50 protein-coding genes and 3 pseudogenes (1 of these 53 only partly in view) are annotated in these 56,786 nt (G+C 70.7%); 32 read left to right on the top strand and 21 right to left on the bottom strand.

Annotation, left to right across the window (positions count from 1 at the left end; all coding sequences use genetic code 11):
- On the top strand, positions 1–144 hold the end of the coding sequence (locus LAJ19_RS08325) for a Nif3-like dinuclear metal center hexameric protein (protein WP_225475307.1). Its footprint begins 648 nt before the window's first position; only the last 144 of its 792 coding nucleotides appear in the window; its start codon lies off the left edge, out of view; the stop codon is at positions 142–144.
- Positions 141–761 carry a dTMP kinase gene (tmk, locus tag LAJ19_RS08320; RefSeq protein WP_225475306.1) on the top strand — a complete coding sequence of 207 codons (621 nt, stop codon included), beginning with the start codon at positions 141–143 and terminating at the stop codon, positions 759–761. Before LAJ19_RS08325 ends, tmk begins: the two co-directional genes overlap by 4 nt.
- Positions 762–770: 9 nt before the next feature.
- Here tmk and LAJ19_RS08315 read toward each other — a convergent pair whose 3' ends face one another.
- From LAJ19_RS08315 to gnd, 5 genes and pseudogenes are all read right to left on the bottom strand, one after another.
- Positions 771–1,577 (bottom strand): glutaminyl-peptide cyclotransferase, encoded by an 807-nt coding sequence (locus LAJ19_RS08315; protein ID WP_225523234.1) that lies wholly within the window; start codon positions 1,575–1,577, stop codon positions 771–773.
- Positions 1,578–1,660: 83 nt separating this feature from the next.
- Positions 1,661–2,794 (bottom strand): tRNA epoxyqueuosine(34) reductase QueG, encoded by a 1,134-nt coding sequence (queG, locus tag LAJ19_RS08310; RefSeq protein ID WP_225475305.1) that lies wholly within the window; start codon positions 2,792–2,794, stop codon positions 1,661–1,663.
- An 81-nt stretch (positions 2,795–2,875) separates the two neighbouring features.
- The gene (locus LAJ19_RS08305) at positions 2,876–3,820 is read right to left on the bottom strand and encodes a glucose-6-phosphate dehydrogenase assembly protein OpcA (protein WP_225475304.1); all 945 of its coding nucleotides are present in this window, start codon (positions 3,818–3,820) and stop codon (positions 2,876–2,878) included.
- A 19-nt stretch (positions 3,821–3,839) separates the two neighbouring features.
- Positions 3,840–5,347: pseudogene (gene zwf, locus LAJ19_RS08300) on the bottom strand (glucose-6-phosphate dehydrogenase).
- Between the two features lie 173 nt (positions 5,348–5,520).
- Positions 5,521–6,591 carry a phosphogluconate dehydrogenase (NAD(+)-dependent, decarboxylating) gene (gnd, locus tag LAJ19_RS08295; RefSeq protein ID WP_225475303.1) on the bottom strand — a complete coding sequence of 357 codons (1,071 nt, stop codon included), beginning with the start codon at positions 6,589–6,591 and terminating at the stop codon, positions 5,521–5,523.
- Between the two features lie 257 nt (positions 6,592–6,848).
- Here gnd and LAJ19_RS08290 point away from each other — a divergent pair.
- The 3 genes and pseudogenes from LAJ19_RS08290 to LAJ19_RS08280 all read left to right on the top strand — a co-directional run.
- Positions 6,849–7,070 (top strand): annotated as a pseudogene (locus LAJ19_RS08290) (MarR family transcriptional regulator); the annotation flags it as partial.
- Positions 7,071–7,307: 237 nt separating this feature from the next.
- Complete coding sequence (gene mqnC, locus LAJ19_RS08285) at positions 7,308–8,498, top strand: cyclic dehypoxanthinyl futalosine synthase (RefSeq protein WP_225523233.1); 1,191 nt, start codon at positions 7,308–7,310, stop codon at positions 8,496–8,498.
- Between the two features lie 154 nt (positions 8,499–8,652).
- Entirely contained in the window at positions 8,653–9,012 is a 360-nt protein-coding gene (locus LAJ19_RS08280) for a hypothetical protein (protein WP_225475302.1), read from the top strand.
- A gap of 84 nt (positions 9,013–9,096) precedes the next feature.
- Here LAJ19_RS08280 and LAJ19_RS08275 read toward each other — a convergent pair whose 3' ends face one another.
- Positions 9,097–9,357, bottom strand: a complete 261-nt coding sequence (locus tag LAJ19_RS08275; RefSeq protein WP_225475301.1) for a hypothetical protein — start codon at positions 9,355–9,357, stop codon at positions 9,097–9,099.
- 282 nt (positions 9,358–9,639) lie between these two features.
- Between LAJ19_RS08275 and LAJ19_RS08270 the strand changes: the two genes are divergently transcribed.
- The 8 genes from LAJ19_RS08270 to LAJ19_RS08235 all read left to right on the top strand — a co-directional run bounded on the left by LAJ19_RS08270 (position 9,640) and on the right by LAJ19_RS08235 (position 16,773).
- Positions 9,640–10,926 carry a homoaconitate hydratase family protein gene (locus LAJ19_RS08270; RefSeq protein ID WP_225475300.1) on the top strand — a complete coding sequence of 429 codons (1,287 nt, stop codon included), beginning with the start codon at positions 9,640–9,642 and terminating at the stop codon, positions 10,924–10,926.
- Positions 10,927–10,948: 22 nt separating this feature from the next.
- The gene (locus tag LAJ19_RS08265; RefSeq protein ID WP_225475299.1) at positions 10,949–11,572 is read left to right on the top strand and encodes a LysE family transporter; all 624 of its coding nucleotides are present in this window, start codon (positions 10,949–10,951) and stop codon (positions 11,570–11,572) included.
- 12 nt (positions 11,573–11,584) lie between these two features.
- The gene (locus tag LAJ19_RS08260; protein ID WP_225475298.1) at positions 11,585–12,817 is read left to right on the top strand and encodes a hypothetical protein; all 1,233 of its coding nucleotides are present in this window, start codon (positions 11,585–11,587) and stop codon (positions 12,815–12,817) included.
- A gap of 10 nt (positions 12,818–12,827) precedes the next feature.
- Positions 12,828–13,346 (top strand): 3-isopropylmalate dehydratase small subunit, encoded by a 519-nt coding sequence (locus tag LAJ19_RS08255; protein ID WP_225475297.1) that lies wholly within the window; start codon positions 12,828–12,830, stop codon positions 13,344–13,346.
- Positions 13,339–14,397: a 3-isopropylmalate dehydrogenase gene (gene leuB, locus LAJ19_RS08250; RefSeq protein WP_225475296.1), complete on the top strand. Its 1,059-nt coding sequence runs from the start codon at positions 13,339–13,341 to the stop codon at positions 14,395–14,397. The genes LAJ19_RS08255 and leuB overlap by 8 nt, the downstream gene beginning before the upstream one ends.
- A 194-nt stretch (positions 14,398–14,591) precedes the next feature.
- The gene (locus LAJ19_RS08245; protein WP_225475295.1) at positions 14,592–14,897 is read left to right on the top strand and encodes a hypothetical protein; all 306 of its coding nucleotides are present in this window, start codon (positions 14,592–14,594) and stop codon (positions 14,895–14,897) included.
- A 29-nt stretch (positions 14,898–14,926) separates the two neighbouring features.
- Entirely contained in the window at positions 14,927–16,360 is a 1,434-nt protein-coding gene (gene pdxR, locus LAJ19_RS08240; protein WP_225523232.1) for a MocR-like pyridoxine biosynthesis transcription factor PdxR, read from the top strand.
- A 47-nt stretch (positions 16,361–16,407) separates the two neighbouring features.
- Positions 16,408–16,773, top strand: a complete 366-nt coding sequence (locus LAJ19_RS08235) for a hypothetical protein (protein ID WP_225475294.1) — start codon at positions 16,408–16,410, stop codon at positions 16,771–16,773.
- Between the two features lie 67 nt (positions 16,774–16,840).
- On the opposite strand, the gene LAJ19_RS08230 is transcribed toward LAJ19_RS08235, so the two are convergent.
- Together LAJ19_RS08230 and LAJ19_RS08225 are read right to left on the bottom strand one after the other, a co-directional pair.
- Positions 16,841–17,353 (bottom strand): MarR family winged helix-turn-helix transcriptional regulator, encoded by a 513-nt coding sequence (locus LAJ19_RS08230; RefSeq protein WP_225475293.1) that lies wholly within the window; start codon positions 17,351–17,353, stop codon positions 16,841–16,843.
- Between the two features lie 84 nt (positions 17,354–17,437).
- Positions 17,438–18,715 (bottom strand): aspartate aminotransferase type Ic, encoded by a 1,278-nt coding sequence (locus tag LAJ19_RS08225; RefSeq protein ID WP_225475292.1) that lies wholly within the window; start codon positions 18,713–18,715, stop codon positions 17,438–17,440.
- Positions 18,716–18,896: 181 nt separating this feature from the next.
- On the opposite strand from LAJ19_RS08225, the gene LAJ19_RS08220 reads away from it, so the two are divergent.
- Positions 18,897–19,451, top strand: a complete 555-nt coding sequence (locus LAJ19_RS08220; protein WP_225475291.1) for a LabA-like NYN domain-containing protein — start codon at positions 18,897–18,899, stop codon at positions 19,449–19,451.
- A gap of 5 nt (positions 19,452–19,456) precedes the next feature.
- Positions 19,457–20,554, top strand: coding sequence for a tRNA preQ1(34) S-adenosylmethionine ribosyltransferase-isomerase QueA (queA, locus tag LAJ19_RS08215; RefSeq protein WP_225475290.1), 1,098 nt, complete (start codon positions 19,457–19,459; stop codon positions 20,552–20,554).
- Positions 20,555–20,564: 10 nt separating this feature from the next.
- Here the strand turns inward: queA and LAJ19_RS08210 are convergent, their stop codons facing one another.
- Positions 20,565–21,554, bottom strand: a complete 990-nt coding sequence (locus tag LAJ19_RS08210; protein ID WP_225475289.1) for an N-acetyltransferase — start codon at positions 21,552–21,554, stop codon at positions 20,565–20,567.
- Between the two features lie 80 nt (positions 21,555–21,634).
- Between LAJ19_RS08210 and LAJ19_RS08205 the strand changes: the two genes are divergently transcribed.
- Positions 21,635–23,689 (top strand): M3 family metallopeptidase, encoded by a 2,055-nt coding sequence (locus tag LAJ19_RS08205; protein ID WP_225475288.1) that lies wholly within the window; start codon positions 21,635–21,637, stop codon positions 23,687–23,689.
- Positions 23,690–23,846: 157 nt separating this feature from the next.
- Positions 23,847–24,338: a CAP domain-containing protein gene (locus LAJ19_RS08200; protein WP_225475287.1), complete on the top strand. Its 492-nt coding sequence runs from the start codon at positions 23,847–23,849 to the stop codon at positions 24,336–24,338.
- A gap of 58 nt (positions 24,339–24,396) precedes the next feature.
- Here the strand turns inward: LAJ19_RS08200 and LAJ19_RS08195 are convergent, their stop codons facing one another.
- The 7 genes from LAJ19_RS08195 to LAJ19_RS08165 all read right to left on the bottom strand — a co-directional run bounded on the left by LAJ19_RS08195 (position 24,397) and on the right by LAJ19_RS08165 (position 33,154).
- Positions 24,397–25,170 (bottom strand): 3-hydroxybutyrate dehydrogenase, encoded by a 774-nt coding sequence (locus LAJ19_RS08195; RefSeq protein ID WP_225475286.1) that lies wholly within the window; start codon positions 25,168–25,170, stop codon positions 24,397–24,399.
- 23 nt (positions 25,171–25,193) lie between these two features.
- A complete protein-coding gene (locus tag LAJ19_RS08190) occupies positions 25,194–28,223 on the bottom strand; it encodes an AfsR/SARP family transcriptional regulator (RefSeq protein WP_225475285.1) in 3,030 nt (1,009 codons plus the stop codon).
- Positions 28,224–28,439: 216 nt separating this feature from the next.
- On the bottom strand, positions 28,440–29,210 hold the full coding sequence (locus tag LAJ19_RS08185; protein ID WP_225475284.1) for an ABC transporter ATP-binding protein: 771 nt from the start codon (positions 29,208–29,210) through the stop codon (positions 28,440–28,442).
- Positions 29,207–29,989 carry an ABC transporter ATP-binding protein gene (locus tag LAJ19_RS08180; RefSeq protein ID WP_225475283.1) on the bottom strand — a complete coding sequence of 261 codons (783 nt, stop codon included), beginning with the start codon at positions 29,987–29,989 and terminating at the stop codon, positions 29,207–29,209. Before LAJ19_RS08180 ends, LAJ19_RS08185 begins: the two co-directional genes overlap by 4 nt.
- Entirely contained in the window at positions 29,986–30,975 is a 990-nt protein-coding gene (locus LAJ19_RS08175; RefSeq protein WP_225475282.1) for a branched-chain amino acid ABC transporter permease, read from the bottom strand. The genes LAJ19_RS08180 and LAJ19_RS08175 overlap by 4 nt, the downstream gene beginning before the upstream one ends.
- A complete protein-coding gene (locus LAJ19_RS08170) occupies positions 30,972–31,832 on the bottom strand; it encodes a branched-chain amino acid ABC transporter permease (RefSeq protein WP_225475281.1) in 861 nt (286 codons plus the stop codon). Before LAJ19_RS08170 ends, LAJ19_RS08175 begins: the two co-directional genes overlap by 4 nt.
- Before the next feature lie 161 nt (positions 31,833–31,993).
- The gene (locus LAJ19_RS08165; RefSeq protein WP_225475280.1) at positions 31,994–33,154 is read right to left on the bottom strand and encodes an ABC transporter substrate-binding protein; all 1,161 of its coding nucleotides are present in this window, start codon (positions 33,152–33,154) and stop codon (positions 31,994–31,996) included.
- A 225-nt stretch (positions 33,155–33,379) separates the two neighbouring features.
- Between LAJ19_RS08165 and LAJ19_RS08160 the strand changes: the two genes are divergently transcribed.
- The 3 genes from LAJ19_RS08160 to LAJ19_RS08150 are packed head-to-tail and all read left to right on the top strand — an operon-like array spanning position 33,380 to position 35,919.
- Positions 33,380–34,468 (top strand): alpha/beta fold hydrolase, encoded by a 1,089-nt coding sequence (locus LAJ19_RS08160; protein WP_225475279.1) that lies wholly within the window; start codon positions 33,380–33,382, stop codon positions 34,466–34,468.
- Entirely contained in the window at positions 34,461–35,183 is a 723-nt protein-coding gene (locus tag LAJ19_RS08155) for an alpha/beta fold hydrolase (RefSeq protein WP_225475278.1), read from the top strand. Before LAJ19_RS08160 ends, LAJ19_RS08155 begins: the two co-directional genes overlap by 8 nt.
- Positions 35,184–35,211: 28 nt before the next feature.
- Positions 35,212–35,919: a CoA transferase subunit A gene (locus LAJ19_RS08150; RefSeq protein WP_225475277.1), complete on the top strand. Its 708-nt coding sequence runs from the start codon at positions 35,212–35,214 to the stop codon at positions 35,917–35,919.
- A gap of 16 nt (positions 35,920–35,935) precedes the next feature.
- Here LAJ19_RS08150 and nadE read toward each other — a convergent pair whose 3' ends face one another.
- The gene (gene nadE, locus LAJ19_RS08145) at positions 35,936–36,769 is read right to left on the bottom strand and encodes an NAD(+) synthase (protein WP_225475276.1); all 834 of its coding nucleotides are present in this window, start codon (positions 36,767–36,769) and stop codon (positions 35,936–35,938) included.
- Between the two features lie 72 nt (positions 36,770–36,841).
- On the opposite strand from nadE, the gene LAJ19_RS08140 reads away from it, so the two are divergent.
- From LAJ19_RS08140 to LAJ19_RS08125, 4 genes are all read left to right on the top strand, one after another.
- Positions 36,842–38,248 carry an MFS transporter gene (locus LAJ19_RS08140; protein WP_349774804.1) on the top strand — a complete coding sequence of 469 codons (1,407 nt, stop codon included), beginning with the start codon at positions 36,842–36,844 and terminating at the stop codon, positions 38,246–38,248.
- The gene (locus LAJ19_RS08135; RefSeq protein WP_225475275.1) at positions 38,245–39,705 is read left to right on the top strand and encodes a nicotinate phosphoribosyltransferase; all 1,461 of its coding nucleotides are present in this window, start codon (positions 38,245–38,247) and stop codon (positions 39,703–39,705) included. Before LAJ19_RS08140 ends, LAJ19_RS08135 begins: the two co-directional genes overlap by 4 nt.
- Complete coding sequence (locus LAJ19_RS08130; RefSeq protein WP_225475274.1) at positions 39,702–40,616, top strand: adenylyltransferase/cytidyltransferase family protein; 915 nt, start codon at positions 39,702–39,704, stop codon at positions 40,614–40,616. The genes LAJ19_RS08135 and LAJ19_RS08130 overlap by 4 nt, the downstream gene beginning before the upstream one ends.
- Before the next feature lie 153 nt (positions 40,617–40,769).
- Positions 40,770–41,399: a CoA transferase subunit B gene (locus LAJ19_RS08125; protein ID WP_225475273.1), complete on the top strand. Its 630-nt coding sequence runs from the start codon at positions 40,770–40,772 to the stop codon at positions 41,397–41,399.
- Between the two features lie 54 nt (positions 41,400–41,453).
- Here the strand turns inward: LAJ19_RS08125 and LAJ19_RS08120 are convergent, their stop codons facing one another.
- Positions 41,454–42,803 (bottom strand): cytochrome P450, encoded by a 1,350-nt coding sequence (locus LAJ19_RS08120; RefSeq protein WP_225475272.1) that lies wholly within the window; start codon positions 42,801–42,803, stop codon positions 41,454–41,456.
- Positions 42,804–42,887: 84 nt separating this feature from the next.
- Between LAJ19_RS08120 and LAJ19_RS08115 the strand changes: the two genes are divergently transcribed.
- From LAJ19_RS08115 to LAJ19_RS08105, 3 genes are all read left to right on the top strand, one after another.
- On the top strand, positions 42,888–44,558 hold the full coding sequence (locus LAJ19_RS08115; RefSeq protein WP_225475271.1) for an acyl-CoA carboxylase subunit beta: 1,671 nt from the start codon (positions 42,888–42,890) through the stop codon (positions 44,556–44,558).
- A gap of 48 nt (positions 44,559–44,606) precedes the next feature.
- Positions 44,607–45,815, top strand: a complete 1,209-nt coding sequence (locus tag LAJ19_RS08110) for an acyl-CoA dehydrogenase family protein (RefSeq protein ID WP_225475270.1) — start codon at positions 44,607–44,609, stop codon at positions 45,813–45,815.
- A gap of 232 nt (positions 45,816–46,047) precedes the next feature.
- Positions 46,048–46,890 (top strand): glycoside hydrolase family 16 protein, encoded by an 843-nt coding sequence (locus tag LAJ19_RS08105; protein WP_225475269.1) that lies wholly within the window; start codon positions 46,048–46,050, stop codon positions 46,888–46,890.
- Here LAJ19_RS08105 and LAJ19_RS08100 read toward each other — a convergent pair.
- Positions 46,861–47,796: a nucleoside hydrolase gene (locus tag LAJ19_RS08100; protein WP_225475268.1), complete on the bottom strand. Its 936-nt coding sequence runs from the start codon at positions 47,794–47,796 to the stop codon at positions 46,861–46,863. The two genes, LAJ19_RS08105 and LAJ19_RS08100, sit on opposite strands and share 30 nt — an antisense overlap.
- Positions 47,797–48,182: 386 nt before the next feature.
- Between LAJ19_RS08100 and LAJ19_RS08095 the strand changes: the two genes are divergently transcribed.
- The 3 genes from LAJ19_RS08095 (at position 48,183) to LAJ19_RS08085 (ending at position 52,581) form a co-directional block, all read left to right on the top strand.
- Complete coding sequence (locus tag LAJ19_RS08095; RefSeq protein ID WP_225523230.1) at positions 48,183–50,447, top strand: RelA/SpoT family protein; 2,265 nt, start codon at positions 48,183–48,185, stop codon at positions 50,445–50,447.
- A gap of 74 nt (positions 50,448–50,521) precedes the next feature.
- On the top strand, positions 50,522–51,496 hold the full coding sequence (locus tag LAJ19_RS08090; RefSeq protein WP_225475267.1) for a YjbH domain-containing protein: 975 nt from the start codon (positions 50,522–50,524) through the stop codon (positions 51,494–51,496).
- A gap of 26 nt (positions 51,497–51,522) precedes the next feature.
- Positions 51,523–52,581 (top strand): hypothetical protein, encoded by a 1,059-nt coding sequence (locus LAJ19_RS08085; protein ID WP_225475266.1) that lies wholly within the window; start codon positions 51,523–51,525, stop codon positions 52,579–52,581.
- An 85-nt stretch (positions 52,582–52,666) separates the two neighbouring features.
- Here the strand turns inward: LAJ19_RS08085 and LAJ19_RS22060 are convergent, their stop codons facing one another.
- Positions 52,667–53,095 (bottom strand): DUF305 domain-containing protein, encoded by a 429-nt coding sequence (locus LAJ19_RS22060; protein WP_225475265.1) that lies wholly within the window; start codon positions 53,093–53,095, stop codon positions 52,667–52,669.
- Positions 53,092–54,006, bottom strand: a complete 915-nt coding sequence (gene trhO, locus LAJ19_RS08075; RefSeq protein WP_225475264.1) for an oxygen-dependent tRNA uridine(34) hydroxylase TrhO — start codon at positions 54,004–54,006, stop codon at positions 53,092–53,094. Before trhO ends, LAJ19_RS22060 begins: the two co-directional genes overlap by 4 nt.
- A gap of 144 nt (positions 54,007–54,150) precedes the next feature.
- Here trhO and LAJ19_RS08070 point away from each other — a divergent pair.
- Together LAJ19_RS08070 and LAJ19_RS08065 are read left to right on the top strand one after the other, a co-directional pair.
- Positions 54,151–56,273 (top strand): annotated as a pseudogene (locus LAJ19_RS08070) (ABC-F family ATP-binding cassette domain-containing protein).
- Between the two features lie 20 nt (positions 56,274–56,293).
- On the top strand, positions 56,294–56,746 hold the full coding sequence (locus LAJ19_RS08065; RefSeq protein WP_225475263.1) for a hypothetical protein: 453 nt from the start codon (positions 56,294–56,296) through the stop codon (positions 56,744–56,746).
- Positions 56,747–56,786: the final 40 nt, after the last annotated feature.

Raw genomic sequence — 56,786 nt, 5'->3', positions numbered from 1 at the left:
CATGATGCGTTTGAGTACGGCGTGAATGTGGTGTACGCCGGGCACTACGAAACGGAAGTGTTCGGGGTCCGGGCGCTGGCCGCGCGACTGGAGGATGAGTTCGGCCTGCAGTGGCAGTTCCTGCATCACCCCACCGGCCTGTGAGCCCGGGGCTGTTCCTGACCTTTGAGGGTCCGGAGGGCGCCGGGAAAAGCACGCAGCTGGCGCGCCTGGTCGCGCGGCTCGACCAGGCGGGCGTTCCACACGTGGTGACGCGCGAACCGGGAGGCACGCCCCTGGGCACACGGGTGCGGGAAGTCCTGCTTGACCCGGCCCTCAGCATCGACGCGCTACCGGAGTTCCTGCTGTACTCCGCGAGTCGCGCCCAGCTGGTCGTGAATGTGATCCGGCCGGCGCTGGCGCGTGGGGCGGTGGTGGTCTGCGACCGGTACGCGGATTCCAGTCTGGCGTACCAGGGTGCCGGGCGGGGCCTGCCTGCTGCGCTGCTGCAGGACCTGACGGGCGTGGTGACCGGCGGCCTGACCCCAGACGTGACGGTGCTGCTGGACCTGGACCCGGCCGTGGGGCTGGAGCGCGCCGCGCGGCGCGGCCAGCCGGACCGGCTGGAGCGCGCCGACCTTGCCTTTCATCAGCGGGTCAGGGCGGGCTTTCAGGCGCTGGCCGCGCGGGACCCCGCGCGGTTCCTGACACTGGACGCCACGCGGGGTGAGGATGAGCTTGCCGAGCTGGTGTGGGCGACCGTGAGCGCCCAGCTGCATTGAGCCGACGGGTCAGCGGCGCGGGGCGCGGCCAGCGACGCCCGGATCCTCACTTTTGAGGCCCGCGACCTTCACCTCGAAGACGGTGGCCCAGCGTTTCCCGGTGAGGAGCAGGGTGCCGCGCTCCGGAATGAACGCGATGCCGTTGGGCACGTCGTCGAAGGTGAGGGGCCGGCCGGCTTTGGTGGCGGCCACACTGGCCTCGCGCGTCAGCTCAGACACGTCGATCCAGGCGGTGACCTTGCCGGTCTGCGGGTCGATCCGGGCGATGCGGTCGGTGAGCCACACGTTGGCGTACACGTTGCCCTGCACGTACTCGAGTTCGTTGAGATTCTTCACAGGCTGTCCCTGGTCGGTGACCTGCACGGTGCGCCGCACGCGGAACGTGCGGGGGTCCCGCCAGGACAGGGTGGCGCTGCCGTTGCTCATGATCAGCTGCCTGCCGTCGTGCGTGAGGCCCCAGCCTTCGCCGGTGTAGCGGAACCGGCCGGTTTCCTTGAGGGTGCCGCTGTCAAAGGCGATGGCAACGCCCTCCTGCCAGGTGAGGTGGTACGCGGCGCCGTCGAGGACGGTGACGCCCTCACCGAAGGCCGTGGCGATGGGCGTCCCGACCTGCGAGAGGACCTTCCCGGTTTTCAGGTCGACGCGGCGCACGCCGGACTGCCCGGTGATCCCGGTGCTTTCCATGACGACGCCGCTGCCCAGGTACTGGAAACCTTCCGTGAAGGCGTTGCGGTCGTGTGGGTAGCGGGCCGTGACGGTGGCTTTCAGGACCGGCGTGGGGGATTGTGCCCGGGCATTCAGGGCGGGGAGAGTCATCAGCAGGAGGAGCAGGGCACGGGCACGCACCTTCCCATGGTAGTGGCCTGTGAGGCGCGCCGCTTCACAGTTTCTAAAGGACCTCACGGTCCTGACCCGGCCGGCACAGCAGGGTGGTCCTGGAATGCGGCCTGCGCTGTGGCCCGTACCGCCTCGTGTGGGTCGTTCATCAGGGGCGCGAGCGCCCGGCGCTCCTCCCACTGGCCGAGGGCCCACGCGGCGGCCTCCCGGACCTCCCAGGCCGGGTCCTGGGCGCCCGCCTGCAGGACCGGCCAGCCTTCAGGCGCGCGGGTATTGCCGAGCACGGTCAGGGCGTTGCGGGCCATGCCCTTGCGGCGCGGTCTCAGGAACGCGGTGCCCGCCCACTGCCGCTCAAATTCCCGTTCACTCACGCCGAAAAAGCGGGTGAGGTCGGGAAAGGCCAGCTCCGGGTCCGGCTGCAGCAGCCGCGCGAGAGGCCCCGCGCGGCCTGTCCAGGGGCAGACCTCACTGCACACGTCGCAGCCCAGCAGCCACTCGCCCACCCCAGGCCGGAACTCGTGAGGCACCGGTCCACGGTGCTCGATCGTCAGGTACGACACGCAGCGCCGCGCGTCGATCGCGCGGTCCGGCCCGATCGCGCCGGTGGGGCACGCCGTGACACAGCGCAGGCAGCGGCCACACCGGTCGGGGTGCGCCGCCCCGGCTTCTGCCAAGGGCAGATCGGTGAGCAGCACGGCCAGGGTGACGAACGCCCCCAGTTGCGTGCTGACCAGCATCCCGGATTTTCCGCGCCACCCCAGGAACGCCCCGCCCGCGAACAGCCGCTCCATGACCGGCCCGTGATCCACGTACCCGCGCGCCCGCACGCCCAGCCGCGCTGCCTCCTGCTCCAGGCGCGTCAGGACCGGCTGCACCTGTTCGTGGTAGTCGGGCGTCCACGCGTAGCGCGCGACGCGCCCCACCCGCACGCCGCCTGTGGGCCGTGCAGGCGGCCCGAACGCATGCGACACGCCCAGGACCAGCACGCTCTGCACGCCCGGAAGGCGCTGCGCGGGGTCGGCCCGGACAGGCAGCTGCCGTTCCAGGTAGGTCATGCCGGCGTGACGCCCGGCGTTCAGCCACCCGGCGTACTCCGCAATGGCTGACGCAGGAACCTGCGCGGCCGTCCAGCCTGCGGCGTCCGCACCCAGGGTGCGCGCCAGGTCGGCCAGATGCTCAGCAGGGGAGAGGGTCATCGGGCCGCAGTATGCCGCGGTCGCCGCCTGGCAAAGGAGAGGGGCCGCACGCTGAACGCGGCGGCCCCGGCTCGGGACGCATTACAGGGTCTGTTTCGCCAGGGCCCACGCCGCCTCGAACACCTCACCGCGTTCAGGGCGCGCCATGACGCGCGCCAGGCCCTGCGCGAGGGTCATGCTGGGCACGTGCACCTCGGTGGTGCGCTGCACGTTCTCCCAGCGGCAGTGGGTCTGGACCACCTCGGCACGCTCGGCTTTCAGGCTGAACAGCACGCCTTCACCGCGCAGTTCCACGCCGCACAGGTCGCCGTTCTCCCGGCCGCAGCGCCCGGCGCGGAACTCCACGGTACTCAGGTCCGGCCAGCCCAGCGTGCTGGCAATGAATCCCGCGAACAGCCGCGCCGGCAGGTCCTTCTTCCCGGCGTAACGCACAGTCAGGTGCGTCACGCGCGGCAGCTGCTGCGCGGCGTCCGGACTGTCGAACAGCTGCGCGAGTGCTTCGCGCCACGGGGCCGAACGGCTCCAGCCCAGGTCGGCCAGCGCGTAGTGCCACGACGGCGGCATGTCCAGCGTGAGACTGTCCACGATCACCTGATCGGCAATCTCGGTCAGTTCGGCCAGCAGCGTGCCCCCTGGCCGGCTGTCGGCACCCCACCACACGTGGTTCACGGTGGCGGGGCGGATCAGTGGCAGGATCGCGCCCTGCAGCTGCTCCGGGCTGGCTTCCAGCGTCAGGCGTTCCACGTACAGGCCGCCTGTCTGCGGCACCAGGCTGGCGTGCACGGTCAGGTCGTCCGTGCCGTCCATCACGCCGATGATCTGCCGGCCCGCGTACCGGCCCTCCAGGCCCGCCAGGGCCTCCTGCACGCGCCTGAGGTGCTGCCGGACTGTCAGGGCGATCATGTTGCCGGTGTAGGCGCGGGTTTCCACGGTCGTCTGCGCCCACAGTTCATCCAGCGTGAGCTGCGCCTTACGGACCGTGGTGTCCACGGGGCCCAGGGGTTTCAGGTCGGTGGCGTACGTCATGCGTGTTCTCCCGCGCGCTTCACAGGCGCCGCCAGCGGCGGTCCTCGCCCATCAGGTCATCGGCGGCGTCCGGGCCCCACGTGCCTGAGGTGTAGTTCGGGAAATCGGGCGTTTCGCCCTTCTTCGGTTTGCGGCTGGGCGGGGCGTCCCAGACCTGCAGGATGCCACTCACGATCTGCCATGCCAGGTCGACCTCGTCCTCGCGGGGAAGAGGGTCGCGTCGCCCAGCATGGCGTCGAGCAGCAGCCGGGAGTACGGGCTTTCCAGCTGCGCGCCGAACGCGTCGTACCGGAAGTCCATCACCACCTCGCGCAGCACCATCTCCTGACCGGGCGTCTTCGAGCTGAATTTCAGGCTGACCCCCTCGTCCGGCTGAATGCGGAAGGCCAGCACGTTGCGTTCCAGACCACCCGGGAAGATGCCCAGCGGTGGGCGTTTGAACACCACGGCGATCTCGGTGACCTTCTTCGGCAGGCGCTTACCGGTGCGCAGGAAGAACGGCACGCCCTGCCAGCGCCAGTTGTCCACCTCGAGTTTCACCGCGACGTACGTGGGCGTGACGCTGCCGCCCTGAACGCCGGGCTCCTGGCGGTACCCGGGGACCTTCTCGCCGTACAGGGTGCCCGCACCGTACTGCCCGCGCACCGCAACGTCCGGCACGCGCCCGGCAGGAATTTCCTTCACGGCGCGCAGCACTTTCACCTTCTCGTCGCGGATGGCGTCCGCGTCGAAGGCTGCGGGGGGCTCCATGGCGGTCAGCGCGAACAGCTGCATCAGGTGGTTCTGCAGCATGTCGCGCACCACGCCGGCTTCCTCGTAGTACCCGGCGCGGCCCTCCAGGCCCAGGTCCTCGCTGGCGGTGATCTGCACATGATCCACGTACCCGCGGTTCCACAGCGGCTCGAAGATGGCGTTCCCGAAACGGATCGCCATGAGGTTCTGCACCGTCTCCTTGCCCAGGTAATGGTCAATCCGGTACACCTGCGATTCGTTCCACACCTGGTGAATCGCGTCGTTCAGGGCGCGGGCCGAAGTGAGGTCCCGCCCGAAGGGCTTCTCGATCACCAGGCGGCGCCACCCCTGCGACTCGTCCGCCAGGCCCAGGCGGCCCAGGCCGTTGCTGATCGGCTCGAACAGGCTGGGGGGCGTGGACAGGTAGAACAGGGCGTTCTTGCGGCCGCCGTGGGCTTCCTCCGCCCGGTCAAGTTCCCGCCCGACCTTCTCATACACCTCGTCCCCGGCGAAATCGCCGAACTCGTAGTACAGCAGGTCGCGGAACTTCTCCAGGTTGCCCGGCTGAATGGCGTCGGTTTCCTTGCTGTCCTTGAGCGCCTGAATCGCGTAGTCCTTGAACTGCTCGTCGGTCATTTCCTGACGGCCCACACCCACGATGTTGAACGCACTGCCCAGCAGACCGTCCTGCCACAGACCGAACACAGCCGGCAGCAGCTTGCGGCGGGACAGGTCCCCGGTCGCGCCGAAGATCACCAGCGTCGCCGGTTCCGGCGCGCGGTTGCGGCGCATCAAGGTGCGGAAGGGATTGGTGCCGTCCGCCCCGGGGCTGGCCGAGCGGGTGGGCTTCGAGGTGGTCTTGTGGGTGGCCGCGGCGCGGCTGCCGCTGGTTTTCGAACCCCGTTTGGGCGCCGCGCCCTCCGGGCCGCCCGAGTCCGGTTTCGCAGTGGTCGCGGCTTTGCGGGGACTCACGCGTCACCTTTCACGCGCTGCTGCCCGGTCTCGCCGAGCTGTTCCGCGGCGCTGCCCTCGCCGCTGCTGGCGGTCACGCCGATGTTCTCCGGCGCCGCGACGCTGGGGTGATCGCCGGGCGCCACCTCCGGAACCAGGCCCTCCTGGCGGGGCGTTTCGATCGTCTTGACCGCGTGCCCCCCGAAGGCGCGGCGCATCGCGGAGAGCATCTGCCCGGCGTAACTGACCTCCTGCTGGCTGCGGAAGCGCATCTGCGTGGCCAGCGTGATCACCGGGGTGGGAACGCCCAGTTCGATGGAGTCGATGATTGTCCAGCGGCCCTCGCCGCTGTCGGCCACGTAATCCGAGAGTTTCTCGAACTCGGCTTTGTTGTTCAGCGCCTCGGCAGTCAGGTCCAGCAGCCAGGAGCGGACCACGCTGCCGTGCCGCCACAGTTCGGCAATCTGCGCCATGTCCAGGTTGAAGCTCTGGTGCGCTTTCATCAGCTCGAACCCCTCGGCGTAGGCCTGCATCATGCCGTACTCGATGCCGTTGTGCACCATCTTGACGTAGTGGCCGCTGCCGGCCGGACCCATGCGGCCCCACCCGCGGTCCGCGGCGGGCGCGAGCGCCTCGAACACCGGGCGCAGGCGCTCCACGGCTTCCTCGGCGCCGCCGATCATCATGGCGTAGCCTTCCTTGAGGCCCCACACGCCGCCCGACGTGCCGACGTCCACGAAGTGAATGCCGTGCGCGGCGAGTTCCTCGGCGCGGCGCATGCTGTCTTTGTAGTTGCTGTTGCCGCCGTCGATGATGATGTCGCCGGGCGCGAGCCGCTGCGCGAGGTCGTCAATGACGCTCTGCGTGATCGGCCCGGCCGGCACCATAACCCACACGGCCCGCTGGCCGGGCAGGCCAACTGCATCAATGAGGTCCTCCATGCTGCGCGCGCCGCGCGCGCCCTGTCGCTCGATCTGCGCCACAGACGCTTCGCTGCGGTCGTACCCCGTGACCTGAATCCCTGCCTGGGTGAGGCGCAGAACCATGTTGCCGCCCATCTTGCCCAGTCCAATCATGCCGATGTTCATGGTGTGACCTCCTGGCACGGAAGCGCTTCCAGCGCCGTGCCTCAACGTGCTGCACTATACGTCTGCCCGGCCGTCGCCCGTAAATGCAGCCGCCTCACCTTTGAGCCGCACCTCAACCTCCAGGCGCCCCCAACCGTTCCACCTGACCGGGCGCGGCGTCGCGCCCCCCAGCCCCGCCGCTTTGAGCAGCATGCCCACCCCCCGAGCCGGGCGCCACCGGCAGCCTGCAACACTGCGCCTACCTCGCTCTGCAACGTGTGGCCCTCAGGCCGCAGTGCGAGGCTGCTGACCTTCTGCGGGAGTGCGGCCTCAGCGCGCCGCAGTTCAACGTCCTGCGCATCCTGCGCGGCGCAGGTGAGGCCAGCCTCACCCGAAGCGACATCAGCGGGCGCCTCCTCGAGCGCGACCCGGACGTCACCCGGCTCCTCACCCGCCTTCAGGCCGCCGGGCACATCACGCGCTCGTGCGACCGGCCTGACCGGCGCGCTGTCACCACGCGCCTCACCGCCCAGGGACGCACGCTGCTCGCCCGCATCGTCCCACCCAGCACGGCCCTGCACGCCCGGCAGTTCAAGCACCTCAGCGCAGCCCAGCTGACCACCCTGTGCACCTGCCCAGCCTGTCTGCACCCGCCCCGTCGGCGCACCCGCCCGGCCCGGCGCAGTTCCGTGCCCACAGAGACCAATGCCCGCCCGGCCCGGTGCTACGCTCCGCGTATGACCGCTCCCGCCCCCACCATCACCCCCGCGACCGGCGCCGACCTGCTCGACCGGGCGGCGCGCGGGGAACGCCTCAGCCCGGCCGACATCGAGGCCCTGTACCACCTGCCCCTCCCGGACGTGGCCGCCGTGGCCCACGGCCTGCGCCTGAAACGCCGTGACCCTGGCACCGTCACGTTCCTGATCGACCGGAACATCAACTACACCAACATCTGTAACGTCGGGTGCAACTTCTGCGCCTTCTACCGCACCCGCCGCCAGAAAGACAGTTACACCCTCACCTACGAGCAGATCAGCGACAAGATCCGTGAACTCGAGGCGGTCGGCGGCACCCGCATCCTGCTGCAGGGCGGCGTGAATCCCGAACTGGGCCTGGACTACTACACCGGGCTGCTGCGGCACGTCAAAGCGCACCACCCGACCATCCGGATCGACGCGTTCTCACCGGAAGAAGTGCTGTTCATGGAAAAGACCTTCGGGCTGAACCTGGACGACCTGCTCGACACCCTCATCGCCGCGGGCCTCGACGGCCTGCCCGGCGCGGGAGGCGAGATCCTCGAGGACGACGTGCGGGCCGGCGCAGCGCCCGCCCGCATCCGCAGTGACGACTGGTTCCGCATCATCGACGCCGCGCAGCGCAAGGGGCTGTACACCATCTCCACCATGGTGATCGGCTTCGGCGAAACGTACGCGCAGCGCGCCGCGCACCTCATCAAGACCAGAGAGCAGCAGGACCGCGCCCTCGCCGCGTACGGCGGCAACGGCTTCTCCGGGTTCGCCATGTGGACCCTCCAGACCGAGCACACCCGCCTGCACGGCAAGGCCCCCGGCGCCACCGCCCACGAGTACCTGCAGCAACTCGCCATTGCCCGCATCGCCCTGGACAACATCCCGAACGTGCAGGCGTCCTGGCCTGCACAGGGGTTCAAGGTTGCGCAGGCGGCCCTGTACTACGGCGCGAACGACCTGGGGTCCACCATGCTCGAAGAGAACGTGGTCTCTGCTGCGGGCGGTCACGGCCGACACCACGCCACGGTCCGCGAACTGATCCGCATTGCCGTGGACGCCGGGTACACCCCCGCCATCCGCAACAGCCGCTTCGAAATCATCCAGTGGCCCGACGCGGACGCTGTCCTGAACCGCGGTGACACAAATCCCGAAGCGCAGCGCGCCGTCGGCGTCCAGTAACGGGCCAGAGGCAGGGGTCGCCGGGCTTCCTTGAGCGGCGTCTGGGGGATCGCTGCGCTTGTCTCCCGCCTTCTCTCTGAGAGGCAGCTTGAGCTTCCCTGAGTGTGGTCCTCACGCGGGTGTGATTAGCTCGGCGTGAACGACGGAGGAGTCCTTGCCTGCCCTGGCCTACATCTTCTGTGAATCCTGTGCGGCTCCCGAGACCGGCAGTGACTGGACCGGAGAGGCCCGTTTCCTCATGGACGGCGCCCAGGAATTCCTGACTCTGCTCGAACGCGCCGGGCTCGCCAACCTGGGCCACCCGGACGTGACCAGCCTTCAGGTGAGCGCCGAGACCCTGTTCGAGGACGGCGAGATCATCGGCCGCACCACCCTGACCGCCGCCGATCTTGCCACCCTCCTCACCCACGCTCCACCGGAGCAGCATCCCCGCCTGCTGGCCTGGGCGGCCTTCGCGTACGCGCTCGAAGGTCAGGGGCAGGCGGCGCGCCTGCTGATCTGGTTCGTCCGCTGAGGCCACACACAGGCAGAGGGCACTTCTGATCAGGAAGTGCCCTCTGCCCGGTGCCGCCTGAGGCCAGCGCAGGCTGCGTTGTACTCAGGCGGCGCCGGGGAGGTCCAGCGGCGAGCGCTCCACCCGCAGACGCCACGACAGGTCCTGCAGCGCTTCTGCGTACAGCGCCCCGCTCACCTGCGGCAACCACGCCAGTTCCAGTGTTGCGTCTGACAGGTCAACGTGTGTACTGCGGTGATGCCAGCCCGGTCCCTCAACGTCCAGCACGACCAGACCTGACTGCACGAGGATTCTCACGCGGCCCGAATCCGTCCGCGTGTCACTGAAGTGACGGGTGACGTTCATGCCTGCAGCTTAGCGGCAGCGACTGACGCTTTTCATACGCCAAAGTGATGACCGCCTGACCGTAGGTCTTCATGTTGCCGCGCCGCGCCTATCTACACACCTGCCGCGGCGCGCCGCGCGACTCCCGTACACTTCAGGCATGTTCAACCGCCCACGACAGAACGGCGCGCCCGGAGCGGCGCTTCTTCTTCGTTGGGGGCGTTGAGCGCAGCCCAGCGTTCACTCGATCGCCCCCGGACGCCTGAAAGCGACCGGGGGCGCGTTTGCTTGGGGGAGGTTCTCATGGGAATGACGATTGCAGAGAAGATTCTGGCTGCCCACAGCGGTCACGAACAGGTGGTGCCAGGACAGCTGATCGAGTGCGCCACCGACTGGGTGCTGTGCCACGAGATCACCACCCCGGCCGCGCTGCGCATGCTTGAGGAGCGCGGCATGGACCAGGTGTTCAACCCGGACCAGATTGTGGCCGTGCCGGACCACAGCGTTCCGGCGATGAACATCAAGGCCGCGAAGATGTACCAGAAACTCAAAAGCTGGGTCCACGAGAAGGGCATCAAGCACTTCTTCGACGTGGGCCGCGGCGGGATCGCGCACGTGGTGCTGGAAAACACCGGCCTGATGAAACCCGGGCAGACCCTCGTGAGCGGCGACAGTCACACCTGCAACGCCGGCGCGCTGGGCACCTTCGCCACCGGCGTGGGCAGCACCGACCTTGCCGGGGCGATCTACGCCGGGAAGGTGTGGTTCAAGGTGCCTGAAACCATGCTGATCCGCGTGACCGGGCAGACCCAGCCCGGCGTGACGCCCAAGGACATCGTCCTGGAAGTCATCAAGCGGATCGGCGCGGACGGCGCGAACTACCTGGTGATGGAATGGGTGGGCGATTACATCGACAACCTGGACATGGAAGGCCGGTTCACCCTCACGAACATGGCGATCGAGGCGGGCGGTAAGACCGGCATCGTCGCCGTGGACGACACCACCCGCGCGTACATGACCGCCCGCGGCGTGACGCCCGACCAGTACACCGAGTACCACTCCGACCCCGACGCGCAGTACCGGGTGGTCGTGGACATCGACGCGGCCAGCGTGGAACCCACCGTCGCGTACCCGCACATTCCCAGCAACGGCCGCGTGGCCGGCAGTGACCGCATCGCCGTGACGCACGCGTACGTGGGCAGCTGCACGAACGGCCGCATCAGCGACCTGAGAGACGTGGCCCGCATCCTCAAGGGCCGCAAGGTGGCCGACGGCGTGCAGATGATCGTGGTGCCCGCCACGCAGGCCATCTGGAAACAGGCGGCCCAGGAAGGCCTGCTGGAGATCTTCGTGGACGCCGGCGCCAGCGTGTCCTACCCCAGCTGCGGCGCATGCCTGGGCATGCACTCCGGCGTGCTCGGCCCGGACGACGTGTGCATCAGCTCCTCGAACCGGAACTTCGTGGGCCGCATGGGCGACCCGTCCGCACAGATCTACCTGGCCAGTCCCGCGACGGTCGCGGCGAGCGCCGTGGCCGGCGTGATCAGCGACCCGCGCGTGTACAACGACACCATCAACGCCGCCGACTGAGAACCGGCAGGGGAGGGAAGACGTGGACCTGAAGATTCTGCTGGCCGTGGCCGCCGTGCACGCCGTGGTGCTGGTCATTCCCGGACCGGACGTGCTGCTCGTCAGCCAGACCGCGCTCGCCCGCACCCGCCGCGCCGCTCTGCTCGCCGGCCTGGGCGTGGTGGCGGGCATTGCGGTCTGGGCGGCGCTGGCCCTGCTGGGCGTGGGCCTGCTGTTCCAGGCCTTCCCGTGGATTCACGGCGTGGTGAAAGTTGCCGGCGGTCTGTACCTGCTGTGGATGGGGTACAGCCTGTGGCGCAGCAGCGCGCAACCCGGCGCAGCCGGCGCCCAGGACCTCCGTGCGCCGCTGGGGGACCTGCAGGCCCTGCGGGCCGGGTTCGTCACGAACATCAGCAACCCCAAAGCCGCCGTGTTCTTCGGCAGCGTGTTCTCCGGCGTGCTGGGTCAGCACGCGGACCTCGCCCTGAAGGGCGCGGCGTTCGCGGTGATCGTGCTGCTCAGCGGGGCGTGGTTCGCGCTGGTCGCCACCGGCATGTCCACGGCCCCCATGCAGCGCGCGTACCTGCGGGCCCGGCAGGCCGTGGACCGCGTGGCCGGCACCCTGATGCTGGGCTTCGGCGGACTGCTGCTGGCCTCGCGCGAGTAAGCTGGGCAGACTATGGGTGAAGCCAAACGTCGCAAACAGCTGGGCCTGATGCCAACCGTGCATCCCTTCGAGGCGCGCATGGACGCCGACGGCACCGTCACCTTCGACCGTGCGCCCGAGGACGCCGCGCTGCGGGAGCAGCTTCACAGCGCGCTGCGCCTCTCGCAGCCGTACGGCGCGGCGTGGGCCAGTGCCTACCGCACGCAGCTGGTCATGCACGGCCGCGTGGACCGGTTCCTGGACACCCTGGACGACGTGCAGAGCCTGCCCGTGCCCGGCTGGCGGCGCTTCGCGGGCGAGCTCGCGGTGGGCAGCCGCCCCGAGGGCGCGGACCTGCGGGTGGACGGCGGACGCGTGCGGATCCGCGAGGCGCAGCATTCCTTTGACGGCACCCGCTGGGAAGCCTTCCCTGCCAACGCCAATCCCACCGAGGCGCTGAAGTACCTGCTTCAGCATCCCGCGGCGCGCCTGACCGGCGACGTGATCGCCTCGTACCGCGCGGAGCAGTGGCGCGAGGGCCGCGTGGACATCGACCCCGAACCGCCAGCCGAGCTGCTCGAGGCGCTGGAAACCCTGGCGCGCGAATGGCACGGCGAGGATGACGGCGGCTGGATCGCCACGCACCGGGACGCCATGGGCGACCCCGAGGCCCCCGTGCCTGCCGCGCGCCGCGTCACCTTCGACCTGCGTCAGCCCGCGCCCCTGCAGTCCCCGCTGAGCATGGCCTTCGCCACGCTGGGGAACGTGGACGTGGCCGTGCAGCCCGGCGGCAGCGCCTACACCCTGGACGGCGACACGTGGCTCTCCTACGAGGACGGCGAGGCGGTCGAGGACGGCCTGCCGCCCGAACTCGCGCAGATCTTCGACCTGGACACCGTGACTGTCACCGTGCACGCCGACGGGCGCATCGAGTGGGCCGACGGGGACATTCCCGACGAGCACGCCGAACGCCTGCGCACCGAACTGCGGGACGAAACTGGCGCCGGTATTCCCGACGACTGGGCCAAATGGACGCAGGAACTCCTGACCGCCACCTTTGAAGGCGAGCTGATTCTTCCCGACGGCGCGGCCCTGCCCGTCCCGCTCGCGGTGCGGCTGGACATTCCCGTGGACGCCCTGACCGATCCCGACCCGCTCGCGCAGACCTTCATGGAGTCCGAAGTGACCTTTGACGGCCGCGCGTGGCGGGACCTGTACGACGAGGAAGTGCCGGAAGAACTCCGCGCCTACTCCCACCTGAACTGAAGGAGCCCCCATGCCCACCGTGCACGTATTCGGCCGAGACCACATCAACACCGACGAGATCATCCCCGCCCGCCACCTGACCACCGACGTGGAAAGCGAACTCGCGCGGTACGCCATGGAGGACTACGACAAGGACTTCGTGCGGCGCGTGCAGCCCGGCGACATCATCGTCGCCGGCGCGGACTTCGGGTGCGGCTCCAGCCGCGAGCACGCCGTGTGGGCCCTGCGCGGCGCGGGCGTCTCGGCCGTCCTCGCCCCGAACTTCGCGCGCATCTACTACCGCAATTCCATCAACAACGGCTTCCTGGCCCTGGAATGCGAGGGGGTCGTCGAGGCGTTCCAGGACGGCGACCAGGCCACCCTGGACCTGAAAGGCGGCACGGTCACGAACACCCGCACCGGGCAGACCCTGCGGTTTGTTCCGGTGCCGCAGTTCGCGCTGGATGTCCAGCAGGCCGGCGGCTGGCTGGAATACATGAAAGCCAACGAAACGCCCGCCCCCACCCCACAGGAGGAACAGCATGCCTAAGATCGTGTCCCTGCCCGGCGACGGCATCGGCCCCGAAGTCACCGCTGCCGCCGTGAGCGTCCTGCGCGAGGTCGCGCCTGACCTCACCATCGAAGAGCACCTGATCGGCGGCGTCGCCTTCGACACGCACGGCGATCCCCTCCCGCAGGTCACCCGCGACGCCCTGACCGACGCGGACGCCGTGCTGCTCGGCACGGTGGGCGGCGCGCAGGACAGCCACTGGAACGCCCTGCCCCGCCCGCTGCGCCCCGAGAGCGGCCTGCTCGCGCTGCGCAAGGCCCTCGGCTGCTACGCGAACCTGCGGCCCGTGCGCGTCCAGCCGGGCCTGGAGCACCTGTCCCCCCTGAAAGCGGAACTCGCGCGCGGCGTGGACATCCTGATTGTGCGGGAACTGCTGGGCGGCGTGTACTTCGACGGAGACCGCAAGATTGAAGGTGACACCGCGTACAACACCATGCGCTACACCACCCCGGAAGTCGAACGGGTGGCGCGCGTCGCCTTCTGGGCCGCCGAGCAGCGCCGCGGCCGCGTCACCAGCGTCGACAAGGCCAACGTTCTGGAGGTCAGCGAGCTGTGGCGCCGGGACGTCACCGCCCTGCGCGACCGCGAGTACCGCGGCGTTCACCTGAACCACGAGTACGTGGACAGCGTCGCCATGCTGATCGTTTCCGACCCCAGCCGCTACGACGTGATCGTCACCGAGAACCTCTTCGGGGACATTCTCTCCGACCTGGCCGCCGTGATTCCCGGCAGCCTGGGCCTGATGCCCAGCGCGTCCCTCGGCGACGGCGCCGGCCTGTTCGAACCCATTCACGGCAGCGCCCCTGACATCGCGGGCAAAGGCGTCGCCAACCCCGCCGCCGCCATCATGAGCGCCGGCATGCTCCTGCGGCACGGCCTGAACCGCCCCGACGCGGCCAACCAGATCGACCGGGCCGTGTCCCTTGCGCTGCGTGAACATCCCACCCGCGACCTGGGCGGCCGCGCCGACACCCAGACCTTTACCCGCGCCGTTCTCAACGCGCTGGAAACGTCACCCGCCGTCGGCTGAAGCCACGACCCTGGCAGGAGGGGGGCCCCACCCACCGGTGGAGGTCCCCTTCTGGCCTCTGCCACACCGCGCTTTTTTCCCGCACTGACCGGCCCGGCCGGCCCCCCAGTCTGCCCCGAGGTTTTCCCGCAGGCCCAGCCGATGGTTGCCCGGACCGCTGTTCAAACGGCCCCGGCCGGCGCATGCTGGGCGGCATGACTGACGCCGTGACCTTTCCTGCCCCCGGCCGCATTCCCTACCCCGGCGGCTGCGTGCTGGAACCTGCCCCGTACGCTCTGGACTGGCTGCTGAAGTGGCCGGCGGACGTCACCGTGAACGGCACTGTGCACGCCAGCACCCCGGTGTTCCCGCTCCTGCGGCAACTGCTGCGGGACCCCGCTGCACACGGCCTGAACGCCGCGCAGGCCGAGGCTGCCCGCGACCGGTTCCTGCTGCTCGCCGGTCAGGCGCTCGAAGCGGAGGGCGGTCAGCGGGCCTGGCTTGAACGGGAGTTCCGCTGAGCCGTCCCGCGCGGCGCGAAACGCCCTGGCTGGAAGCGCTGTGCCTGCTGCCTGCCCAGCCGGGCGAACCGCGGCACGCCCTTGTCACGCGCACCCTGCGCGCCGCCGTGACCCGCGGCGCCCTCCCGCAGGGCGCGCGGCTCCCCGGGCACCGGCGCCTCGCGGAGCACCTGGGCGTGTCCCGCAATACCCTGGTGGACGCCCTGACGCAACTGGAACTGGAAGGGTACGTCAGGGCGCAGGGGCGCAGCGGCACGGTCATCAGTGCCCCGCCGCTGGCGCTGACTGCCCTCAACCCCGGCGCGCCGCTCCCGCTGAGCCGCTGGGCACAGCGTGCCCTGAGCGGGCAGGTGCAGGACGCCGGAGGAAAATACGCCGTGGATTTCCGTGTGGGCCAGCCCGTGCCGGAGCTGTACCCGGAGGCCGCCTGGACGCAGGCCCTGGCCCGGCGCGCCGCGCAGGCCCTGCAATCCGGCGGCCCTGACGATCCTCTGGGTCCGCTGGAGACCCGGCGGGCCCTCGCCGCTTACCTGAACGCTGAACGTGGCGCGCAGGTCACGCCGGACATGGTGATGCTCACCAGCGGCACGCAGTCCGCGCTCGACGCCCTGGCGCGGGTCTTCCTGGAACCAGGGCGAACCGCGGCCGTGGAGGACCCCACCTACCCTGGGGCGCGCGCGGCGCTGGCGGCCACGGGCGCGCGGGTGCTGCCCGTCCCGGTGGACGCCAGCGGTCTGCGCAGCGACGCGCTGCCCGACCGCGCCACGCTGCTGTACGTCACCCCCGGCTGTCACTACCCGACTGGCGTGACCCTGCAGGCCGCGGCGCGCCAGGACCTCATACGCTGGGCCCGCCACGCCGGTGCGTTCGTGCTGGAAGACGATTACGCCGCGGACCTGTACCACGCCGCGCGGCCGCCTGGCGTTCTGCAGGGCCTCGCCCCGGACCGCGTGCTGCTGCTCGGGTCGTTCAGCAAAAGCCTCGCGCCCGTGACCCGCAGCGGATTCCTGGTGGGTCCGCCGGACGTGCTGCGCGTGCTGGGCGCCACGCGGCCCCTGACCGACCGCGTGCCGGGCCGGCTGGACGCCCTGGCGCTCGCGGACGTCCTGGCGAGCGGCGCGTACAGCCGGCACCTGCGCCGCGCGCGGCAGGTGCTGGCGCACCGGCAGGAGGTGCTGCTGCGTGAACTGCGCCGCGCGCTGCCCAGCTGGCCCTGGGCGCCCGCGCCGGGTGGCCTGCACCTGTACGTGCCGCTGCCCGCCCCCTGGACCGAAGAGGACGTGCAGCGCCGCGCGGCGCTGCACGGCGTGGCGCTCAGCACGGTAGGGGCACTGGGGCCAGCCGGGCACCCGGCGGCAGTGCTGCTGGGCTTCGCGCACCTGACCCCGGAAGCGCTGCGTGACGGCGCGGCCCGGCTTGGCCAGGCGCTGCGGGGCCCGGCCGAGCCGGCCGGAGGGTGCTAGCGGGTGTGCCGTCACGCGGAGGAGACGCGCGGGGTAGACTCTGGGCAATGCGGTTCCTGCTCGCTGCTCTGGCACTGGTCCTGACGCTGATGTACTTCACGTTCGGACTCCGGTTCGGCTACGTCACACTCACGCCCACGTACATGCTGAACGCGACGGGGGAAGGCCACTATGGGTTCAGTACCTTCGAGGAGGGACAGCATGTGGGGGTGCGCGGCAGCTGTAGTGTCCGCAGGGGAAACGTCACGCTGCGCCTGCTGGACCCCAAAGGCATTCAGGTGGCCGGGCAGATCTGCCCGAAAGGCACCTGGGCCCTGAACCTGCTGGGATCGGGGCCGAACGGAACGTACGAACTGATCGTCGAGTACCGCAATTTCACCGGCACTCTGGATATTACCGAGGCGCGCAAGTAACCCTCAGCGGGCGGCCGACCCCCAGGGAGCACGGCCGCGCGCTGTGAAACCGCTTTTCCTCCGCGCCTCAGGGTTGTCCCTTTCGGGTGCGGCGCCGCGCGCCCGGCGTGGGGGGCTCGGCCGGGGCGCGGCCCTGAAGGGCGCGGCCCAGCTTGCGGGTCAGGACGCTCAGCTGCGCCAGTTCCTCGTCGTTCAGCACGCTGAACACATCGCGGATACCCTCGACGTGCCGGGGCAGGACCCGCTCGATCAGGCTCTGTCCGGCCGGCGTCAGTGAGACGCGCATCACGCGGCGGTCGAGTTCATCGCGTTCGCGTTTCACGAGACCGTCGCGTTCCAGGTTGTCAATCACCATGGTGAGGTTTCCGCTGGACCGCAGGATCTTGTCGGCCAGCTGCCGCTGGCTGAGGGGCCCCAGGTGGTAGAGCGCTTCAATCACGCCGAATTGACTGATGGTCAGGTCATGCTGGGCGAGGTGGCGGTTGGCACTGACCTCCACGGCGTGGGACGCGCGCCACAGTTTCACATACGCGTCCAGCGCGGCGCGGTCATCGGGAGAGCCAGCGTAACGGTTCGGCATTCCCCTCATCGTCAGGGTGAGCCTTCATGAAAGTCAAGGCGGGCGGCAGGGCGCCGGGCCTGCCGCCCACCCCGGTGTGCCTGCTCAGCCGGCGCGGTGCTCCTCGGTGGCCAGGCGGATGCACGCGGCCACGGCGCGCATCGCTTCATACACTTCCTCCACGGGCGGGCGGGTCGGCGCGAGGCGGATGTTGCGGTTGTGCGGGTCCTGCCCGCCGGGGTAGGTGGCGCCGGCGGGGGTGAGGCTCACGCCGGCCTCGTCGGCGAGCTGCACGACGCGAGTGGCGACCGGCGCGGTGGTGTCCAGGCTGATGAAGTACCCGCCGCGCGGGCTGGTCCACGAAGCAAACTCACCGCTGCTGCCGAGTTCGTCCCGCAGCACCTCGTCAACCGCGCGGAACTTCGGGGCGATCAGGGCGGCGTGCGCGGCCATCAGGCCGTCGAGCCCGCCAGGGTACGCCTGCAGGAACTTCACGTGCCGGGCCTGCTCGACCTTGTTCGGGCCGATGCTCAGCGCGTTCAGGAACTTCGACAGCCACCTGATGTTGTCCTCGCTGCTGCCCACGAACCCCAGCCCGGCGCCGGCGAAGGTGATCTTGCTGGTGCTGGCGAACACGAACGCCCGGTCCGGGAAGCCCGCGTCGCGGGCGAGCACCACGAAATTCACCGGCTGGTCCTGCTGCGCCGGGTCGGGGGAGAGGTGGTGCGCGCGGTAGGCGTCGTCCGCGAAGATCGTGAAGTCCGCGGCGGCCGCCTGAACGCCGGCCAGCTGCCGGGCTTTCGCGGCGCTGATGGTTTCCCCGCCCGGGTTGGAGTACGTCGGGACGAACAGCACGCCCTTCACGCTGGGGTCGGCCGCGGCGAGGCGCTCAATGGCGTTCACGTCCGGCCCGTCGGGCTGCATGTCCACGGTGAGCAGCTCGAAGCCCAGCGTCTGAAGCAGCAGGAAGTGCCGGTCGTAGCCGGGCGTGGTAACGATCATCTTCGGGCGCTGCCCCGCCCACGGCTGGGCGCCGCGCAGGCCGTGCAGCAGCGCGAAGGTCAGCACGTACGACTGAAGTTCCAGGCTGGCGTTGTTCCACACGATCACGTTCTCGGGTTTCAGGTCCAGGTACGCGCCGAACATCGCCCGCGCCGAGGGCAGACCCGTCACGCCGCCCGGGTAGTTGCGCAGGTCCAGGCCGTCCAGGTGCGTGTCTGCGGTCCCCAGGGCGCCCAGCAGCCCGTTGCTGAGGTCGAAGTCCGCGTCGGCGGGCTGGCCGCGCTGCATGTTCAGTTTCAGTCCCTTGGCCTTTACGGCCTCGTACGCTGCGCGCGCCTGCTCAAGCGCGGAACCCGGGGTGGCCTGCACGTCACTCGTCATGCGTTCAGGGTACCGGGCGGCGGGGACGCTGGCGAGGGGCGTGTCTACCGTGGCCCTCCGGCCGTGGTGTTACACTGCCTGCGCCGCCCTCCCCCGCGGAGAGCGGTCCATTTCCCGCTGTGCCTCTGTTCTTTCCCGCCCGCCATTTCGAGTCCGTCACCGCCCCAACAGGAGATCATCAATGCAGTACGTTGTTCACCGCCCCCGCGTCGGGGTGTTTATTGATACGCAGAACCTCTACCACTCCGCCCGCGACCTGCTCGAACGGACCGTGAACTTCGAGACGATCCTCCGGTGCGCCACCGAGGACCGTGAGCTCGTGCACGCCATCAGCTACACCGTAGAGCGCGAGAATGAGGCCACGGCCCGTCCGTTCATCTACAAGCTGTCCACGCTGGGCTTCAAGGTGCGGCGCATGAACCTGACGCTGCATCACGTCACGGACGGCGGAAAAGCCATCTACGAGGGCAACTGGGACATGGGCATCGTGGCGGACATGGTGCGCCTGATGGATCACCTGGACGTCATCGTGCTCGGCAGCGGCGACGGCGACTTCACGGACATCGTGGAAGTCCTGCAGGAGCGCGGCAAGCGCGTGGAAGTCATTGCGTTCCGCGAGCACACCGCGCAGAAACTCGTGGACGCCGCCGACCGTTTCACGCACCTGCCCGACATTGACGGCGGCCTGATGCCGGCCCGCGCTCCCCGCAACGCGCCCGCCAAAACCGAGGACTGAGCCGCGTGGATCCCGTCACGCCACTGTCCGGGGCGGACGCCGTGCTGGCCCGCCTGGACTTTCACCTGCCTGAGGACCGGATTGCGCAGAGCGGCGCCGAACCCCGTGACGCTTCCCGCCTGATGATCGTGCAGGAGCGCATCACGCACCGCGTGTTCCGTGACCTGCCGGACGTGCTGCGCGCCGGGGACCTGCTCGTGTTCAACCAGAGCCGCGTGATCCCGGCGCGCGTCATGGCGCGCAAACCCCTGGACGCGCACGGGCACGGGGGCGGCAGCGTGGAGGTCATGCTGCTGCGCGCCGAGGAACGCCCTGACCTGGGACGCCACGTGTGGAGCGCCTACCTGAAACCGGCCCGCCGCGCCGGCAACGAACTGTGGCTCGGTGGCCCCGCGCACGAGGGCGGGCACCGCGCCCAGGTTGTCGGGACGCTCGACGACGGCGCGCGCCTGCTGCGCTTCGACCACGATATCCTCCCGCACCTCGACGAGATCGGCCGCCTGCCCCTTCCGCCCTACATTGACGCGGGCGACAGTGACGACACGTGGCGCGAACGCTACCAGACCGTGTACGCCCGCGACCCCGGCAGTGTCGCGGCCCCCACCGCGGGCCTGCATTTCACCCCGGACCTCCTGAACCGCCTGGACGCCCTGGGGGTCGAGCGCGCCAGCGTCACCCTGCATGTGGGTGCCGGTACGTTCCGGCCCATCACGGGCAGCGTCGCGGAGCACGTCATGCACGCCGAGCGCTGGCAGGTGACGCCCGACACCGCGCGCGCCATCAATGCCGCCCGGGCCGAGGGCCGGCGGGTCGTGGCGGTCGGCACGACCACCGTGCGCACGCTCGAAAGTGCCTGGGACGGCACGCAGGTGCAGCCCGGCGAGGGTGACACGCAGATCTTCATTACGCCCGGCACGCCGGTGAACGTGCCGGACCTGCTGATCACCAACCTGCACCTGCCTGGCAGCACCCTGCTGCTGCTCGTCGCGGCTCTCGCGGGGGAGGGCCGCATCCGCGCCGCGTACGACGCCGCCCTGGCCGGTGGTTACCGCTTCTACTCGCTGGGTGACGCGATGCTGCTGGAAAACACCAGCCGGGCCTGACCCGGCAGGTTCAGTCCCCCCGGACGCAGGCGTCACCGCTTCCCGGGACAGGCCGCGTGAACGTGACCATGGCCGCCTCCCGCTGAAAGCCGAGCCGCTCGTTGATGGCCAGCATCGGGCGGTTCACGGCGTGATTGCCGGTGCGGGAATGCGTGAACCCCCGCTCAAGCGCGGCGCGGGCCGCGGCGAGCTTCAGGACCAGCCCCAGACCATGCCCGCGCCAGCCACGCCGCACGCCGGTCAGGCCGTTGTGCACGACTCCCGGCTGGGACGCGAGCGGCTGCGCCAGCTGGCTGGTGCCCACCCACTGCCCGTCGGGCGTCACGGCGATCATCAGGCCGCGCGTGTCGGGCACGAGGGTCGGCATGCGGTCGAGCCACACCTCGAACGGCCACACCTGAATGGGCCGGGTGCTGGGCACGTCACTGAGAAGCGCGTGAATCAGCTCATAGTGAGGCCGCTGGTCGGCGTCCCAGCCGCCCAGCTCACTGAGCGGCACGATCCGCACCCCGGTGGCCCGGGCGCGCGCCTCCTCAGCGGCAAACGCCTCGAAGTTCAGGGTGCGCAGGTCCAGCGTGCTGAACCACACCCGGTCGTACTCCTGCCACCCGCGCCGGAGCAGGTGAGCGTGCTCCCACCAGTCCTCCCGTGCGTGCGTGAGGGCCGTGTGCGCGCCGGCCTGCGCCAGGCGCCGCAGGGCCCGGTCCTCCAGCAGCGCGGCCAGCGGGCCGCCGGCGTCGTCCGGGTGCAGGGTCACGCTCAGGGCCAGCCAGCCGTCATGGGCGTCCAGGTGCGGCACGCTGGTGCTCAGCGCGCCGCGCAGCTCACCGTTCACAAACGCCCCCTCCTGGGCGTGGTGCTCGTCGGGCCGGCGGGTCGAGGCGCGCCGCGTGAGGTCCTCGGCACTGACAGGAGCTTCAGGGTGCGCCAGGGTGCGCAGCGCCGCCAGGTCCGCGTCGGGCAGCGGCGCAAAAGTCACTGCGGAGAGCAGGTCAGTCATGGGGAATTACAGCATGAGGCGCGCAGGGCGGGCATCACGTCAAATGGCCTACTCTGCCCGACACTTCTATACTCGGAGCCATGATTCAATCCATCCCGGCCACGCCCGGTACGGGCAGCAATCCGCTGCTGAATATCGGCTTCCGCATTCCCTTCGACCAGATTCGCCCGGAACACGCCGAGCGCGCGGTGGACACCCTGCTCGCGCAGACCCAGCTGAAACTCGACACCCTGGCCCTCGCCGGCGAACGGAACTTCGAGAACTTCATGGCGGATCTCGACACCCTCACCGAGCAGCTCGACACGGTGAACACCATCGTTCACCACCTCGACGGGGTCGTGAGCAGCCCGGAGTGGCACGCCGCGAAAATGGCGATCCTGCCCAGAACCAGCGAGTTCTACACGAAACTCAGCCTCCACCCCGGCCTGTGGTCGGCCCTGAAAGCCTTTGCCGCCACGCCCGCCGCCGCCGCGCTCGATCCGGTCCGCGCCCGGCACCTGCAACTCACCATCGACGAGTTCCGCCGCGAAGGCGCCGACCTGCAGGGCGAGGACAAGGACCGCCTGCTGGCCCTGAACACCCGCCTGGCGGAAATCACCAGCCAGTTCGCGAAAAACGTGCTGGATGAAACGGCCGCCTTCGAACTGATGGTGCCCGCAGAGCGCCTCACCGGCGTGCCGCAGCGCGTGCAGGACGCCACGCGCCGCGACGCCGAAGGCCGGGGCCGGGACGGCCACCGCCTGACGCTCCACGCGCCCGTGCTGCTGCCGGTCCTCACGTACGCCGATGACCGCGAACTGCGCCGTGAACTGTGGCTGGCGAACAGCCTGGTCGGCCAGAGGGAAGGCCGCGACAACCGCCCCCTGGTGCGTGAGATCCTGACGCTCCGCCGCCAGAAGGCGCAGCTGCTGGGCTTCCGGAACTTCGCGGACTACGTGCTGCAAGACCGCATGGCCGGCGGCGGCGAACGCGCGCTGGCCTTCGAGCGGGACCTGGAGGCCCGCACCCGCCCCGCCTTCGAACGCGAGAATGAGGAACTGAGGGCGTTCTACCACACCCAGGCCGGTGCCGATGCGCCCGCCCTGGAGGCGTGGGACGTGGCTTACTGGGCAGAGAAGCAGCGCCAGGCCAAGTACGACTTCGACGAGGAGGCCCTGCGCCCCTACTTCCCCATGGACGGCGTCCTGAAGGGCCTGTTTGAAGTGACGCGCCGGGTGTTCGGCATCACCGTCACGGAAAGCGAGGCGCCCGGGTGGCACCCGGAGGTACGCTACTACACCATTCAGGACGAGGCGGGCGCGCACGTCGCGAGTTTCTACACCGACTGGTTCCCGCGCGACAGCAAACGCGCCGGCGCCTGGATGAACGCCTTCATTACCGGCGGCCCCAGGGAGAACGGCGTGGAGCCGCACCTGGGCCTGATGTGCGGCAACATGACCCCCCCCGCCGGCGACACGCCCGCGCTGCTGTCCATCCGCGAGGTGCAGACCGTCTTCCACGAGTTCGGGCACCTGCTGCACCACGCCATGAGCCGCGTGGACGTCAAGAGTCTCGCCGGAACCCGCGTGCCCTGGGACTTCGTGGAACTGCCCAGCCAGATCATGGAGAACTGGGTGATGGAACGCGAGGCACTGGACCTGTTCGCCCGCCACTACCAGACCGGCGAGACCATTCCCGAGGACCTGTTCGGGCGAATGGTCGCCGCGCGCAACTACCGCGCCGCGAACGCTGCCATGCGCCAGTACGCCTTTGGTCTGACCGACCTGAGCCTGCACGTGGAGTTTGACCCGGAGGGTGACGCGGACCACATCACCTACGCCCGCGACCTGATGGCCACCTTCAATCCCACGCCGCTGCCCGAGCACTACGCGATGATCGCGGCGTTCAATCACCTGTTCAGCAGCCCTGTCGGTTACGGCGCCGGGTACTACTCGTACAAGTGGGCGGAGGTGCTGGACGCCGACGCCTTCAGCCGGTTCGCGCAGGAGGGCATCTTCAACCGGGAGACGGGCCGTGCGTACGTGAATGCCATTCTCAGCCGCGGCAACAGTGCCGACCCGGCCGAACTGTACCGGGAGTTTATGGGCCGTGACCCCGACGCAGACGCGCTGCTGCGCCGCAGCGGCCTGCTGTAAGCCGGTCTCTCCGCACCCATCCCTGAGGTTGTGTTGGTTCTGCGGCCAGGACGGCGCTCTGTGTAATACAGGGCGCCGTCCCCTGTGCATGAGAGAAAATGCCTATTTTCCCATTCTCCTCACCCGGACTTCAGGTTAAGATCAGTTCACAATGCTCATGCGGAAACTCCAGCGTACGCTGGGCGCCCTGGCCACCCTCCTGGCCCTGGGGCTCCCAGCGGCGGCCCAGTCCAGTGCCGAAAGCCAGCTGATCGTCCGGCTCAACCAGGTGCGCGCCCAGGGCGTCACCTGCCCCGGCAGCGGCCACCGCCCCAGCGCCGGCCCCCTCACGTACACGCCGGCCCTGGCGGCCGCCGCCCGCCTGCAGGCCGGCTACATGGGCAGCACCGGGCGCATCAGTCACACCGGAGCCGGCGGCAGCACCCCCCGGATCCGCGCGGCCAGTACCGGCGTGAACGCCGTGAGCGTCACCGAGATCATCTACATGGGCGGCACCCTGAACCCCGAAAGTGCCATCCGCTGGTGGCTGAACTCCCCCGTGCACTGCTTCTGGATGAACGAGGGCCGCTACACGCACGTCGGCGCCGCGGTCATTCCCGGCTCGCGCGGCACCGCCTACGTGATGGTCCTGAGCAGCCAGCCGAGGTAACAGCCCCACGGGGAGAGCAGCGGCAGGCTTGTCCCCGCTGCTCTGCGCTTAGGGTGCCTCAGCGGGCCGTCCAGCCCAGGTCCAGGTCCAGCACCGCGCCTGTCATGCCCCACGCTGCGGAGCTCACCACGTAACTCGCCAGCGCCGCCACGTCCGCCGGTTCCAGCAGCCGCTTGATGGCCGCAGGCTCCAGCATGACCTTCTGCTCGACCTCCTGCAGCGTGATGCCCCGCGTGCGCGCCTGATCCGCAATCTGCCCCTCAACCAGCGGCGTCCGCACGTACCCGGGGCAGATGGCATTCACGGTCAGGCCCTGTTCGCCCGCCTCCAGCGCCGCGGTGCGCGTCAGACCGATCAGGCCATGCTTCGCGCTGACATACGCACTCTTGAACGGACTGGCCACATGCCCGTGAATGCTCGCCACGTTCACAATGCGGCCCTGCCCGCTGCGCCTCAGGTGCGGCCACGCGTACCGGCTCAGCAGAAACGGCGCCGTCAGCATCACGTGCAGCATGGCGTCCCAGGTGTCCTCCGGGAACGACTCGATCGGGTCAATGTGCTGGAACCCGGCGTTGTTCACCAGAACGTCCAGGCCGCCCAGCGCGCCCACCGTCTCGTCCACGGCGCGGCGGCAGTCCTCGCGGCGCGACAGGTCCGCGCCGATGAACGTCAGGCCGTGCGCCCGCGCCACCTCACGCGCCTGCGGCCGGTCGAGGTCCAGCACCGCCACCCGCAGGCCGTCCGCCTGCAACCTCAGCGCAATGGCCAGCCCGATGCCACTCGTGCCGCCCGTGACCAGGGCCGCGCGCGTTTCCTGCGTGTCGTGCGTCATGCGGGGAGTCTAGGACGCACCCATCACGCGCCGGTTACGCCGTCCCCGCCCAGCGCGCGCCACAACGCCGCGGTTTCCGGCAGGGGCCGTAGCCCCAGCTCGCCCAGCGCCGCCGTGAGCGCCGCGTACACCCGGCCAGCCGCGGCGCTGCGGCCCTGCGCGTGGTGCGCGCGCATCAGGGCGCGCGCCGCCGGTTCATGCGCCGGATCCAGCTGCAGGGCCCGCTCGGCCGCCAGGGCCGCGCGGGCCGGGCGGGCCAGGGCCAGCGCCGCATCCGCCTCGGCGCCCAGCGCCTCGGGCAGCGCCGTCGCGTACCGTTCGCCCTCCCGCTGCACGGCCTCCAGGTCCAGGTCAGCCAGCTGAGGGGGCAGGCCAAGCAGGCCCTCCAGACGCCCGGACGCACCTGCCGGCAGGCGCAGCAGCGCCCACGCCTGCGCCAGATCCACCTGCAGGTCCGGGCCCGCACGCAACTTCAGCCAGTCCCCGCGCTCCAGGAACACGCCGCTGTGCGCACCCTCCTCCAGCACCTGCCCCAGCGCGTGCAGCGTCACCCGGAAGTTCCGCTCGCCCACCCCGGGCTCGGCGTCCGGAAAGAGCGCCTCCTGCGCCGCCTCCCGCGCCACGCCTCCCGGGTGCACGGCCAGCAGCGCCAGCAGGTCGCGCGCCTTCGCGCGGCCCCATTCGCGCACCCGTCCGTCGCCACGCGTCACCGCGACGCGGCCCAGCACCTGCACGTGCACCTCGAAGCCCGGCGTGTCAGTGACGTCCGGCAGCGCCGCGTAGCCCAGCGCGTGTGCGGCGCGCGACAGCTGAGGCTGCGCGCCCGGACAGGCCGCGCCCAGCCGCGCCAGCAGCGCCGCCCGGGCCGCGCGCGTGGCTGCCGGCGCGAACAGCGACGGACGCCCCAGCAGGAACGGGTAGGTGGCGGCCGCCTGCGCCGCAGCGTCCGCAGGCCCGGCGCCCAGAGCAAACAGTGCCAGGGTGGCCGCCGCCTGCCCGAAGCGGTCCCCGCAACGCCCGAAGATCACCTGCGCCTCCTGCAGGCCGGCGGCCGCCACCCCGGCCGTTGCGGCCGGCCGCGCACTCTGCGCCAGGCCCAGCGCGCCCGTGAGCACCAGCAGGCCGTGCATGTATTCGTCGCCGCCCGTCTGCCCCAGCGCGTCGGCAGTCAGGGCCTGCGCCCGCCCGACCTCCCCGGCCCGCCCCGCGAGCGCCGCGAGACCCATCAGGGGTTCCGCGCGCAGCCGCCCCGAAACGCCCTGCGCCCGGCGAAGCGCCGCCACGTAGCTCTCCTGCGCCGCGCCGGTCGCGCCGGCAGCCACCTGCGCGTGCCCCAGGCGCGCCAGGGCCAGACTCTGCACAAACGGACTCTCCAGCCGTTCGCCCTCGGTCAGGCCGCGCCGCGCGCAGTTCCCGGCGGCCTCCACCTCCCCCAGAGCGGCGTACAGGAAACTTGCCAGCAGCAGGCCTTCCCGGTGGTTCTGCGCGGCCCGCGCTCCGCCCGTCTCACCGTCGGCCAGGGCCAGCGCCCGCTCCAGCGCCGTGTCCAGATCCCCGGAGCGCAGCGCGTACCGGGCGCTGCCCTTCAGCGCGTCCTCCAGCGCCACCGCCTGCGCCAGCTGCCCGGCATTCAGCAGATTCTCCGCCCGCAGACGCCGCACCTCCGGGAGCCCCTGCGGTCCGACCAGCGCCTCAGCGGTTTCCAGAGGCGCCCACGCCAGCGCCGGCTGCACCGTGTCGAGCGCCACGCGCACCTCCCCCAGCGCGCGGTCCAGCGGGCCCGCCTGCGCGTACTCCGAGAGCGCCTCCTCGTAGCGGCTCGCCAGACGCAGCGCGTCCCCGGCCAGCGCGTGCAGCGCTGGGGTCCACACCGCGCGCGGCAGGCGCGCCAGACTGCGGTCCACCAGCGTCACGCGGCCCTGCGCCAGCCACACCCCGCCCCGCTCCGCGAGCAGCGCCGCGGCGCGCGGCGTGTTCCCGGCCAGCAGGTGCGCCGCAAGCGCCCGGCGCAACCGGCCGGTCCGCTCGAAGAACGCCGCGCCACGCGCCGCAATCCGCTGCGCCTCCTGGGAGGGCAGCAGGCCCCGAAGGTGCGCGCGCAGCAGCGGATGTGCCCGGTAGGTGTCGTCCCCCGCGCGCGTCAGGAACGTGCCACTGCCGGCCAGGGCCTCCAGCAGCGCGCGGGCACTCGGTTCATCCAGGGCGTCTTCCAGCAGCGCCGGGATGAGTTCCTCGAACACGCTGCTGCGGGTCAGCAGGCCCCGCAGGGTGGGTTCCAGCGGCCCCAGCACCTCCTGCGCCAGGTACGTGAACAGTGTGCCCAGCGGCGCGTCCCCGCCCTCCAGATCGGCGAGGTCCGCCAGCGTCACGCGGCCCTGTGCGGCCGCCTGCGCGAGAAACCGCACCGCAATCGGCCAGCCTTCCGTCGCCGCGTGGGCCGCGCGGACCTCCGCCGCGGTCAGCGTCAGGTCCTGCGCCGCCCACAGGGCCGCAATCTCCTGCGGTGTGAACGCCAGTTCCGCCGCGGACAGCCGCGCCGCGTCCCCCGACACTTCCAGACGCGCCAGATCCGGCAGCGTCAGTGCCGTGCGTGACAGCAGCGCCACGCGCCCGGCACCGGGAGCAAGCAGCGCCCGCAGCAGCTCGGCGCCCGCCGTGCCGGACAGCACCTGCGCTTCGTCCAGGACCAGCAGCGCCCCACTGCCGTCCAGCACGTCCGCCACGAGACCCGCCACCCGCCGCGGCGCCGCCCCGCCCGCCAGTGCCTCCCCGGGCCGCGCGCCCCCCGTCAGGGCCTGTACCGCCAGGGACAGGCTCGCGGCCAGCACCAGCGGGTCGGCGTCGTCGGCGTCCAGGGTCAGCCAGGCCACCGGGCCGGGCAGCTGCGCCGCTGCCGAGGCCAGCGCCGTGGTCTTACCGTACCCGGCCGGGGCGGTTACCAGCAGCACGCGGGCGTCGAGGGCCGCGAGCAGCCGTGGCCGCGCGACGGCGCCCCGCACCGCAGGCAGGCGCGTGCGCCGCGCTGACGTCAGGTCACGCCAGTTGAGGGTCACGCCGCGAAATCTAGCGTATTTTTACGTGCAGCACGTTCGTTCAGTAGCCCCCACCCGCCAGGAGGGCGGCGTCAGGCCGGCCTGTGCAGGCGCGGACCCGGCCCGGCTGTTGCCCCGGGCCCCACCAGGGCGGCATGTTCCAGGCGGGGCACACAGGGAAGGCACGCGACGTCACTTTCGCGTGCCTTCCCTGTGTGCCCCTGTGTGCCGGTCCGGTCACAGCGCCAGGTAGGCCTCGCGGACGGCCGGGTCGGCCAGAAGCGCCTGCCCGGTGCCCTCCTTGACCACCTGACCGTTCTCCAGCACGTACGCCCGGTGCGCGAGTTTCAGGCTGAGATTCACGTTCTGCTCCACGAGCACCACGGTCACGCCCTGCGCGTTCACGGCCTTCAGGGCCTCGAACACCGTCTGGGTCATCAGCGGGGACAGGCCCAGCGAAGGTTCATCCACGACCAGCACGCTGGGCCGGGCCATCAGCGCGCGGCCCACCGCGACCATCTGCTGCTCCCCGCCGGACAGCGTCCCGGCCAGCTGCCCGGCGCGCTCCTGCAGGCGCGGAAACAGCGTGTACACCTCCGCGAGAGTCTGGGCCGCGCGCGTCCGGGCCCGGGCACTCATGGCGGCGCCCAGTTCCAGGTTCTCCCGGACGGTCATCAGGGGAAACAGTTCGCGGCCCTCCGGCACGTGCGCGAGGCCCAGGCTGACCACGCGGCTCGGTTCCGCCTTCGTGATGTCGGTGCCGCCCAGCGTGATCCGGCCCGCGGTGGGTTTCACCACGCCGCTCACGGCGCGCAGCGTGGTGGTCTTGCCGGCGCCGTTCGCGCCGATCACCGCGACGAACTCGCCGGGCGCGGCGTGCATCGTGACGTTCCACAGCACCTGCACCTTGCCGTACCCGGCGGCGAGCCCCTCGATGGCAAGTTCCTGCCCGGCGGGCCCGTGCGCGGCCACGCTGTGCGGGGCGGGTCTGTTCTGAAGGTGTGTCATGCGTGCAGGCCCTCCTCGGTGCCCAGGTAGGCACTCACCACGCGCGGGTCGGCCGTGACCTCGCGGTACGTGCCGTGCGCAATCACCTGCCCCTGGTCCATCACCACGACCCGGTCGGCCAGATCACGCACCACCGGCATGATGTGCTCGATGAACAGCACGCTCACGCCGCTGTCGCGCACGCCGCGCACCAGGGCCACGGCCTCCTGCGCTTCGCCGGGGCGCAGGCCAGCCATGACCTCGTCGAGCAGCAGCACGCTGGGGTTGGTGGCCAGTGCGCGGGCCACCTCCAGCCGCTTGTCCTGCAGCAGCGTGAGTTCGTGCGCGGCCTTGCCAGCATGCGCGGCGAGCCCGGTGCGTTCCAGCAGCGCCCAGGCCCGCTCGCGCGCCTCCTGAAGCCGCTGACCGGGTTTGCCGAACAGGGCGCCCACCGTGACGTTCTCGTGCACGGTCATTTCGGGGAAGGGCCGCACGATCTGGAAGGCGCGGCCCAGCCCGGCGTGACAGCGGGCCTCCATGCTCTCGCCGGTCACGTCGCGGCCCATCAGGTGCAGGCGCCCGGCCGAGGGGCGGTACACGCCCGACAGGAGGTTCAGCAGCGTGGTCTTGCCCGCGCCGTTCGGGCCGATCACCGCCAGAATCTCGCCCTGGTGGTGGGTAAACGATACGTTCTGCACGGCGAGCAGGCCGCCGAAGCGTTTGGCGAGTCCGTCGGCGCGCAGCACTTCCACGCGCGCCACGGCGGGGGAGAGGCCGGACGGGGGGGCCGCGGCGGTCACAGGTCACCTCCATGTTTGCGGGTGCGGCGCAGGCCCATCAGGCCGCGCGGCAACCACAGGATGCTCAGCATCAGCACCAGCCCGTACACCACCAGGTAGCCGTTCTTCACGCTGTTGTGCAGGAGTTCCTCTGCGACGCGCAGCACGGTCGCGCCCAGCACCGGGCCCAGCGTGGTGTACAGCCCCCCGAAGATCGAGGTGGTGAGCGGCGCGATGGAATTCGCCAGACTGAACGTCTCCAGAGGATTGATGAAGAACGTCTTCCCGGCGTACAGCACGCCCGCCAGGGCCGCCAGCACGCTGGAGATAAAGAAGGCCAGCAGCTTGAACCGCACGATGCTGACGCCCAGCACCCGCGCCGTTTCCTCGCCCTGCCGGATGGCCGCGAACGCAAAGTGCAGCCGGGTCAGGCGCACCGCAAGACTCACGAGAACCGTGAGGGCCAGCAGGCCCCACGCCAGGAAGTACTGCGCGCGGCTGTTGCCGCCCAGCAGCGCCGGCACCAGCAGTCCGTTCGCGCCGCCCGCCACGCCCTCGGGGAGGTTCTGGATGACGGTCCGCACGACCTCCGTGAAGGCCAGCGTGGCAATCGCGAAGTACATGCCGCTCAGGCGCATCGTCACGGCGCCCAGAATCAGGCTGGCCACACCCGCAAGAAGCGCCGCGACAGGCATGGCCAGCAGCCACGGCAGGCCCGCTTTCAGCAGCAGCGCGTACCCGTACGCGCCCAGCCCGAAGAACGCCGCGTGCGCCAGGCTCACCTGCCCGCTGCGCGCCAGAATGTCCCACGACAGCGCCATGATCCCCGCCACCAGCGTGAAGAACGCGATCTGCAGCAGGAATTCCGCGCGGGTGCCCAGCGGCAGGAACGGAAACACGGCCGCCAGCAGCAGGAAGCCCAGCAGGGGCCCCAGGGTCCCGGCGTTCAGGTCGCTGCGCGGCAGGCCGCCCGGAGCGCGGTGCGCCTGAACCTGCGGGGCGCTCACCGCGCCCCCCGGAACGACCGCAGGACCAGCGTGCCGAAAATCATCAGGAAGAACACCGCGTCGCTCCAGCCGCCGCCGCCCGGCACGTACGTCTGCACGAGCGCCTCACTGACGCCCAGCAGGACCGCCGCCCACAACACGCCCGTCAGGTTCCCCAGGCCCGCCATGACGATGATCGCAAAGGCCTTGAGCGCGAACACCAGGCCCACCGTGGGCGACGCGAACAGCAGGACGCTCACCAGCACGCCCGCCACGGCCGCCAGCGCGCAGCTCACGCCAAACGCAATCAGGTACACGCGGTCCACGTTGATGCCAATCAGCTGCGACCCGCGGCGGTTCTGCGCCACCGCCCGCATCTGCCGCCCGACGGTGGTGCGGTACAGCACCGCGTACAACCCGGCCAGGATCAGAGCCGCCAGCGCAAACGCCAGCGCTTTCGGTCCCCCCACGCTCAGGTCCCCCAATTGCAGGCTGCTGGCCTGGTAGGGCGTGCTGACCGTGCGGGTGTTGCCGCCCAGCAGCATCAGCGCGAGGTTCTGCAGCAGGATGCCCAGCCCGAAGGTCAGGAGCATCTGGTTCAGTTCCGGCGCGAGCAGCACGTGCCGGATGCTCACGCGGTACGTGAGCGCGCCGACCCCAAACACAGCCACCGCGATCACCGGCAGGCTCAGCAGCGGGTCGATGCCCAGAAACGCGCTGCCCGCCCAGGCGAGAAACGCGCCGATCATCAGGTACTCGCCATGCGCGAAATTCACGATCCCCACCACGCCCACCGCCAGCGCCAGTCCCGACGCGACCAGGGCGTACAGGCCGCTTTGCAGCAGGCCGTTGACCAGGGTTTGCAACAACAGGTCCATATGCCTCGACTCCCTTCCTGAATGCAGCTTCTGCGCCGCAGGGTCCAGCGCGGAGAAATGATGAGCCCTGAGAGGCCGGGCGGTGGGGAAACTCACCTCACGGCCCGCCGCTCAGAGCTCATCACGTGCGGGCCCGCGCCAGCGGGCGGGCCCGCAGGACCTTACTTGCCGTACACCATGGGTTTCTGCGCGAACTTGATCGGGAAGACCGGCACGCGGGCGTCCCCGAGGAACTGGAAGTGCAGCCAGTTGCCGGCCTTGAAGCCCTGGTACCTGGTTTTCAGGCTGGGGGTGAAGGTCAGAGGCCCGAAGGGTGTGGCCACGTTCGTCTTGGCCAGTTCCGCCGCCACGCGGTCCTTGTCGGTTGTGCCGGCGCGGTTGATGGCAGCGGTGAGCGTCTTGAGGTTCACGTACGCCAGCGGCGCGAAGTACTCGTCGGTGACCGTGCCGAACTTCTTCTTGTACGCCGCGACGAACGCGCGGCTGTCCTTGTTCGGGCTGCTGGACAGCCACAGGCTCAGGCCGGCGACGTTGTCCGCCAGTTTGTTCTTCTCGAAGCCCACCGGCCAGCTGGGCGGCGTGCCGTACAGCAGGCCCAGCTGCAGGTTCTGCTGCTTGATCTCCGTGGCGAGCGGCAGGGCGTCCGTGTCGTAGCCCACCCAGTAGAAGATGTCGGGCTTGGCGGCCTTGGCCTTGCTGACCAGCGGCCCGAAATTCCCGCTGGCCGTCTTGAACTTCTCAGCCATGACGACATTGAACCCGGCCTTCTTGAACGCGTCGATGGTCGCGTCGATGCTGGCGCTGCCGAAGGGGCCGTCCTCGTAGGCGATGGCGATGTTCTTGGCTTTCTTGTACGTCTTGAGGTACTTGAAGTACCCGAGGATCGCCTCGAAGTTGTAGTACGACCAGGGGTGATAGTGGAAGAAGTACGGATGATCGGCGAAGGCGTCCTCCACCACCGTGGAGGCCGCGCCGGTCCAGGCCATGAAGGTGTTGTACTGCTTGGCCGGCCCTGACAGCGCCACGCTCACGCCGCTGCTCACGCCGCCCGCCATGAAATCCACCTTCTCCACGGTCACGAGCTTCACGAATTCCGGCACGGCTTTCGCCGCGTTGCTGCCGTCATCCGCGAATTCCAGTTCCAGCGGTTTGCCCAGCACGCCGCCTGCCCGGTTGATTTCATCGAGCGCCAGCAGGTAGCCGCTGCGGGCCGCCTGCCCCGAGACGCTGCTGGGCCCGCTGAGGGGAAGCAGCACGCCGACCTTCACTGCGCTCGCGCCAGACACCGCGAGCAGAACGCCCGTCATCAGGAGTGTTTTCATGTTCGCCCGGCAGTCTAGGCCCGGTCTGTCACAGGCCCGTTACACCTGCGCCGGGCGGGCGGTGTGACCGGCCCGTAACGCGCCGCACCTAGCCTGAACGGCGATGCGACACAGTCAGGCGACAGGACCCCGGACCCCGCCAGGGGCGCCGGGCGCGGCGAGGAGCGGGGCAGGTGGAGCGGGCGGCCCGACAGGCTGCCCGGCGTTCCGTCCGGGCGTTCCGGCATGACGCCCGGCACCTCCGGATGGACCCGGGCGCCAGCAGGCGGGCCCGGCACGTTCGAACTGCGCGGTGAACTGACGATTCAGGGCGTTGCGGTGCCGCTGCGGCTGGGCGGTCAGGCCTGGGGCGAACTGAACGCCGCGCGGGACAACGCGGTGCTCGTCTGCCATCACTACACCGGCACCATGCGGGCCGCCGGACGGAACCCGGACGGCACGCCCGGCTGGTGGGACACCCTGATCGGCCCCGGCCGGGCGCTGGATACCGACCGGTACCACGTGGTGTGCCTGAACACCCTGGGTAACGTGCAGGTGCAGGACCCGGCCGTGGTGACGACCGGCCCGGCCACGCCCCACCCGGACGGCCGCCCGTGGGGCGAACGTTTCCCGGCGTGGACCATGGCGGACCTGCACGCCGCGCAGCGCGGCCTGCTGCGCGCGTTGGGCGCCCCGCACTGGCACGCGGTCACGGGACCCAGTTTCGGGGGAATGCAGGCGCTGCAGTGGGCGGCGCGCACGCCGGCACTGGCGCCGCGGGTGGCGGCCATCGTGAGCAGCCCGGTGGCGGGCCCGGTGCTGCGCGGCGTGTTCGGCCCGGTGCTGCGCAGCGCGGCCAGTGCGGGGGGGGCCAGTGCGCTGCACGAGACCCTGCGGGTGATCACGTTCTTCGGTCTGGGTGCCGACGGCCTGGAGGCCACGTTCCGCCGTGACGACCTGGACGCGTACCTGCGCACCCGCACGGTGAACGCGGACCTCGCGCACGTGCTGGAAATCGGCCGGGCCGTGCAGACGCATGACATCACCGCCATTTGCCCGCCGGGCGCGCTGCACCAGCAGTGGCGGGAGCACGGCACGCGGCTGCTGAGCGTGAACGTCCGCGGCGACCAGTTCTTCCCGGCTGCGGAAATGCGCGACTTCGCCGCGCAGGCGCAGGCGGCGGGCGTGACGTTCAACCACCTGGAGTTCGATTCTCCCCGGGGACACCTGGGGGGCCTCGCCGACACCGACGCGTTCGAGGCGCCGCTGCGCGCCCTGCTGGAGAGCGACGCGCGGCCTCCCGTGCGCTCCGTGCCGGAGGTCCGCCGTGTCTGACCTCAGGACGCTGGTGGCCGTGCACGGCAATTTCGCCTCGGCGCGCTGGTGGGCGGACCTGCAGGCCAACCCGCCGCGCGGCTGGCGGGTGCTCACGCCGGACCTGCCGGGCTTTGCCGGCACCGCCCATGAGGGCCCGGTGTCCATCGCCGGGTACGCCGACTGGCTTCAGGACTGGCTGCGCGCGCAGGGCGTCACGCGGCCCGTGCTGCTCGGGCACTCGCTGGGCGGCGCGGTCGTGCTCGACTGTGCCGCGCGGAACCCGCAGGCCCTGAGGGGCCTGGTGCTGGCGGCGAGCGCCCCCCTGGGCGGGCTGGTCACGCCCGAGGAGAACTACCCGGTGCTGGAACTGCTGCGCACGGCGCCGCCCCTGATGGAAGCGAGTCTCGGGGCGCTGTTCCCGTCAGGCCGCCCGGCGAACTTCGCGGAGCTCGTGGCTGACGGCGCGCGCATGCATGCCGGGCATTACAGCGGGAACGCCCGGGCTCTGGCTGCGTGGCGGGTCGAGGCCGCCCGCCTCGCCGTGCTGCCGGTGCTGGTCCTGGGCGGCGAACTGGACACCCTGATCACGCCGGACAGGGTGCGCGCCCAGGCCGCCTCGCTGGGCGCCGGGGCGGTGATCCTGCCCGGACGCGGGCACGGTTTCCCTCAGGAGGACCCGGCGGGGTTCCGCGTGCACCTGGACCGTTTCCTGGAAACCCTCCCCGCGCACTAACGAGCGTTCGTTCTACACTGGAGACAAGATGAACAAGGTGTACCCCAGCGCCCAGGCGGCGCTTTCCGACATCGTGGCCGACGGCCAGACCATCGCCGTGGGCGGCTTCGGGCTGTGCGGCATTCCCGAACAGCTGATCCTCGCGCTGCGCGACACCGGCGCGCGGGACCTCACGGCCGTGAGCAACAATGCCGGCGTGGACGGCTGGGGTCTGGGCCTGCTGCTCCAGACCCGCCAGATTCGCAGGATGATCTCCTCGTACGTCGGGGAGAACAAGGAATTCGAACGGCAGTACCTCGCCGGCGAGCTCGAACTGGAATTCACGCCGCAAGGCACCCTGGCCGAACGCATGCGCGCCGGTGGCGCCGGCATTCCCGGCTTCTATACCAGAACGGGCGTGGGCACCATCGTCGCCGAAGGCAAGGAACACAAGGACTTCGGCGGCGAGACGTTCATCCTCGAGCGCGGCATCGTGGCCGACGTCGCCCTCGTGAAAGCCTGGAAAGCGGACCGCGCCGGGAATCTCGTGTACCGCAAGACCGCCCGGAACTTCAACCCGATGGCCGCCACCTGCGGGAAGGTGACCGTCGCGGAGGTCGAGGAGATCGTGGACATCGGGGGCCTCGACCCGGACGACGTGGACACCCCCGGTATCTTCGTGCAGCGCGTCGTGCTGAACGCCACGCCTGAGAAACGCATCGAACAGCGCACCGTGCGCCCGGCGCCCCAGGGCTGAGCCGGCGCCTGACCGCTCAGCGCGGGTCGTCTGCCCACCACGTGTCGAACGGCGTGACCGGCACGGTGCGCTTGTGGCGCGTCTGCCGGTACAGGCCCTCCAGGCGCGCGGCCACGTCGTCGGGCACCGGCTGGCCTTCAAGGTAATCGTCGATCTGCGTGTAGGTCACGCCGAGCGCCACCTCGTCCGGCAGGCCGGGCCGGCTGTCTTCCAGGTCCGCGGTGGGCACTTTGCGCCACGTCGCTTCCGGGGCGCCCAGGTGCGCGAGAAGGGCCGCGCCCTGTCGTTTGCTCAGTCCGGTCAGGGGCGTGAGGTCCACGCCGCCGTCGCCGTACTTCGTGAAGAACCCGGTGAGTGCCTCGGCGGCGTGGTCGGTGCCCACGACCAGCAGGTTCAACTGCCCGGCCAGCGCGTACTGCGCCACCATGCGTTCGCGCGCCTTCACGTTCCCGCGCACGAAGTCCCGCAGCGCCTCACCCAGGGCGTCCGCCGATGCCTGCGCCGCGGCGTCCGCGGACGCCCTGATGTTCACGGTTACGGTCCGGTCCGGACGGATGAACGCCAGGGCCCGCTGAGCGTCGGCCTCGTCGGCCTGCACGCCGTACGGCAGGCGGGCCGCCACGAACGTCGCCTCGTGACCCTGGGCGCGCAGGCGCTCGGCGGCCAGCTGGCACAGCCGGCCCGCGAGCGTGCTGTCCTGCCCGCCGCTGATGCCCAGCACGAACCCCCGCGTGCGTGAGGCGACCGCATAGGCACACAGGAACGCCACGCGCCGCTCAATTTCCGCCGCCGGGTCAATCGCGCTCTGCGCGCAGAGTTCACGCTGAATCTGCTCCCTCAGGGTGGTCATGCCCCGCAGTATTCCATGTGGTCCGCAGCAGGTCCCGCGCTGCGGCCCGCGGCGCAGGCATACACTGAGCGCGTGACCGAACGGCCCACCCGCCTTCAGCTGCCGGACGCCGCCGTGGCCGCCCCGGCACCCGGCACCCTCACGGTGGGGGGCGTGCTAGACCACCTGGACGTGGGACCCTTTCAGGTGCGCCTGCTGATCATCTGCGGCCTGACCTTCGCCGCTGACGCCATGGAGGTCCTGCTGATGGGGTTCGCGCTGCCCGGCGTGAACGCCTCGTTCAACCTGCCGCCCGGAACGCTCGGCGCCAACATGCTGCTGTCGGCCACGTTCGCCGGCATGCTGCTCGGCGCGCCGTACTGGGGCCGGCAGGCCGACCGGCAGGGCCGCCGCCCGGTCTTCCTGCTCACGGTGCTGCTGGGCGTGCTGTTCGGGGTGGTGGGCGCCCTGGCCCCCAACGTGGAGGTGCTGCTGCTCGCCCGTTTCCTGACGGGGTTCGCCATCGGGGGCACCATGGCCGTCGATTACGCCCTGATGGCCGAATTCATGCCGCGCCGGCTGCGCGGCCGTTTCCTGGTGCTCGTCGAGGCGTTCTGGGCGCTGGGCACCCTGGGCATTGCAGGCCTCGCGTACCTGCTCGCCGGGCGGGTCGACCCGGAACTCGGGTGGCGGCTGCTGGTGCTGATTGCCGCGCTGCCGGGCGTGGTGGGCCTGCTGGTGCGCATGGGCGTGCCCGACTCGCCCCGCTGGCTGATCGGGCGGGGCCGGGTGGAGGAGGCGCGCGCCGCGCTGACCCGCGTAGCCCGGCTCAATCGCCGGACCCTGCCGCCCGGCACGCTGGTGGCCCCACCCCCCTCACCCGTGAGGGCGCCCCGCTGGTCGGCGCTGCTGCTCTCCCCGTACCTGCGTGACCGCATGGCGCTGCTGGCCGTCACGTGGTTCGGCATGAGCCTGGGCTACTACGGGATCTTCTCGTGGCTGCCCGCGTACCTGCGCACGCACGGCGTGGACCTGGGCGAAACGTACCGCCTGACCATGGTCGTGGCGCTCGCGCAGCTTCCCGGATACCTGCTGGCCAGCCTGCTGATCGAGTGGGTAGGGCGGCGCCTGACCCTCGTGGCGTTCATGCTGGCCAGCGCTGCGGGCGCCTACCTGTTCCTGCTGTCGGGGTCCGCACAGTGGGCGCTGATCGCGTCCGGCCTGCTGGCGTTCTCGCTGCTGGGAACGTGGGGCGCGCTGTACGCCTACGCCCCGGAGCTGTTTCCCACGCCGCTGCGCGCCAGCGCCATCGGCCTGCTGAGCGCGTCGGCGCGGCTGGGCAGTCTCGTGTCGCCCGCGGCGGGCGCGCTGCTGCTGGCCGGGGACCTGCCCCAGGCGCTCACGGTGTTCGCCGCGTCGTTCATCATCTCGGCCGGGTGCATCTGGGGCATCGGCCTGGAGACGCGCGGCAAGCCGCTGCCCGAAGGAGAACGCGGATGACTCACCCTTCACCCCTCGGGTCGGCGCTGTTCACCGACCTGTACCAGCTGACCATGATGCAGGGCTACCACGCCTGCGGCCTTCACCAGCAGCCGGCCACCTTCGACCTGTACTACCGGCGCAACCCGTTTCAGGGTGGGTACGCCCTCTGGGCAGGCCTGGCGCCCGCCCTCGACGCCCTGCGGGGCCTGCACTTCACGGCACACGACCTGACGTACCTCGAGAGCCTGAAGCTGTTCACGCCGGGCTTCCTGGACGCGCTGCGCACCTGGCGGTTCACGTGCCGCGTCACGGCCTTCCCGGAAGGGCGCGTGGTGTTCCCGGGCGAACCGCTCCTGACCGTGCACGGCCCGCTGTGGGAAGCGCAGCTGGTCGAAACGGCGCTGCTGAACATCCTGAACTTCCAGAGCCTGATCGCCACGAAGGCCGCGCGCTGCCTCAGCGCCGCGCACGGCAGTCCGCACGGCGGGGAGATCGTGGAATTCGGAGCCCGGCGCGCCCAGGGACCCGACGGCGCCGTGGGCGCCACGCGCGCCGCGGTGATCGGCGGGGCGAGCGGCACCAGCAACGTGGAGGCCGCCGCCCGGTACGGGCTGAGCGTCACGGGCACACACGCCCACGCCTGGGTGGAAAGTTTTCCCAGCGAACTCGACGCTTTCCGCGCCTACGCCCGGCTCTACCCGGACGCGACCACCCTGCTGCTGGACACCTTCGACACGTTGCGCAGCGGCCTGCCGAACGCCCTGACCGTCGCGCGGGAACTGCGCGAAGCGGGCCATGAACTGCGCGGCGTGCGGCTGGACAGCGGCGACCTCGCGTACCTCTCGGCGCGGGTCCGCGAGGCGCTGGACCAGGCGGGCTTCCCCGCCGTGCGGATCGTGGCGAGCAACGACCTGTCGGAGTTCGTGATCGAGTCCGTGATCCGCGAGGGCGGCCGCGTGGATGTGTACGGGGTCGGCACGCAGCTCGCCACGGGCGGCGGCGAGGGCGGCGGCGCGCTGGGCGGCGTGTTCAAGCTCGTGGCGCTGAACGGCCAGGACCGCATGAAACTCACCGGGGACCCGGCCAAGACCAGCGTGCCCGGAATCAAACGCGTGTGGCGCGCCCTGGACTCCCAGGGCCGGCTGGTGATGGACGTCATCACCGGGGCGGGCGACCCGGCCCCGCAGGCGGGCGAGCGGGTCAGTGACCCTGCCAACCCCCTGAACTCCCGCCGCGTGCCCGCAGGGCTCACGTGGCATGACCCGCGCGAGGTGATGCTGGAAAATGGCGTGCCCACCCGCCCCCCCGAACCCCTGGGTGCCGCGCAGGCGCGCGCCGCCGCCGACCTGGGCGCCCTGCCCGACGGAACCCGGCGCCTGCTGAACCCGCACCGGTACCACGTGAGCCTCAGCGAGACCCTCCAGGCGCGGCGGGACGCCCTGATCACCGATCTGCGCGACCGTCACGGCCTGTGAGGCCCGTTCCCGGCGCGCTGGCCGTGTACGTGGGCCGCTTCCAGCCGCCGCACGCGGGGCACCTGCTCACCATGCAGGCCGCCCTGGACCGCCACGGCCGGCTGCTGGTGCTGCTCGGCAGCGCGAACCTCGCGCGCAGCAGCCGCAACCCCTTCACGCCGCGGGAGCGCGCCGCCATGCTCCGCGCGGCGCTTCCCGGCGCGGGAGGGACCGCGCGGCGCGTGGCCCTGGCTGCCGTTCCGGACGAGTTCGACGCGGCCCGCTGGGCGGCGCACGTGCGGGCCGCCGTCCGGTCGGCCCGGCCCGCGGGCGAGGTGATTCTCATCGGCTTCGACAAGGACGCCAGCAGCAGTTACCTGCACTGGTTCCCGGAATGGACGCTGGACCCCGCGCCGCCCGTGCAGGCCGCAGGGCGCCTGCTGAACGCCACGGACCTGCGCGAACAGTACCTCGGCGGCGGGGTGGTCCCTTCCGCACTGCCGCCCGCCGTGGGCACCTTCCTGACCGGCTTCCAGGGCACCCGCGCCTACCGGCACCTCAGGGCCGAGCACGCCGCCCTGCGGGCCGAACGGGCCGCGTGGTCCGGCGAGCCCCGCCACGAACGCCTGGACCTGTACGCCGCGCCGCACGCCGGCGAGCCGGCGGTGTGGCTGACCCGCCGCGCCGGTCCCATCGGTGCGGGCCTCTGGGCGCTGCCGGGCACTCCCCTGAACCCCGGTGACCGGCCAGCCGGGGCCAGCGTGTTCGCTCATCCGGGCCGGTCGCTGGGCGTCCCGACCACCGCGCACGTGGTCCGCGCGCCCGCGCCGCCGCCCGGCACGCAGCCCGTGCCGCTGGCCCGCGCCCTGGCCCGGCCACGCAGGTTCTTCGAGGACCACCACGTGATCCTCACGCGGCTCACCGCGCACTGAAACGCGGGTGTGACGGCGCAGCCGCATCATACGAACCGCCGCGCCGCCCCCCGCCCGGGACCCCGGCCCGCGCGGCTTGACACACCCTCCCGCCGCGCCGCAAGCTGCCCCTGGCTCCCACTCCACCCCTGTTCCCCACCCGAAGGAGGCTTCATGCCCTGGACCCGAGACGAGATGGCCGCCCGCGCGGCCCGCGAACTGCAGGACGGCTACTACGTGAATCTGGGCATCGGCCTGCCCACCCTGGTTGCCAACCACATCCCCGAGGGGGTCAACGTGATGCTGCAGAGCGAGAACGGCCTGCTGGGCATCGGCCCGTTCCCCACCGAGGCCGAGGTGGACCCCGACCTGATCAACGCGGGCAAGCAGACCGTGACCGCGCTGCCCGGCGCGAGCTTCTTCTCCAGCGCCGACTCGTTCGCCATGATCCGCGGCGGGCACGTGAACCTCGCCATTCTCGGGGCCATGCAGGTCAGTGAGCAGGGCGACCTGGCGAACTGGATGATTCCCGGCAAGATGGTCAAGGGCATGGGCGGCGCCATGGACCTCGTGGCGGGCGTGCAGCGCGTCGTGGTGCTGATGGAGCACGTCGCAAAGGGCGACGAACACAAGATCCTCCCGGCCTGCACGCTGCCGCTGACCGGGCAGCAGGTCGTGGACCGCATCATCACGGACCTCGGCGTGCTGGACGTCACCCCGGATGGCCTGAAACTCGTGGAACTCGCGCCCGGCGTGACCCTGGAGGAACTCCAGGCGAAAACCGGGGCGCGCATTCACGCCTGAAGTCCGCTCTAGCCGCAGGGGCCCCGGTGTGTTGCCGGGGCTCCTGTGCGCGGCTCAGCTGCGCGTGAATACGGCGTTCACCGGGCCGTCCGGGCGCAGCGTCACGCCCGCGTGCAGGCCGGTGGGGCCACCACCGGGGACGTTCACGCGCACGTCGCGCAGCAGCAGCGCGGCAATCAGGGTGGCTTCCATCAGGGCGAGGTTGTTGCCGATGCACATCCGCGGCCCCAGTCCGAATGGCATGAAGGCCTCGGGGGTGCGCGGCAGGCTCCGCCAGCGGTCGGGGCGGAACTCGTCCGGCTGCGGCCAGTGCGCCGCGCTGCGCTGCAGCATGAAGATGCTGACCGACACGGCCGCGCCATCCGGCAGGTCGAACCCGGCCACACGAACCGGCGCCGTGGCCTGCCGGGGCACCAGCCACGCGGGGGGGTACAGGCGCAGCGTCTCCTGAATGCAGGCGCCGAGCAGGGGCAGGGCGCCCAGGTCGGCAGCGGTCGGCTCGCGGCCCTGCAGGACGCCCTGCACCTCGTTCCGCACCCGGGTCTGCACGTCAGGGTGCCGGGCAAGCAGCAGCAGCAGGAACGTCAGGAGATTCGCGGTGGTTTCGTGCCCGGCGAGAAACAGGGTCATGACCTCGTCGCGCAGTTCCTGGTCGTTCAGGCCTCCGCCCTGCTCGTCGCGGGCGGCGAGCAGCATCCCCAGCAGGTCGCCGCCCTGTACGCCGGCCCGCTGTTCGGCGCGCCGCGCGCTGATGATGCGCGCCACGACGCCGTCCAGCGCCCGGCGGGCCACCGCGGCCCGCTGTCCGGCGGGCGTGGGCAGCCAGCGGGGCAGGTCCACGGCGGCGCGCGCGCGGCTGGCCGTGTGGTCGAGCAGGGGCGGCAACTCGGTTTCCACGGTGCGCAGCTCGCTCTCGGTGAGGCCGGTGCCGAACAGCACGGACGCCACCGCGCGCAGGGTGACCCGGAGCATCTCGCGGCCCACGTCCACGGACGTGCCGGTGCCGGCGGCATTCAGGAGGCGCAGCTGGGTGGGGTGGGTGGCGCGCACGATGTCGCTCGCCATGCCGCTCAGCGCGGACCGGTGAAAGGACGGCTGCATCAGGCGGCGGTGGGTGCGCCAGGTCTGGCCTTCGGCCGTGAGGAGGCCGGTGCCCAGAAGGTCCTGCATTTTCTGGATGCCGCGGCCCTTGCGGAAACGGGCGGCCTGTTCAACCAGCACCTCGCGCGCGGCCTGGGGGTCGCTGACCAGCAGCACCCGCCGCGGCCCGACACGCAGGGTGTAGACGTCACCGTATGCGGCGCGCAGGTGGCGCATGTACCCGATCGGGTCGCGGCGCAGTTCGGCTGCGGCGCGCAGCGGGGACTGCCCGTGCGGGCCGGGCGGCAGGGTGGGGGAGGGCACGCCTGCCATTCTGACACTCTGTCTGCACGCAGGGAGAGGGGTACGCACACACCCTAACGGTCGTTTGTTAGACTGACGGCAACAATGACCCAGTCCGACCCCAGCGCCCCCCCGGCGCCCCCCACCCACACCGCCTGGCCCGACGCCCTGGCCCGCCTCGCTGCGGACCTGGCGGCCGTCCACGCCGGCGGCGGCCCCAAAGCCCAGCAACGCCAGCACGACAAGAACCGCCTCACCGCCCGCGAACGCATCCGGCAGCTTCTCGACGACCAGACGCCCTTCGACGAACTCATGACCTTCGCCGGCTGGGACATGTACCAGGACGTCGGCGGCTGCCCATCCGGCGGCACCGTCACCGGCATCGGCCAGATCCAGGGCCGCCCCTGGATGATCATCGCCAACGACGCCACCGTCAAAGCCGGCGCGTTCTTCCCCATCACCGCCAAGAAAGTCATCCGTGCCCAGACCATCGCCCTGGAAAACCACCTGCCCGTCGTGTACCTCGTCGACTCCGCCGGCGTCTACCTGCCCATGCAGGACGAAATCTTCCCCGACCAGGACGACTTCGGCCGCGTATTCTACCTCAACGCGCGCATGAGTGCCCGCGGCATCCCCCAGATCGCCGCCATCATGGGCAACTGCGTGGCCGGCGGCGCCTACCTGCCCGTCATGTGCGACACCCTGATCATGACCGAAGGCAGCGGCCTGTACCTCGCCGGCCCCGCCCTCGTGAAGGCCGCCATCGGGCAGGTTGTGGACAGCGAGGACCTCGGCGGCGCCAGCATGCACGCCAGCATCGCCGGCACCGTCGACTACAAGGAACCCGACGACGCCGCCGCCCTGAAACGCATCCGCGCGCTCGCCGACCTGTACGCCCAGGGGGACCTTGCCCCCTTCGCCAGACGCCGCCGCGAACCGCTGCCCGCCCCGGAACGCGACCTCACCGACCTCGTCGGCTTTGACGGCAGCCGCACGTACGACGTGCGCGACCTGATCGCCGCCCTCGTGGACGCCGGCGAATTCCACGAATTCAAACCCGAGTACGGCGAAACCATTGTGTGCGGCTTCGCCCGCGTCGGCGGGTACCCCGCCGCGTTCGTCGCCAACCAGCGCACGGTCATCCGGAAGAAACTCAAGGCCGGCGGCGAACCCGGCCTGCGCACCCGCATCGAGGTGGGCGGCGTTATCTACGGCGACAGCGCCGACAAGGCCGCCCGGTTCATCATGGACGCCAACCAGGCCGGCGTGCCCCTCGTGTTCCTCAGCGACGTTACCGGTTTCATGGTCGGCCGCGACAGTGAGCAAGAAGGCATCATCCGGCGCGGCGCGAAACTCGTGAACGCCGTGAGCAACACCGTCGTGCCCAAAATCACCATCATCACCGGCGGGTCGTTCGGCGCCGGCAACTACGCCATGAACGGCAAGGCCTACGCGCCGCGCTTCCTGTTCGCGTGGCCCAGCGCCAAGTACGCCGTCATGAGCGGCAACGCCGCCGCCAAAACCCTGCTCGACATCCAGCTCGCCGCCCTGAAACGCGCCGGACACCAGCCTGACGACGAGGAACTTCAGAAGCTCTACGACGACGTCAAAGCCAAATACGACACCGAACTTGACCCCCGCTACGCCGCCGCGCGCCTGTGGGTGGACGAGATCATCCCGCCGAACGACACCCGCGAACGCCTCATCCGCGCCCTGGACGCCTGCGCGCAGAACCCCCACCAGGACGAGTTCCGGGTCGGTGTCTTCCAGGTCTGACTCGCTGAACCGGCCCGTCCCCCAGTTCCCACCCCCAAGGAGCCTCCCATGACCAGCACCCTGAACCGGCCCGACACCCAGAACCCCCACACGCAGCCCATGAACGACGACCAGCGCACCATCATCAGCGCCCTGCGCGCCTTCCTGAAGAACAAGGTGGAACCCGGCGCCGCCGAACGAGACCAGACCAGCGAATTTCCCGCCGACATCGTGCGGGAACTCGGTGAGATGGGCATCATGGGCGCCCAGACGCCCGAAGAGTACGGCGGCGCCGGGCTGGACACCGCCACCTTCGCCATGATCATCGAGGAAATTGCCGCTGTGGACGGCAGTCTGTGCCTGACCGTCGCCTCCCACAACTCCCTGTGCCAGGGCCACATCCTGATCGGCGGCACCGAAGCGCAGAAGCAGAAGTTCCTGCCGGCCCTCGCCAGCGCCACGAAACTTGGCGCGTGGGGCCTCACCGAGCCCGGCAGCGGCAGCGACAGCGGCGGCATGCAGTCCCGCGCCGTGGAACAGGCCGACGGCAGCTGGGTCCTGAACGGCAGCAAGAACTTCATCACGCAGGGCAGCGTCGGCGGCACCTACGTCATCCTCGCCCGCACCGACGCCCCCCGCCCCGGCAAGGGCAAGAACGACGGCATCAGCGCTTTCGTCTTCAACCGCGACGAGGTTCAGGGCTTCAGCATCGGCCGGAAGGAAGACAAGCTCGGACTGCGCAGCAGCGACACCGCCCAGCTGATCTTCGAGGACATCCACCTTCCCGCCGACGCCCTGCTCGGTGAGCGCGGCAACGCCTTCAGGGACGTCATGAAAGTCCTCGACGGCGGCCGCGTGGGCATCGCCGCGATGGGCCTCGGCCTGGGCCGCGCCGCTTTCGAGTACGCCGCGAAATACACCCAGAGCCGCGAACAGTTCGGCAAACCCATCGGGCACAACCAGAACCTCGCGTTCCGCCTCGCGGACATGGACACCAAACTGGAAGCCGCCCGCCTCCTCATCCGCAAAGCCGCAGACCTCAAGGACGCCGGCATGAACTTCACGGTGCCCGTGGCGCGCGCCAAGCTTTTCGCCACCACCGTCGGCGTCGAGGCGTGCGACGAGGCCATCCAGATGCTCGGCGGGTACGGGTACATCAAGGAGTACCCCGTTGAACGCTACTGGCGCGACAACCGCCTGACCCGCATCGGTGAGGGCACCGACGAGGTGCAGCGTCTCGTCATCAGCCGCGACGTCCTCAAACGTTTCGCTGAGTAACGCAGCGCCGCAGGAGGAAGGGGGGCCGTCCGCAGAGGAGAAACGGCCTCCCTCCTGCGTGTGGGCCGCGACGCGCGGCCTGACCGGCGGGCGGGGAAGCCCGAACCCCCGCCCGGAGTGAAGCCTCACCGCTGCGCCGGGAACGCCGTGGCCCGGGTGCCCCGTCACGCCCCTGCACCGGGCGCCCGCCTGAAATGCGCCACCCCCCGCCCGAATCTGCTTGCATGAAGGCATGACAGATGTGTGGCGCAAGCAGTACACCCTGGACTTCGAGGACGACTTCAGCGGCCCGGCACTGCGCCGCGACCGGTGGCTGCCGTTCTACCTGCCCCAGTGGGCGGGACGCGCGCAGTCGGCCGCGCGGTTCGAGCTGCCCGGCCGGGGCCTGCACCTGCTGATCACCGAGGATCAGCGCCCCTGGAACCCGGCGTTCGACGGTGAACTGCGGGTGTCCAGCGTTCAGACCGGCTGCCGGTCCGGACCGGCCGGCAGCCCGGACGGACAGCACCACTTTGCTGCGGGCCTGCGCGTGGTCGAGGCGCAACCCGACGAGTGGCTGTATACCCCGCACTACGGGCTGTTCGAGGTGGCGCTGCGCGCTGACCTGCCCGCCGGGTACCTCGCGGCCTTCTGGATGATCGGCGTGGAACGCACCCCGCAGGAATCCGGGGAGATCTGCGTGTGTGAGCTTTTCGGACATGAACGCGGGCAGGAGCACTACCGGGTGCGTTTCGGCGTGAAACCCATTCACGACCCGGCGCTGCACCTGGACATGCACGACGTCCTGATGCCTGGCAGTCCGGCTGACCTGCACGTGTACAGCGCCGAGTGGACGCCCCGCGAGGTCGTGTTCCGGATTGACGGGCGTGAGGTCGGGCGGGTGCCGCAGTCCCCGAAGTACCCCATGCAGTTCATGCTGAACGTGTATGAACTGCCCGCAGAGCTGCCGGGCGGGGGTCGTTCCGGCCCCTGGCCGAAACGCGCGGAGGTCGCGTGGGTGCGCGGCTACCGGCGCGGCGGCCACGGGGGCGCGGACGCCGGGCCTTCAGTGGAAGCTGGCGATCCGGTCGCGTAACAGGGCGAAGAAGGCGTCTGCGTTCACGTGGGTCATGACCTGGGCGTTCGGTGGCCTGCCCGTGACGTTCCAGATGTCAGCGACGGTGCGGCCGTGGTTGGGGCCGCCCGTCAGGTCGATCTGCACGTGCATGGGCTGCACGGTGAACAGGTCCGGGCGCAGCAGCCACGCCACCGTCAGCGGGTCGTGCAGCGCCCCACCTTCCCAGCCGTACCGCTCACGGTGGTGCTCGGCGAAGAACGCCAGGAGGTCCGCGACGAACGCACCGACGGGCGTGTTCAGCGCCCGGAACAGCTGCACGCGGGCAGGATGCGCGATGGCCTGGTGGCTGGCATTCAGGCCGATCATGGTCAGGGGGACGCCACTCCCGAACACGACGTGCGCGGCGTGAGGGTCGGCCAGCGCATTGAACTCCGCGGCGGGCGTCCAGTTGCCGGTGTCGGTGCTGCCGCCCATCCACACGACCTGCCGCACGAGAGGCACAATGTCCGGCGCGAGGCGGAACGCCAGGGCGACGTTCGTCAGAGGCCCGGTGGGCACGAGCGTCACCTCGCCGGGAAGCGCGCGCACGGTACGGATGATGAAGTGCGCGGCATGCTCGGGTTCGGTGCCGCGGGTGGGTTCAGGCAGGTGAGGCCCGTCGAGGCCACTGTCACCGTGCACGGCTTCAGCGCTGATGCGCTCCTGCACGAGCGGCCGGTCCGCGCCGGCGTACACGGGAACAGCCGAGCGCACGAGTTCACGGGTGATCAGGGCGTTGCGGGTGGTGCGTTCCAGACCGACGTTCCCGAAGACACTGGTCAGACCCAGCACGTGGAGTTCAGGACTGGCGAGGGCCAGGAGGATGTTCACGGCGTCGTCGTGGCCAGGGTCGAGGTCCAGAATGACAGGCTGCGGGGCGGGCATGAAGGCAGTGTCGCACGTGTTCCGCGAGTGGGGACGGGCGGGGCGGGGAGCGTGAACTCATCGTAAGGTCAGTGCCATCTCTGTCAGGTTGATGTCAATAGACTGTGGACATGAATGGCCTGCGCGAATTCGTAGACTGGCTGCGTGAGGTGCTCAAGGGGAGCCCTCAGCCTCAGCCGGTTCCGGTTCCCGTGCGCGTGCGTGACCGCCGCTGACGGGCTGCAGCATCGCCTCCCTCCTGCCGCTCCTTCCCGCTCACCGCTCCAGCCGGTGAGCGTTTCCATGCCGTCGGCGCGCGGAGTGTAACGCGCGCGAGCGGCGGCTGTCTGACCGGCGCTATTCTGCGGGGCGTGGTGCAACCGGGCGTGGCGGACAGCGAGCATGGAATGGGGGAACTGCGGGCGCTGATTGCGCCGCGTTCCGCGGAGGACAGGACGCGGGTGGACCGCGCCTACGCGTTTGCCAGGGACGCGCATGATGGCGTGCGCCGCAAGAGCGGCGAGCCCTACATCACCCACCCGGTGGCGGTCGCGGTGATCCTGGCGCGCCTGGGTATGGACACCGAGAGCATCATGGCCGGGCTGCTGCATGACACCGTTGAGGACGTAGACGGCGTGACCTTCGAGCTGGTCGAGAAGGAGTTCGGGCCGGACGTGCGCCGCATTGTGGAGGGCGAAACCAAGGTCAGCAAGCTCTCGAAGCAGGGCTCGCAGGCGGCGGAGGTGCGGGAGGCGGGCCGGGACGTGCAGGCGGAGAACCTGCGCCAGATGCTGATCGCCATGACGGGTGACATCCGCATCATCGTGGTGAAGCTCGCCGACCGGCTGCACAACATGCGCACGCTGGGCAGCATGCGGCCGGACAAGCAGCAGCGCATCGCGCGGGAGACGATGGACATCTTCGCGCCCCTCGCGCATCGCCTCGGCATCGGGCAGATCAAGTGGGAGCTGGAGGACCTGAGTTTCCAGTACCTTCAGCCCGACGAGTACGCGTACCTGCAGTCGCGCCTGCGCACCCGGCAGGAGGAACGCCAGTCGCTGATCGAGCGGGCAGTGCAGCAGCTGCACGACGCGCTGACCGACGACCTGGAACTCCCGGAGTGGGTCGCGGACATTGACATCGCGGGGCGCAGCAAGCACCTGTGGAGCATTCACAACAAGATGCAGCGCGAAGGCAAGGCGCTCGAACAGATCTTTGACCTGCTGGCCATCCGGGTGATTCTCACCCCGCGGGACCTCGTGGTGCCGCCCGGCACGGACGAGAAGCGCCGCGAGCGGGCCGAGGAGACGCGCGAGAAACGCATCTGCTACCACACGGTCAGTATCGTGCACAGCGTCTGGACGCCGCTGCCCGGCCGCTTCAAGGATTACATCGCGGTACCGAAACCCAACGGGTACCAGTCGCTGCACACCACCGTGATCAGCCCCAGCGGACAGCCGATCGAGGTGCAGATCCGGTCGCGGCGCATGCATGAGGTCGCGGAGTACGGCATTGCCGCGCACTGGATGTACAAGCAGGGCAACCAGCTGGCGCAGCGCGACCGGGAGAACTGGATCTCGCAGCTGCGCGAACTGCAGAACGAGATCAACGACGCCTCCGACTACATGGACGCCGTGAAGGTCGACATCCTCTCGCAGCGCGTGCGGGTGTTCACCCCCAAAGGCCTCGCGATCAGCCTGCCGGCCGGCAGCACGCCGGTGGATTTCGCGTATCACATTCACACCCGCATCGGGGAGACCACGGTGGGCGCCCGCGTGAACGGGTCAATCGTGCCGCTGTCTCACAAGCTGGGCAACGGGGACATGGTGGAGATCGTCACCAGCAAGAACGGCCACCCCAGCAAGGACTGGCTGAACTTCACCGTGACCCGCTCGGCCCGCAGCAAGATCCGGCATCACTTCCGGCAGCAGGAACGCAGCGAGGCGCTGCAGCACGGCCATGACCTTCTGGAACGCTACCTGCGCAAGCGGCAGCTGGCGGTCAGGCAGCTGATGCGCACCAAACTGCTGGAAGACGCCGCGCTGAAACTCCTGGGCTCCCGCAACCCGGACGACCTGTACCTGGCGCTGCACGCCGGAAAGCTCACGCCCAGCAGCGTGGGCCGGGTCCTTTCCCCCAGCCTCGCGCAGGAACTCGCCGCCCCGCCGGCACGCCGCGCGCCCGCCCCGAAGGCCCCCGAACCGGGCGGGGTGTTCGTGGAAGGGTTCACCACGAACACGAAACTCAGTCAGTGCTGCAGTCCCATCCGCGGGGATCAGGTTATGGGGTACCTGACGCGCGGGCGGGGCGTCAGCGTGCACCGCATCGACTGCCCGAACATGATCCGGCTGCTCAAGGACGAACCTGAACGCTGCGTGGCAGCCTCCTGGGACGCCGGAACGCCCGGCAGCATGCTCGTGGACGTGGACGTGATCGCCCCGGACCGCGCCGGACTGCTCGCCGACGTGCTGGGCATCCTGGCCCGCGAGAAGCACAGCCCCACCAAGGTGGAGGCCGTGGTGGGCATGGAGGAGATCGCCGTGATCCACCTGCGCCTGAACGTGGCCGGGCAGGGCGACCTGGAAGCCATCCGCCGCGCGATCCTGTCACTGCCCGGCGTGCAGGACGTGATCCGCGTGGGCGGCCGGAAACGCAACGGCGCGAGCGCCTGACCACCGGCCCCCCACGCCCACTGCACTACACTGCGCGGCATGCCTCAAACTGCTGCCCGGGCGCGGAGCGGTCCGTGTCCCTGATCCTGCTGCCCGACCTGGGTGACCTGCTGCGCCTGCACCCGCAGTTCAACGCGGGGACCGTTACGGAACTCCTGCGGCGCCAGGGCACGGCGCAGGTGCACTGGGCGACCAGTCCTGACCCCGACCACCCGCTGCGCGACGCACTGCCTGCCGCCGGAATCACGCTGCTCGGCAATCTGGCGCCCGACTGGACCTGGGCGGACGCCGAGCACGAACAGCTGCTCGGGTTCCTGAGCCAGTACCCGCAGGGGCGCGAGCGGCTCCGGGCGGCGCAGGCGGCGGAACGTGACCTGGCCGCGCTCGTGACTGCCCCCCTCGACGCCCACACGGTGCTGGCCCCGGCGTTCCTGGCTGCAATCCAGGCCACGCAGGCCGCGCTGCGCGCCGCGCTCGACGAAGGCCCCGGCACCCGCTGGCAGGCCCGGCGCCTGGACGAACTGGCTGAACGCCTCCGGAGCCTGAACGGCGTGGCGCTCGTGCCGCTGGATGACGTACCCGGCCTGCTGGACCGCCTGCAGGACGCCCGGCTGCCGGAAGTCACCGGTTTCACGGCCGGCGAGACCAGCCGCGTGCGGGCCCTCGCAGACCGCGCCTGGCAGCTGCGGGACGACGACGACCTCAGCGCCCTGCTGGCCGCCCTGGACCGCGAGAACGGAGACGCCGTGACTCCCCGCGCCGAACTGGACGGCGCCGCCGCCAGCCTGCACCTCGCCGTAGGGGACCTGGCCGGCGCGCGTGAACGCCTGGAACGCGCCGCGCACGCCCTGACCGACCACGTGCCGCGCAGCCTCCCGGGCCTGATCCTGGCCCGCCTGGGACAGGTGCGAGACGCGATGGGCGACCGGGAACTCGCGCAGCGCACGTACCGGGCGACCCTGGCTCTCACGCACGCCCCGCAGTTCGCGCGGGACGCCGCGCAGGCCGGCCTGGCGCAGCCATTTACGCTGGACCTCAGCCCCCCCTAGCCCCGGCCGGCCCGTACACTGCGGGCATGACCACCGCGCCCCCCACCCTGCCCGTGGGGCCCTCCCGACCGGCGGACGTATACCGCGCCAGCACCCGGCAGAACCTGCTGACCATCCTGCTGGGCTGGTGGCTGCTGGGCGGCGTGTTCACCGACGGCTGGGCACACAACCAGTTCGGGGAGTCACTGGAGACGTTCTTCACGCCGTGGCACGCCGCGTTCTACAGCGGATTCCTGGCGGTTACCGCGTGGTGTCTGTCCCTGGCGGCGCGCGGCTGGCGTCAGGGAAGACGGGGCCTCCCGGCCTTCCCGGACGGGTACCACCTGGCGGCCCTGGGCGTGCCGGTCTTCGCCCTGGGCGGCCTGGGTGACCTGACCTGGCACACCGTGCTGGGCATTGAGGTGGGCATTGAGGCGCTGCTGTCGCCGACGCACCTGCTGCTGTTCGCCGGCGCGGTCCTCATTGTGGCGTCCCCACTGAACGCGGCGTGGCGCTCCCCGGCGCGCCGCGACGCGCCGGGCGGGGTGCGCTGGGTCGCGGTCCTCTCGGCCACGTCACTGCTCGCCATGACCGCCTTCATGCACATGTACATGTGGGGCTTGCTGGCCGTTCCGCAGGGCCTGGGGTACGTGCAGACCCGCGGAGAGCTCAGCGCTCTCCTGCTCACGGCCCTGATCCTGGCCGCGCCGGTGCTGCTGGTTCTGCGGCGCTTTACGCTGCCGTTCGGGGCGGTGGCCGTGATGTACGGCGTCACGAACGCCGGGATGGCCGCCATGATGCTGCCCGGTGAGTGGCACGTGCCGCTGCTGGCCGCCGCATGCGGCCTGCTGGTCGACGCGTGGCACGCCCTGCTGCGCCCGGGCGCGACCCGCGTGTGGGCCCTGCGGGCCTTCGCGTTCCTGTTGCCCCTGAGCGTCTGGGGACCGTACCTGGGAGACGGCGTGCGGCGCGGCCTGACCAGCCTGAGTCTGGAATTGTGGCTCGGCGTGGCGGTCATGGCCGGGCTGGGCGGCGTGGCACTCAGCGCCCTGATCTTCCCCGCGCCCCTGCCGCCACAGGCGCTGGACGACCTCACGGACCGCTGAACGGGTGCCCTCCCCCTCAGTGCTGGTGGGCCACACCCGGCCGGCCGGCCGGAGGAGCCAGAGGCGCGGCAGCGCAACAGGTCGGTCAGCGAACGGATTTCCCTGGCCTGCGTGGCCAGCACCTGCCGCGCCAGCAGCCTGACCTGCGGGTGGGCGCTCTGTCCCGCAGGGACGCGGCCATCGTCAGCGCTTCCTGGCGGCGGCGGATCAGGCGCAGGAATAGTGTCTCAGCTGAGCCGGGCATACGCCCTTCAGGCGCTTCCCAGTGACGCCGCCACGCCGCCCGTTGCCGTCCCTGCTCCTCCTGCCGCAGCTGAATGTCCAGGGCCAGTGACCGTGCCGGGCGGTCCTGCGCGGCCTGCAGCACAAGGGCACTCATCTGGGTCGCCTGCGCGTGGTGCACCGCCATCCCCTGCACGAAGTGCACCTCCGCACTCCCTGGAGCCGGGGTTGCGGGGCGCGGCTGGGCCAGCAGCGCGGCGGCCCCCACACCCAGCGCCGCGCGGTGTGTCATAGCTGCTGGTCGTAGTGCCGCTGCCGCTCCCGGAACGCGGCCTTCTGTTCGGGGGTGGTGCGGGCGTGGCAGTGTTCGCAGCTGACGCCCTCCTCGAACAGCGGATGCTGCCGCTCCGAGGCGCCCAGCGGCCAGCCGCACGAGTGGCACATCACCGCTGCGCCCTCCCGCAGTCCGTGACCGACCGTCACGCGGCCGTCAAAGACGAAGCACTCCCCGTCCCACTCGCTGCGCTCCTGCGGCACGTCCTCCAGGTACTGCAGAATGCCGCCCCTGAGGTGAAACACGTCCTCGAAGCCCCGCTCGCGCAGCAGGCTGGTGCTTTTCTCGCAGCGGATCCCGCCGGTGCAGAACATCGCCACGCGCCGGCCGCGCAGCTCCGCCTCGTGCGCGTCCAGCCACGCCGGGAACTCGCGGAACGACTCGATCCCCGGATCCACCGCCCCGCGGAAGGTCCCGGCCTTCACCTCGTACCGGTTGCGGGTGTCGATCACCACGACGTCCGGCGCGCTGATCAAGGCGTTCCAGTCTTCCGGCGCCACGTACTGTCCCACCCGGGACGTGGGTTCGACCGGCACGCCCATCGTCACGATCTCGCGTTTCAGACGCACCTTGAAACGCCGGAACGGCGGGCTGGCCGCAGCGGACTCCTTGTACTCCAGCCGGTCGAAACCCTCAGCGAGCAGCGCGCCGCGCAGCACGTCAATGCCCGCGCGGGTGCCGGCCACCGTGCCGTTCAGTCCCTCGCCCGCCACGATCAGGGTGCCGCACAGCCCGGCCTCACGGCCCACGGTCAACAGCCGCGCGCGCAGTGCGGCCGGGTCCGGCACCGCCCGGAACTGGTACAGGGCCGCCACCGTGAATGGCGCGGCGGGGGCAGGCTCGGCAGCAGGGTGAGACGCGGCAGACATCCCCGCATCATACCGGCCCCTCCCAGGCCGAACGCCCCCGCAGCCGACGGGGCGCGCCCCCATTGGCCCTGAGGTGGTCAGGGGAGGTGAAGATGAGCGTTTCAGCGCATTCAGGCTCACGCCGGCTCTGTTAGCCTTGCGGGCGTGCCGGCCACCCTGCCCTCCACGCTTCTCACCGCCACGAACGTCACCGTGATCTTCGGGGAACGCGCTGTGCTCAGTGGCGTGACCCTGAGCGTCAGCGCGGGTGAGCGCGTGGCCCTGCTGGGCCGCAACGGCGCCGGCAAGACCACCCTGCTGCGTGTCCTGACCGGTGAGCGCCACCCGGAGGAGGGTGAGCTGTGGCGCGCCGACGGACTGCGGGTGGCCGTGCTGGAGCAGCATCACGCCCACCCGCCGGGCCTCAGTGTCCAGGCCCTGATTGACGCCGCCCATCCCTACCGGGACCTGGAGGTGGAGCTGCTGGCCCTGGAGGCGAACCTGGGAGACCCGGACACCCTGACCCGCTGGAGTGCTCTGCATGCCCGCCTTGAGGACGCCGACGCGTACCGCTGGCCTGCGCGGGTCGCGCGGGTGCTGGGCATGCTGGACCTCACCCGGTTCCAGCCGCGTGAAGCGGTCACGCTCTCCGGCGGGGAACGCACGCGTCTGGCCCTCGCGCTGGCCCTGGCGCGCGAGCCGGACCTGCTGATCCTGGATGAACCCACCAACCACCTGGACATCCGCATGCGCGAATGGCTTGAAAGCTGGCTGCGCGACTTCCCGGGGGGCGTGCTGCTCACCAGCCACGACCGCGATTTCCTGGATGGCGTCGCCACCCGCAGCGTGTGGCTGGAGCGCGGCGCAGCCACCCCGTACCCCGGCGGGTACTCGCGCGCCTGGACGCAGCGGGACCTAGAGCGCCGCACGCAGACCCGCGCGGCCCGGCTGGGGGAACGGGAAGCCGAGCGACTCGCGCGCAGCGTGGACATCCTGGACCGCTGGGGCCGCCGGTCCCGCGGACTGAAAACGCGCGCCGAACGCCACGCGGTGCCCGAGGCGCCGCTGCCGGAACGGCAGATCCGCATGCGCCTGCTCGCTGGCAGCGCCCGCGCACCCCTGGTCGCCTGGGGCGAGCACCTGGGCAAAACCTACGGGGACCGGCCAGTGTTGCTGAACGCCGCGTTCCGGCTGCGGCAGGGCGACCGCGTGGCCCTGATGGGCGCCAACGGCACCGGCAAAACCACCCTGATGCGCCTCCTGGCCGGCGACCTGCACCCTGATCCGCCCGCCCCGGACCCCCTGACCGGCGAGTCCGGGGCACTGCCGGTGTTGCGGGTCGCGCCGGGTGTGACGGTCGCGACGCTGGACCAGACGTGGCACGGCCTGACCCCCGGCGAGGGCTTGCACGCGCAGTTCGAGCGGCGCTTCGGCCGGCAGGCGAACACCCTGCTGGGCCGCGCGGGTTTCAGCGCGGCCGACTGGCCCACAACGCCCGAGCACCTGTCCGGCGGGGAACGTGCGCGGGCCGGACTGGCGCTGGTCAGCGGCCTGCGCGCCGACCTGCTGCTGCTGGACGAACCCACCAACCACCTGGACGTGGAGGCCCTCCAGGCCCTGGAGGGGGCCGTGCAGGCCTACGCAGGCGCCGTGGTGATCGTCACGCACGACCGCCGCTTCGCGCGTGAGGTCGCCACGCGCCTGTGGGTGATCGAGGACGCCACGCTGCGCGAGGTGAGCGGCTGGGGCAGCCGCGAATACCTCGACCCGGCCGCCACCCTGCAGGGCGACCCGCCGCCGCCGCCCCCCCACCCACCCCCCGGCAGCGGCTCGCGCCGCTGGAAACGCAGCTGGCCGCCCTGCGCGCCGAACTTGACCGCCCGCCCGGCACCCTGACCGGCCGGGAGGAGGCCCGGGTGCGCGCCCAGGCCCACGCCCTCCAGCAGGACCTGTACAGCCTGTACGCCCAGGTCTGGGCCGCCGCGCAGTTCGACGCGGAGGTGAGGGAGCCGCCCCTCACGGTCCGCGCACAGCGCCTGGGGGACAGTGGCGGGATGTTCTGGGCCGCGCGGGATGAAGGCTGCCCGCACCTCGCCTGGGACGGACACACGCTGCGCTGGAACGGCGATCCGCCCGGCTGGTTCGGCGCGGCGCTGCTGGGCGGCACACTGCGTATTCTGTTCGAGCGCTGGAACGTCGGCCGCGTCACTCTGGGCGACGGCGGCCCCAGCCTGACCCGCCGCGCCTACTTCGAGCGGCTGGGACTCGTTCGCGCCAGCAGGATGTGACGCACGCTATACTTCCGCGCATGGAAGACCTCATCAAGGGCCGCCTCGGCGGAGCGGACGGCTACAGTATCCGCTGCGCCATCGATGGCGACACCATCAAGGGCCGCGCCGGCGGAAAGCTGCACGGCAAGGACATCAACCTCGAAATCACCGAGCGCGGCGTGCAGGGCACCGTCGGAAGCGACAGCGTGAAAATCGAACTGCAGGACGGCGAACTCAAGGGGAACGTCGGCGCGCAGAAACTCACCCTCCGCGGCGTGGACCGCGTCACCGGCTTCATGGGTGAACCCATCGTGGGCTGGAACGTCGTGGCGCAGCAGACCGGCGACAAACTCGTCGGGCAGCTCGGCAGCACCGTCCTGGGCCGTCCCTTTGAGCTCGACCTGGGCAGCGCCCCCGGCTGGGTCGGCACGCTCGTCGCCGTGGTTGCCTTCTACGCCCTGGAACCCCGCGCCAACGTTACCGTCGGCTGAACCTCCGTCCCTCAGGCGCCGCCCCAAGCATCTGGGGCGG

The sequence above is a fragment of the Deinococcus taeanensis genome (assembly GCF_020229735.1).
Lineage (GTDB): Bacteria > Deinococcota > Deinococci > Deinococcales > Deinococcaceae > Deinococcus > Deinococcus taeanensis.
This window is presented reverse-complemented; position numbering and strand designations above follow the sequence as displayed.

Coding starts and splice junctions, on each gene's coding strand:
- LAJ19_RS08315 (WP_225523234.1), bottom strand. CDS start 1,577: ATGACTCTCCCCGCCCTGAATGCCCGGGCACAATCCCCCACGCCGGTC.
- queG (WP_225475305.1), bottom strand. CDS start 2,794: ATGACCCTCTCCCCTGCTGAGCATCTGGCCGACCTGGCGCGCACCCTG.
- LAJ19_RS08305 (WP_225475304.1), bottom strand. CDS start 3,820: ATGACGTACGCCACCGACCTGAAACCCCTGGGCCCCGTGGACACCACG.
- gnd (WP_225475303.1), bottom strand. CDS start 6,591: ATGAACATCGGCATGATTGGACTGGGCAAGATGGGCGGCAACATGGTT.
- mqnC (WP_225523233.1), top strand. CDS start 7,308: ATGACCGCTCCCGCCCCCACCATCACCCCCGCGACCGGCGCCGACCTG.
- LAJ19_RS08275 (WP_225475301.1), bottom strand. CDS start 9,357: ATGAACGTCACCCGTCACTTCAGTGACACGCGGACGGATTCGGGCCGC.
- LAJ19_RS08270 (WP_225475300.1), top strand. CDS start 9,640: ATGGGAATGACGATTGCAGAGAAGATTCTGGCTGCCCACAGCGGTCAC.
- LAJ19_RS08260 (WP_225475298.1), top strand. CDS start 11,585: ATGGGTGAAGCCAAACGTCGCAAACAGCTGGGCCTGATGCCAACCGTG.
- LAJ19_RS08255 (WP_225475297.1), top strand. CDS start 12,828: ATGCCCACCGTGCACGTATTCGGCCGAGACCACATCAACACCGACGAG.
- leuB (WP_225475296.1), top strand. CDS start 13,339: ATGCCTAAGATCGTGTCCCTGCCCGGCGACGGCATCGGCCCCGAAGTC.
- LAJ19_RS08245 (WP_225475295.1), top strand. CDS start 14,592: ATGACTGACGCCGTGACCTTTCCTGCCCCCGGCCGCATTCCCTACCCC.
- LAJ19_RS08235 (WP_225475294.1), top strand. CDS start 16,408: ATGCGGTTCCTGCTCGCTGCTCTGGCACTGGTCCTGACGCTGATGTAC.
- LAJ19_RS08230 (WP_225475293.1), bottom strand. CDS start 17,353: ATGCCGAACCGTTACGCTGGCTCTCCCGATGACCGCGCCGCGCTGGAC.
- LAJ19_RS08225 (WP_225475292.1), bottom strand. CDS start 18,715: ATGACGAGTGACGTGCAGGCCACCCCGGGTTCCGCGCTTGAGCAGGCG.
- LAJ19_RS08220 (WP_225475291.1), top strand. CDS start 18,897: ATGCAGTACGTTGTTCACCGCCCCCGCGTCGGGGTGTTTATTGATACG.
- LAJ19_RS08210 (WP_225475289.1), bottom strand. CDS start 21,554: ATGACTGACCTGCTCTCCGCAGTGACTTTTGCGCCGCTGCCCGACGCG.
- LAJ19_RS08205 (WP_225475288.1), top strand. CDS start 21,635: ATGATTCAATCCATCCCGGCCACGCCCGGTACGGGCAGCAATCCGCTG.
- LAJ19_RS08200 (WP_225475287.1), top strand. CDS start 23,847: ATGCGGAAACTCCAGCGTACGCTGGGCGCCCTGGCCACCCTCCTGGCC.
- LAJ19_RS08195 (WP_225475286.1), bottom strand. CDS start 25,170: ATGACGCACGACACGCAGGAAACGCGCGCGGCCCTGGTCACGGGCGGC.
- LAJ19_RS08185 (WP_225475284.1), bottom strand. CDS start 29,210: ATGACACACCTTCAGAACAGACCCGCCCCGCACAGCGTGGCCGCGCAC.
- LAJ19_RS08170 (WP_225475281.1), bottom strand. CDS start 31,832: ATGGACCTGTTGTTGCAAACCCTGGTCAACGGCCTGCTGCAAAGCGGC.
- LAJ19_RS08165 (WP_225475280.1), bottom strand. CDS start 33,154: ATGAAAACACTCCTGATGACGGGCGTTCTGCTCGCGGTGTCTGGCGCG.
- LAJ19_RS08160 (WP_225475279.1), top strand. CDS start 33,380: ATGACGCCCGGCACCTCCGGATGGACCCGGGCGCCAGCAGGCGGGCCC.
- LAJ19_RS08150 (WP_225475277.1), top strand. CDS start 35,212: ATGAACAAGGTGTACCCCAGCGCCCAGGCGGCGCTTTCCGACATCGTG.
- nadE (WP_225475276.1), bottom strand. CDS start 36,769: ATGACCACCCTGAGGGAGCAGATTCAGCGTGAACTCTGCGCGCAGAGC.
- LAJ19_RS08135 (WP_225475275.1), top strand. CDS start 38,245: ATGACTCACCCTTCACCCCTCGGGTCGGCGCTGTTCACCGACCTGTAC.
- LAJ19_RS08125 (WP_225475273.1), top strand. CDS start 40,770: ATGCCCTGGACCCGAGACGAGATGGCCGCCCGCGCGGCCCGCGAACTG.
- LAJ19_RS08115 (WP_225475271.1), top strand. CDS start 42,888: ATGACCCAGTCCGACCCCAGCGCCCCCCCGGCGCCCCCCACCCACACC.
- LAJ19_RS08110 (WP_225475270.1), top strand. CDS start 44,607: ATGACCAGCACCCTGAACCGGCCCGACACCCAGAACCCCCACACGCAG.
- LAJ19_RS08105 (WP_225475269.1), top strand. CDS start 46,048: ATGACAGATGTGTGGCGCAAGCAGTACACCCTGGACTTCGAGGACGAC.
- LAJ19_RS08100 (WP_225475268.1), bottom strand. CDS start 47,796: ATGCCCGCCCCGCAGCCTGTCATTCTGGACCTCGACCCTGGCCACGAC.
- LAJ19_RS08095 (WP_225523230.1), top strand. CDS start 48,183: ATGGGGGAACTGCGGGCGCTGATTGCGCCGCGTTCCGCGGAGGACAGG.
- LAJ19_RS08085 (WP_225475266.1), top strand. CDS start 51,523: ATGACCACCGCGCCCCCCACCCTGCCCGTGGGGCCCTCCCGACCGGCG.
- LAJ19_RS22060 (WP_225475265.1), bottom strand. CDS start 53,095: ATGACACACCGCGCGGCGCTGGGTGTGGGGGCCGCCGCGCTGCTGGCC.
- trhO (WP_225475264.1), bottom strand. CDS start 54,006: ATGTCTGCCGCGTCTCACCCTGCTGCCGAGCCTGCCCCCGCCGCGCCA.
- LAJ19_RS08065 (WP_225475263.1), top strand. CDS start 56,294: ATGGAAGACCTCATCAAGGGCCGCCTCGGCGGAGCGGACGGCTACAGT.